The organism is Nocardia sp. NPDC051787, assembly GCF_040681325.1.
In the GTDB taxonomy this organism is placed as follows: Bacteria; Actinomycetota; Actinomycetes; order Mycobacteriales; family Mycobacteriaceae; genus Nocardia.
Map to the genome: position 1 here is coordinate 1 of NZ_JBFAYO010000045.1, position 45,062 is coordinate 45,062.

The 45,062-nt window shown below is 65.9% G+C and carries 42 protein-coding genes and 4 pseudogenes; 23 read left to right on the forward strand and 23 right to left on the reverse strand.

Annotation, left to right across the window (positions count from 1 at the left end):
- Positions 1-186: 186 nt before the first annotated feature.
- Positions 187-1,923 carry an aminotransferase class V-fold PLP-dependent enzyme gene (locus AB0M45_RS31205; protein ID WP_364336565.1) on the forward strand — a complete coding sequence of 579 codons (1,737 nt, stop codon included), beginning with the start codon at positions 187-189 and terminating at the stop codon, positions 1,921-1,923.
- A 778-nt stretch (positions 1,924-2,701) separates the two neighbouring features.
- Here the strand turns inward: AB0M45_RS31205 and AB0M45_RS31210 are convergent.
- On the reverse strand, positions 2,702-3,055 hold the full coding sequence (locus tag AB0M45_RS31210; RefSeq protein ID WP_364336567.1) for a DUF3703 domain-containing protein: 354 nt from the start codon (positions 3,053-3,055) through the stop codon (positions 2,702-2,704).
- Positions 3,056-3,088: 33 nt separating this feature from the next.
- On the reverse strand, positions 3,089-3,598 hold the full coding sequence (locus tag AB0M45_RS31215; RefSeq protein ID WP_364336569.1) for an HXXEE domain-containing protein: 510 nt from the start codon (positions 3,596-3,598) through the stop codon (positions 3,089-3,091).
- Positions 3,599-4,273: 675 nt separating this feature from the next.
- On the opposite strand from AB0M45_RS31215, the gene AB0M45_RS31220 reads away from it, so the two are divergent.
- Positions 4,274-5,914 carry an MFS transporter gene (locus AB0M45_RS31220; RefSeq protein ID WP_364336571.1) on the forward strand — a complete coding sequence of 547 codons (1,641 nt, stop codon included), beginning with the start codon at positions 4,274-4,276 and terminating at the stop codon, positions 5,912-5,914.
- A gap of 310 nt (positions 5,915-6,224) precedes the next feature.
- Complete coding sequence (locus AB0M45_RS31225; RefSeq protein ID WP_364336574.1) at positions 6,225-8,453, forward strand: MMPL family transporter; 2,229 nt, start codon at positions 6,225-6,227, stop codon at positions 8,451-8,453.
- 1,250 nt (positions 8,454-9,703) lie between these two features.
- Here AB0M45_RS31225 and AB0M45_RS31230 read toward each other — a convergent pair.
- Positions 9,704-10,033: a hypothetical protein gene (locus AB0M45_RS31230; protein WP_364336576.1), complete on the reverse strand. Its 330-nt coding sequence runs from the start codon at positions 10,031-10,033 to the stop codon at positions 9,704-9,706.
- 809 nt (positions 10,034-10,842) lie between these two features.
- Between AB0M45_RS31230 and AB0M45_RS31235 the strand changes: the two genes are divergently transcribed.
- From AB0M45_RS31235 to AB0M45_RS31245, 3 genes and pseudogenes are all read left to right on the forward strand, one after another.
- Entirely contained in the window at positions 10,843-11,367 is a 525-nt protein-coding gene (locus tag AB0M45_RS31235; protein ID WP_364336578.1) for a hypothetical protein, read from the forward strand.
- A 104-nt stretch (positions 11,368-11,471) separates the two neighbouring features.
- Entirely contained in the window at positions 11,472-12,578 is a 1,107-nt protein-coding gene (locus tag AB0M45_RS31240) for a PLP-dependent cysteine synthase family protein (RefSeq protein ID WP_364336580.1), read from the forward strand.
- 2 nt (positions 12,579-12,580) lie between these two features.
- Positions 12,581-13,829, forward strand: a pseudogene (locus tag AB0M45_RS31245) (MFS transporter).
- 458 nt (positions 13,830-14,287) lie between these two features.
- On the opposite strand, the gene AB0M45_RS31250 reads toward AB0M45_RS31245, so the two are convergent.
- The 3 genes from AB0M45_RS31250 to AB0M45_RS31260 are packed head-to-tail and all read right to left on the reverse strand — an operon-like array spanning position 14,288 to position 15,399.
- Positions 14,288-14,623, reverse strand: a complete 336-nt coding sequence (locus AB0M45_RS31250; RefSeq protein WP_364336582.1) for a YnfA family protein — start codon at positions 14,621-14,623, stop codon at positions 14,288-14,290.
- A 25-nt stretch (positions 14,624-14,648) separates the two neighbouring features.
- The gene (locus AB0M45_RS31255; RefSeq protein ID WP_364336584.1) at positions 14,649-14,951 is read right to left on the reverse strand and encodes a hypothetical protein; all 303 of its coding nucleotides are present in this window, start codon (positions 14,949-14,951) and stop codon (positions 14,649-14,651) included.
- Complete coding sequence (locus tag AB0M45_RS31260) at positions 14,941-15,399, reverse strand: MerR family transcriptional regulator (protein WP_364336586.1); 459 nt, start codon at positions 15,397-15,399, stop codon at positions 14,941-14,943. The genes AB0M45_RS31255 and AB0M45_RS31260 overlap by 11 nt, the downstream gene beginning before the upstream one ends.
- An 84-nt stretch (positions 15,400-15,483) precedes the next feature.
- On the opposite strand from AB0M45_RS31260, the gene AB0M45_RS31265 reads away from it, so the two are divergent.
- Complete coding sequence (locus AB0M45_RS31265) at positions 15,484-15,624, forward strand: hypothetical protein (protein ID WP_364336588.1); 141 nt, start codon at positions 15,484-15,486, stop codon at positions 15,622-15,624.
- Here AB0M45_RS31265 and AB0M45_RS31270 read toward each other — a convergent pair.
- Both AB0M45_RS31270 and AB0M45_RS31275 read right to left on the reverse strand, forming a co-directional pair.
- Positions 15,621-15,752 (reverse strand): hypothetical protein, encoded by a 132-nt coding sequence (locus AB0M45_RS31270; RefSeq protein WP_364336590.1) that lies wholly within the window; start codon positions 15,750-15,752, stop codon positions 15,621-15,623. The genes AB0M45_RS31265 and AB0M45_RS31270 overlap by 4 nt on opposite strands.
- Positions 15,753-15,821: 69 nt before the next feature.
- Positions 15,822-16,211 carry a MerR family transcriptional regulator gene (locus AB0M45_RS31275; RefSeq protein WP_364336592.1) on the reverse strand — a complete coding sequence of 130 codons (390 nt, stop codon included), beginning with the start codon at positions 16,209-16,211 and terminating at the stop codon, positions 15,822-15,824.
- Positions 16,212-16,308: 97 nt separating this feature from the next.
- Here AB0M45_RS31275 and AB0M45_RS31280 point away from each other — a divergent pair, with 97 nt between their 5' ends.
- Positions 16,309-16,710 (forward strand): hypothetical protein, encoded by a 402-nt coding sequence (locus AB0M45_RS31280; protein WP_364336594.1) that lies wholly within the window; start codon positions 16,309-16,311, stop codon positions 16,708-16,710.
- 236 nt (positions 16,711-16,946) lie between these two features.
- Complete coding sequence (locus AB0M45_RS31285) at positions 16,947-17,330, forward strand: metalloregulator ArsR/SmtB family transcription factor (protein WP_364336596.1); 384 nt, start codon at positions 16,947-16,949, stop codon at positions 17,328-17,330.
- Between the two features lie 54 nt (positions 17,331-17,384).
- Here AB0M45_RS31285 and AB0M45_RS31290 read toward each other — a convergent pair whose 3' ends face one another.
- Positions 17,385-18,764 carry an MFS transporter gene (locus AB0M45_RS31290; RefSeq protein ID WP_364336598.1) on the reverse strand — a complete coding sequence of 460 codons (1,380 nt, stop codon included), beginning with the start codon at positions 18,762-18,764 and terminating at the stop codon, positions 17,385-17,387.
- 450 nt (positions 18,765-19,214) lie between these two features.
- Between AB0M45_RS31290 and AB0M45_RS31295 the strand changes: the two genes are divergently transcribed.
- Entirely contained in the window at positions 19,215-19,664 is a 450-nt protein-coding gene (locus AB0M45_RS31295; protein WP_364336600.1) for a universal stress protein, read from the forward strand.
- 25 nt (positions 19,665-19,689) lie between these two features.
- Here the strand turns inward: AB0M45_RS31295 and AB0M45_RS31300 are convergent, their stop codons facing one another.
- Both AB0M45_RS31300 and AB0M45_RS31305 read right to left on the reverse strand, forming a co-directional pair.
- On the reverse strand, positions 19,690-19,884 hold the full coding sequence (locus AB0M45_RS31300) for a hypothetical protein (RefSeq protein ID WP_364336602.1): 195 nt from the start codon (positions 19,882-19,884) through the stop codon (positions 19,690-19,692).
- Entirely contained in the window at positions 19,881-20,540 is a 660-nt protein-coding gene (locus AB0M45_RS31305) for a methyltransferase domain-containing protein (RefSeq protein WP_364336604.1), read from the reverse strand. The genes AB0M45_RS31300 and AB0M45_RS31305 overlap by 4 nt, the downstream gene beginning before the upstream one ends.
- Before the next feature lie 85 nt (positions 20,541-20,625).
- Between AB0M45_RS31305 and AB0M45_RS31310 the strand changes: the two genes are divergently transcribed.
- Both AB0M45_RS31310 and AB0M45_RS31315 read left to right on the forward strand, forming a co-directional pair.
- Entirely contained in the window at positions 20,626-21,270 is a 645-nt protein-coding gene (locus AB0M45_RS31310) for a TetR/AcrR family transcriptional regulator (RefSeq protein ID WP_364336606.1), read from the forward strand.
- Between the two features lie 195 nt (positions 21,271-21,465).
- Positions 21,466-21,621 (forward strand): annotated as a pseudogene (locus AB0M45_RS31315) (helix-turn-helix domain-containing protein); the annotation flags it as partial.
- 29 nt (positions 21,622-21,650) lie between these two features.
- Here the strand turns inward: AB0M45_RS31315 and AB0M45_RS31320 are convergent.
- Both AB0M45_RS31320 and AB0M45_RS31325 read right to left on the reverse strand, forming a co-directional pair.
- Positions 21,651-22,148 carry a DoxX family protein gene (locus AB0M45_RS31320; RefSeq protein ID WP_364336608.1) on the reverse strand — a complete coding sequence of 166 codons (498 nt, stop codon included), beginning with the start codon at positions 22,146-22,148 and terminating at the stop codon, positions 21,651-21,653.
- A 28-nt stretch (positions 22,149-22,176) separates the two neighbouring features.
- Positions 22,177-23,454: an APC family permease gene (locus tag AB0M45_RS31325; RefSeq protein WP_364336646.1), complete on the reverse strand. Its 1,278-nt coding sequence runs from the start codon at positions 23,452-23,454 to the stop codon at positions 22,177-22,179.
- Positions 23,455-23,579: 125 nt separating this feature from the next.
- Here AB0M45_RS31325 and AB0M45_RS31330 point away from each other — a divergent pair, with 125 nt between their 5' ends.
- Both AB0M45_RS31330 and AB0M45_RS31335 read left to right on the forward strand, forming a co-directional pair.
- Positions 23,580-24,344: an ArsR family transcriptional regulator gene (locus AB0M45_RS31330; RefSeq protein ID WP_364336610.1), complete on the forward strand. Its 765-nt coding sequence runs from the start codon at positions 23,580-23,582 to the stop codon at positions 24,342-24,344.
- Positions 24,345-24,350: 6 nt separating this feature from the next.
- Positions 24,351-24,749, forward strand: coding sequence for a VOC family protein (locus AB0M45_RS31335; RefSeq protein ID WP_364336612.1), 399 nt, complete (start codon positions 24,351-24,353; stop codon positions 24,747-24,749).
- A gap of 740 nt (positions 24,750-25,489) precedes the next feature.
- Here the strand turns inward: AB0M45_RS31335 and AB0M45_RS31340 are convergent.
- Both AB0M45_RS31340 and AB0M45_RS31345 read right to left on the reverse strand, forming a co-directional pair.
- A complete protein-coding gene (locus AB0M45_RS31340; protein ID WP_364336648.1) occupies positions 25,490-25,849 on the reverse strand; it encodes a low molecular weight phosphatase family protein in 360 nt (119 codons plus the stop codon).
- A 209-nt stretch (positions 25,850-26,058) separates the two neighbouring features.
- On the reverse strand, positions 26,059-27,018 hold the full coding sequence (locus AB0M45_RS31345; protein ID WP_364336614.1) for a PstS family phosphate ABC transporter substrate-binding protein: 960 nt from the start codon (positions 27,016-27,018) through the stop codon (positions 26,059-26,061).
- A gap of 309 nt (positions 27,019-27,327) precedes the next feature.
- Between AB0M45_RS31345 and AB0M45_RS31350 the strand changes: the two genes are divergently transcribed.
- Together AB0M45_RS31350 and AB0M45_RS31355 are read left to right on the forward strand one after the other, a co-directional pair.
- Positions 27,328-28,023 carry an ArsR family transcriptional regulator gene (locus tag AB0M45_RS31350; RefSeq protein WP_364336616.1) on the forward strand — a complete coding sequence of 232 codons (696 nt, stop codon included), beginning with the start codon at positions 27,328-27,330 and terminating at the stop codon, positions 28,021-28,023.
- A gap of 47 nt (positions 28,024-28,070) precedes the next feature.
- Positions 28,071-28,745 (forward strand): arsenate reductase ArsC, encoded by a 675-nt coding sequence (locus tag AB0M45_RS31355; RefSeq protein ID WP_364336618.1) that lies wholly within the window; start codon positions 28,071-28,073, stop codon positions 28,743-28,745.
- 257 nt (positions 28,746-29,002) lie between these two features.
- Here AB0M45_RS31355 and arsA read toward each other — a convergent pair whose 3' ends face one another.
- From arsA to AB0M45_RS31380, 5 genes are read right to left on the reverse strand one after another with little or no spacing between them, the layout of a single operon-like run.
- Positions 29,003-30,775: an arsenical pump-driving ATPase gene (gene arsA, locus AB0M45_RS31360; protein ID WP_364336620.1), complete on the reverse strand. Its 1,773-nt coding sequence runs from the start codon at positions 30,773-30,775 to the stop codon at positions 29,003-29,005.
- Positions 30,776-30,780: 5 nt separating this feature from the next.
- Positions 30,781-31,179: an arsenite efflux transporter metallochaperone ArsD gene (arsD, locus tag AB0M45_RS31365; RefSeq protein WP_364336622.1), complete on the reverse strand. Its 399-nt coding sequence runs from the start codon at positions 31,177-31,179 to the stop codon at positions 30,781-30,783.
- Between the two features lie 15 nt (positions 31,180-31,194).
- Positions 31,195-31,605: an arsenate reductase ArsC gene (locus AB0M45_RS31370; RefSeq protein WP_364336624.1), complete on the reverse strand. Its 411-nt coding sequence runs from the start codon at positions 31,603-31,605 to the stop codon at positions 31,195-31,197.
- A gap of 15 nt (positions 31,606-31,620) precedes the next feature.
- Entirely contained in the window at positions 31,621-32,355 is a 735-nt protein-coding gene (locus tag AB0M45_RS31375; protein ID WP_364336626.1) for an MIP/aquaporin family protein, read from the reverse strand.
- 5 nt (positions 32,356-32,360) lie between these two features.
- Complete coding sequence (locus AB0M45_RS31380) at positions 32,361-32,729, reverse strand: metalloregulator ArsR/SmtB family transcription factor (protein WP_364336628.1); 369 nt, start codon at positions 32,727-32,729, stop codon at positions 32,361-32,363.
- A gap of 361 nt (positions 32,730-33,090) precedes the next feature.
- On the opposite strand from AB0M45_RS31380, the gene AB0M45_RS31385 reads away from it, so the two are divergent.
- The 4 genes from AB0M45_RS31385 (at position 33,091) to AB0M45_RS31400 (ending at position 37,021) form a co-directional block, all read left to right on the forward strand.
- Complete coding sequence (locus AB0M45_RS31385) at positions 33,091-34,017, forward strand: ATP-binding cassette domain-containing protein (RefSeq protein ID WP_364336630.1); 927 nt, start codon at positions 33,091-33,093, stop codon at positions 34,015-34,017.
- The gene (locus AB0M45_RS31390) at positions 34,014-34,829 is read left to right on the forward strand and encodes an ABC transporter permease (protein WP_364336632.1); all 816 of its coding nucleotides are present in this window, start codon (positions 34,014-34,016) and stop codon (positions 34,827-34,829) included. Before AB0M45_RS31385 ends, AB0M45_RS31390 begins: the two co-directional genes overlap by 4 nt.
- A gap of 472 nt (positions 34,830-35,301) precedes the next feature.
- Positions 35,302-35,964, forward strand: coding sequence for a sigma-70 family RNA polymerase sigma factor (locus AB0M45_RS31395; protein WP_364336634.1), 663 nt, complete (start codon positions 35,302-35,304; stop codon positions 35,962-35,964).
- Between the two features lie 532 nt (positions 35,965-36,496).
- Entirely contained in the window at positions 36,497-37,021 is a 525-nt protein-coding gene (locus AB0M45_RS31400) for a DinB family protein (protein ID WP_364336636.1), read from the forward strand.
- A gap of 8 nt (positions 37,022-37,029) precedes the next feature.
- On the opposite strand, the gene AB0M45_RS31405 is transcribed toward AB0M45_RS31400, so the two are convergent.
- Entirely contained in the window at positions 37,030-37,890 is an 861-nt protein-coding gene (locus AB0M45_RS31405) for a metalloregulator ArsR/SmtB family transcription factor (RefSeq protein WP_364336638.1), read from the reverse strand.
- Positions 37,891-37,992: 102 nt separating this feature from the next.
- Here AB0M45_RS31405 and AB0M45_RS31410 point away from each other — a divergent pair, with 102 nt between their 5' ends.
- From AB0M45_RS31410 to AB0M45_RS31420, 3 genes and pseudogenes are all read left to right on the forward strand, one after another.
- Positions 37,993-39,354: an FAD-dependent oxidoreductase gene (locus tag AB0M45_RS31410; RefSeq protein ID WP_364336640.1), complete on the forward strand. Its 1,362-nt coding sequence runs from the start codon at positions 37,993-37,995 to the stop codon at positions 39,352-39,354.
- Between the two features lie 13 nt (positions 39,355-39,367).
- Positions 39,368-40,579, forward strand: a pseudogene (locus tag AB0M45_RS31415) (MFS transporter).
- A 117-nt stretch (positions 40,580-40,696) separates the two neighbouring features.
- Positions 40,697-41,128: pseudogene (locus AB0M45_RS31420) on the forward strand (NAD(P)-binding domain-containing protein); the annotation flags it as partial.
- 547 nt (positions 41,129-41,675) lie between these two features.
- On the opposite strand, the gene AB0M45_RS31425 reads toward AB0M45_RS31420, so the two are convergent.
- A complete protein-coding gene (locus AB0M45_RS31425) occupies positions 41,676-42,110 on the reverse strand; it encodes a hypothetical protein (RefSeq protein WP_364336642.1) in 435 nt (144 codons plus the stop codon).
- A 426-nt stretch (positions 42,111-42,536) separates the two neighbouring features.
- Positions 42,537-44,273: a hypothetical protein gene (locus AB0M45_RS31430; protein ID WP_364336644.1), complete on the reverse strand. Its 1,737-nt coding sequence runs from the start codon at positions 44,271-44,273 to the stop codon at positions 42,537-42,539.
- Positions 44,274-45,062 lie beyond the last annotated feature (789 nt).

A 45,062-nucleotide genomic window follows, 5' to 3' on the forward strand; every position in this document is an offset into this window, starting at 1 on the left:
GTCAGGAGGGCGTCCAGATCATTGGTCACACACTGGTCATAGACGCCCTCCGTCCATGTCCGGGCATCACCGCGACTTCGGACTTACTCGTCTAGAAGACCAATGGCCCTGGCGCGGCGCATGGCTCCGGGGCACGCTGGCGGTAGCCGGGGTGCTGGCGCCCCGCGCGGTGGAAGGAGGGACCGCATGAATACGGCAACCCGGAGCATGGCTGTCTCGGCGGCGCCGGTCCCCACCTCGCCCTTGCTCGAGCGGGTTCGGCAGGGGGTTATCGGTGAGGGCGAGGTTTTGGATGGACCCTATGGTCGACGCCGGATCACCTACGCCGACTACACCGCCTCAGGGCGGTCGCTGGATTTCCTCGAGGACTTCATCCGCAGGCAAGTGTTACCGCGCTACGCCAACACCCACACCGAAAGCTCTGGCACCGGATTGCAGACCTCATTGCTGCGGCGGGACGCACGCCAGATCATCCACGACGCGGTTGGCGGCACCGAGAACGATCTGGTGATCTTTTGCGGGTCCGGGGCGACGGCGGCGGTGAACAAGTTGGTGGGCATTCTCGAGCTTCGCGTTCCGTCCGGGCTGGCCGCGCGCTACCGGTGGGGTGAGCAGATCCCCGATTCGCAGCGACCGGTGGTGTTCATCGGTCCCTACGAACACCACTCCAACGAGTTGCCATGGCGGGAGTCCATCGCCGACCTGGTGGTGATCGACGAAGACGCCGACGGTCACATCGATCAGGCACAACTCGAACAGCGGCTGATCCACTACGCGGACCGGCCTTTGCGCATCGGTAGCTTCTCGGCCGCCTCCAACGTCACCGGCGTCTTGTCGGACACCGATCGGATCGCCACCCTGCTTCATGAGCACGGCGCATTGTCCTTCTGGGACTTCGCTGCTGCCGGTCCCTACGTCCCGATCCGAGTGCGGGAGAGCGCTCCTGGCCGTGGCGACCATAAGGATGCGATCTTTCTCTCACCGCACAAGTTCGTCGGCGGGCCGCAGACTCCTGGTGTCCTGGTGGTCCGCCGTGAGTTGGTGCGCAATGCCGTGCCCACCGTGCCGGGAGGCGGCACGGTGGCGTTCGTGGACCCGATCGGGCACCGCTACCTCGATGATCCCGTTGCCCGGGAAGAGGGCGGAACCCCGGCGATCATCGAGTCGATCCGGGCTGGGCTGGTCTTCGCGCTCAAAGACGCTGTCGGTACCGACCTCATCGAGCAACGGGAACAGCGGCTGTGGCGTCATGCCTTCGGCCGGTGGCGCGATCACTCGAACATCGAGATCCTCGGCCACCCTCATGCCCGACGACTGTCCATCGTGTCCTTCCGAGTCCGGTCAGGCGTGGATCGCTACCTGCACCACAACTACGTCGTAGCCTTGCTCAACGACTTGTTCGGCATCCAAGCTCGCGGCGGATGCTCATGCGCAGGCCCGTACGGGCACCGGCTCCTGGCCATCGATCCACAGAATTCGCGCGCCTACCGAGACGAAATCGCCTTGGGTTGCGAGGGCATCAAACCCGGCTGGACACGTATCAACTTCAACTACTTCATTTCCGACACCGTGCGCGACTATCTGATCGAGGCCGTGGAGTTACTGGCCTCATTCGGCCACCGTCTCCTCACCGACTACATCTTCAGTCCGGACACCGGCCTATGGCGCCACCGCGGGCGGACTCACCAGCCCCCGCTGCGGCTGACGGACCTCTTCTATGACAACGCGGGCACTCTGCACTATTCGACGGACCACGAGACCCTCGACGAGAAGGCGTTGGCCGAACACCTGCGCGCGGCCCGCATCCTGCTCGAGTCCCGCCGTGAGGAGGTCCCCGACGGTCCCACCGGCCTGCCATCGCACTTCGAAGCGCTGCGCTGGTTCCCGCTACCCCCGCAATGCCTGACGCCCAATCCTCAATGAGGGCTGGCGCGGCTCCATCGTGCATCGTGTCGAGGTCGACAACACCGGCCGGCTCACCCGCACCCGCCCGACCGAGAACTGCTCTACGTCTCCGAAGGCGATGCTGTTCAACGGGTTTCACAGGATCTCACGGAGGCTGGTTCCGGGTGATCGTGTCACCCGAGGTCGGCGCGCCTCGTGGAGCGAGATGCGGCGGATCAGCTCAGCGCGCAGAGCCGATCGTCTCGATGCTCGAATGTAGGGGACGTTCCAGTAGCCGGATCCCGGCCGGGTTCTCCTCTGGGCTGATGCTGGAAGCGATCGTGCGGGTTCGGTCCTCGCCCGGAGTGCCTCTGCTACTCGACGACCCCCAGGGTGGCGGGGACGTCCATGCGGCGCACTGTCATGAGACGGCGTCCCCGGGGGCCTGTCTGGAGGCGGGTCGTCTCGGAAGGTGTCGTCCCGGTGAGGACTGGTCTATCAGCACGACGCAATGCCTCCAGCCCCGGTGGACGACAACTGAAATTTGATGGGAGGCAAGACTTTTGCTTGCTGTTGGAATCGATTGGGCAGAGTCGTTCCACGACGTGGCCTTCGGACAGCCTGGTGAAACGTGATCGAGCAGTTCCGCATCGAGCACTCCGCGGCCGGCGTGGCCCGGCTGGTTGCCCGCTGTCTGGAACTCGAGCCCGATCCAGCCACGGCACAACCGCCGCCTGAGGTTGACAGAAGGTGTCTCATTCATCGGCGACTGCGTCAAGACGGTCATCGGTTTCCTTCAACCAACGGGGCGGCTCGCTTATGCCGCTGGTTGTGGGTGCAGCAGTGCGTCGAGGTCGGGCGGTGTCGGCATGGGTCGGCGCAGCGCGACCCTGGAGCGCCCGGTGTTGCCTTCGGGGTAGCGGCCGCTCAGCGATCCGGGAGCCGCGACGATGATCCGCACGATCTGACCGAACGCCTCGCGGCGGTCCCGCTGCCGGATGGCGAGGGCGAACATCGCGATGTGGTTGCCGGTGTGCAGCCACGGGTCGGGCTGGGACAGGATGTGGGCGCGCTCCAGATGTTTCCATCGCTGATCGGGGTCGGCGGCGGTTTTCGCTGCGCGCATTTCCTCGTGGTAGCCGGCACGGGCCTGTGCTGGGATGCGGGTCATGTGTATGCCTTTCTTCGTGGGGGTGAGGTCGGTTCAGCCGAGGAACAGCACACCGATGGCGGCGGCAGCGATGGCGGTGCCGACCGCCATCGCGGTGGCCAGTTGCGCGGCGGTGAGCAGGCGCTCGCGCCGGATCCAGGCAAGAACCACGAGCGTGGCCGGTAGCGCCACCGTGGCCGCGGTGACCATCCCGGGTGAGTAGTCGCCGTACCACGCGGCGGTGGCGAGGTGAAACACCGCGTTGACCGCGAATTGCCACTGGAACGCGACAACCAGGACCACCCACCCCATATGCGCACTCGGCCGCAGTGCACGCCACGAACACAACAGCACCAGCAGGATCAGCGGGATATGGCTGACCGCGAACTTCTCGGTGGTCAACGGCGCGAAGTGCGCACTCACCCACGCCGCGAACTGCGGCATCTCCTCCAGGGTGTGCACCACAAACACCACGAACGGAGCAGCCAGCACAAGCGGTCGCAGCACCGTCGCGTCGAATACCACGCCGACCTGCGGGCGTGGGCTGGCGAGCGAGTCGGCCATCGACACATCCTCTCTAATAAATTAACACATGCTTATGCGACTATATATTGCCGAGGTGGTTAGTCAACCCCTTGCAGTTCGTGGCCCAACTCGACCGAGCAGCGGCACGGACGGGAGCGTGCGCCAGGTGAAGACGCTGATGCCGCCACGATCAGTCCCGTTGCGGTGATCGCCACCGCAACTGGGCCGGTGCCAGCACTCGTCCAGCCGACGAAGGCAATGTGTAGATCGGTCTCTCGCAGCATCTTTCGATTCTCTGCGGCGGTGTCACGCCGCCGGTATGCTACCGCCCAGTAGTGGTTGGCATGCGAGGGCGGAGGATGGGAGAGGCGGCCGGTGTTCGGGTGGCGGGGGAGGTAGGTCGCCACGACCATGGGTTGGAGATGGGGCTCGTGCCGCCGCTGCGACGGAGACCGGCTCCGCTTCGAACGCATGGTTGTGCAATTTCACTGCCATTCGGCGGCCTGTGAATTCCGAACTACGACAGAACCTTTGGAGATCTGACTTCGAGGATTCTTTGATCCTGCGATCATTCAGTGACCAGACCGGGTTTCGGCGAGGGCCCTAGCGGTTGTTCCTGTGCTTCACCTCTTCCGATGAGTCTCGACATGCTGCGGCGTCCGCTGGGCGTCGCGGCCACGACGGAAGATCCTGTAAAGAAGGAAACATCGACACATGAGCGAGCAGAGTCCCACCGAAAACCCGCGAAACACCATGCCTGTGCCCGTGTCGCCAATGCGTCGACGCACCATCGCTTTCTGGGTCGGGCTCGCGGTGACCACGATCGGCACCGCGCTGCATATCCCGATGTACCTGGAGTCCAGGGACATGGGCTATCGAATGGCGGGCATGTCGATGGATGCCATGATGATCAGCGGAATGGTGTTGATCGTCGCCGGCCTGGCGGTCACGACGTACGGATTGATTCCCGTTGGCGCACATCGTGATCGAGTTGCCAACCTCCAGGTGCGCGCACTGGACGACGCGCCGATCAGCCGGGTGCACGTGGTGCTGCTGCTGGTGCTTGCCGCAGCGATCACCATCGACGTGATGAAACCGACGACACTGGCGTTCGTGGTGCCCGGTGTCGCCAAGGAGTATGGGCTGCGCACGGCGACCAACCCCGGTGGTGACCTGCCGGCCGCGCTGCTGCCGCTGGCCGGCATCACGGGCACCGTGATCGGCTCGTTCATCTGGGGCTGGCTCGGCGACCGGATCGGGCGCAAGGCTGCGATCCTGCTGGCCGGCGTCTTCTTCGTCGCTACCTCGGTGTGTGGGGCGATGCCGACCTTCGAGCTGAACCTGTTGATGTGCCTGATCATGGGCATCAGCGCGGGCGGCATGCTGCCGATCGCGTTCACCCTTCTCGCCGAGACCATTCCGGCCCGGCATCGCGGCTGGCTGATGGTGTTGATCGGCGGCGACATAGCCGGGGCCTATGTCATCACCAGCTGGTTGTCCTCGACAATCGGCGACACCTACGGCTGGCGGGTGATGTGGCTGATCGGTTTGCCCACCGGGCTGCTGACCATCGTGTTGACCCGCTGGGTGCCCGAGTCGCCCCGCTTCCTGCTCGCGCTCGGCCGCCGCGATGAGGCCGAGAAGGTGCTGCGCCGATACCATGCTGCCGTTGTCCCGGTCGAGCAGTCGGAGCTTCAGATCGAGGACAGCGTGCGTGGCGGCTACCGCAGGCTGGTGCAAGCCCCATTCGGTGGCATCACCACCGTGCTGGTGCTCGTCGGGCTCGGTGTCGGTCTCGTCGTCTACGGCTTCCAGCTCTGGCTGCCCACGAATTTGCGCCAGCTGGGGTTCAGCGGTGTCTCCGCCGATCAGATCCTGCGCGATTCGGCGCTGATCGGCTTCCCGCTCAACTTCCTGGTGGCGTACTTCTATCACCGCTCGTCCAAATGGACGATGGTGCTGTTGAGCGCACTGCTCGCCGTATCACTGTTCGGCTTCGTCGCGCTCGGCGACCAGGTCGCCGACAACAGGGCGCTGTTGTATGCGCTGCTGGTTCCGCCCATCTGGGGTGCCAGCTCGGTGGTCGCAGTGCTGATCGCCTACGGTGCCGAGGCATACCCGACACGGATTCGTTCGCGCGGTAGCGGTTTGGCGGCGGGCATGAGCAAGGCAGGCGGCATCATCGTGATCGCGCTGGTGGTACTCGCGGTGGCGACGCCATCGATCTCGGTCACCGCGCTGATCAGTGCCGTGCCGATGACGATCGCCGCAGCGGCGGGCATCGCTTTCTTGGTCGAGACACGCCGCCGTCCGCTCGAGGAAATCACCGCTGAAGAACTACGCGTCGCAGCCTGACTCGCAACCCACCGAATCCAGCTATGACCGACCGGACAACTTCGGGGCCGGGAACATAGCCACGTTCGACGCCGATAACGATCCCCGCACGAGGGAGCGTGCGGGCCACCCGGAGACAGGTCGGCACTCGTAATCCGAGGTAGTCGGCAGCCTTCTCGATGGCACTCACCTGGACATCGACCGCCGACGGTCGCTGACCGGAGGGCTTGACTGATGCGGCGCTGCGCTGGCCTCGGTCTTGCTCGGTTCGTCTCGGGTCGATCACTCCGTGGGGTTCCCATCTGCGCGGATCTCATATTAATATATGCGCATGCTCGAATATGTTGACGATGTGGATGGCGAGGCCACGCGGTGTGAGCCGATGTTGCATCGGTGGGGTGTATTCATGGCTCGGCACAGGCGATGGGTGCTGGCGGCCTGGGCGGTGCTACTGCTCGCCTGCGCTGCTGCCTATCCGGCGTTGGAAAGCCGGTTGGGCGGCATGGATTTCACCGTCGAAGGCTCCGAGACCGCCGAAGCGGATCGGTTGATGCGCACGTATTTCCCCCAGTTCGGGGTTGAGCAGGACGTGATCGTCTTCCGTTCGAGTGACAGCACGGTCGATACACCCGGCTATCGGACCGCTGTCGAACAGGTGGTAGTGGCGGCCGAGCGGGTGCCCGGCGTCCGCCTGGTTGCCAGCCCTTACAGCGCTGCGGCGGAACAGATCTCCGCTGATCGGCGGACCGCGATAGCGCTGGTCGGTTTGGACGGGGACATGGCTGAGCGCGCCGATGCCGCTGAACGGCTGCAGGACGCGGTGCAGGCAGCGGCCGGTGGGGCGGTGACGGCTTCCGTGACGGGCTATTCGCCGATCCAGAACGATGCCACCGAGTTGCAGCAAGCGGATCTCGAACGTGCGGAGGCGATCGGTATCCCCGTTGCTCTGTTGCTGCTGGTCATTGCGCTGGGTGCGCTCGCTGCGGCGTTCGTGCCGATCGGCATCGCGGTGGCCGGGCTCCTGCTCACCGGAGGTGTGCTGTTCGCCATGACGGCGGCCACGACGTTCGATGCGCTGGTGGTGTCGATGGCGACGATGATCGGGGTGGGGGTGGGCATCGACTACGCGATGTTCATTGTCAGCCGGTTCCGGGAGCAGTTGGCCCGTGCGGGAATTACCAGCCGCGACGAGCATGCGGGCATCGCCGCGGCGGTGGGGCAAGCCTTGAACACCGCGGGCAAGACGGTTCTCGCGTCGGGTTCGGTCGTGATGATTTCGCTGTGCTCACTGGTTGTCATGGATGCCCCGGTCTTCCGGGGAATCACCATCGGCGTTGCGGTAGCCGTGCTGGCGACGCTCGCGGTCGGATTGACCTTGCTGCCCGCGTTGCTGGCCACACTCGGGCCTGCGATCAATCGCGGTGTACTGTCCGCCCGTCTACGCCCGGCGGAGGTCACATCGGCAACTGTCGCGCCCTCGAGCACTTGGGCCCGGTGGGCGCGGGTAGTGATGGCGCGGCCGATACTCTTCGGCGCCGCCGCCGCTGCCGTGCTGGTTCTCGCTGCGGCACCGCTGAGCGGGATCCGCTACGGCCTGGACATGGGGACGGCGGCGCTGGAGAACAAGCCATCCGGTGCTGCGGCCGCCGCCCTGGCCGCCGAGTTCCCCGCCGGCGCGCTCGCCGGCATCGAAATCGTGGCCACCGGCCTCGGCGACACCGAACTCAGCCAGACCGACCTGGGGCGGGTCGAGCAGTTCCTCGCCCGTGTGCGATCGGATGACCGTATCGAGACGGTCCTGCCCGTGCAGCAATCCGGAGGACGCTTACTCACCATCGCGGTACCGGCGGTCGCCTTCGACTCCGCGGACGCCGAGACGCTGGTCCGCGACCTGCGGGCGGCGGCAGCGGATGTCACGGCCGCGGATGGGCCACGAGTGTTGATCGGCGGCTCCACCGCCGAGTTCGTCGACCTGTCCGACGAAATGACCACCAAGCTCCCGCTGGTGATCATGCTCGTGCTCGGTGCGTCGCTGATCTTCCTGCTGATCGCGTTCCGCAGCGTCGCGTTGCCGGTCAAGGCCATCATCATGAATATCCTCGCCACTACCGCCGCGCTCGGTCTGACCGTTGTCGTATTCCAATGGGGCGTGGGCGAATCGGTCCTAGATTTCACCAGCCCGGGATTCCTGCAGGTGTATCTGCCCACCGTGGTCTTCGCGGTGCTGTTCGGGCTGTCGATGGACTACGAGGTTTTCCTGATCCGCCGCATGCGCGAGTACTGGGACGAATCCGGAGACAACGAATACGCCGTTGCCGCCGGCCTCACGCACACCGCTCGGCCCATCTCCGCCGCGGCCGCGATCATGGTCGTCGTCTTCGGCAGCTTCGTCACCGCCGACATCCTCGAGCTCAAACAGCTGGGCTTCGCATTGGCCGTTGCCGTCGCCATCGATGCGGTCATCGTGCGACTGGTCCTGGTCCCGGCATTGATGCGGGTGCTCGGTCGATGGAACTGGTGGCTGCCCACGCGAATGTCAGCGGCTGCCCGGCGAAGCTGACCGGCCGACGCGCGACGCCTCGCAGGCATTCATGCCTGCACACCGAGGCGGTCAGCGCTCCGCTGGCGAGTGATCACTGCCGATTGATAGCTGGCCGCACGCTGGACGCGGCGCGATGGACGGTGATCGCTGTCGAGGTGCCTGACGGTCGGTGCGCACCGGTCGGGGTCGTGCGGGGATTGGAGGTGGTGGCGTCACCGAGCGCGGCTGCCCGCGACACGTACTTCACGTTGCCTTATATTCCGCCTCTCCTGCATACCGCTGGATAGAGTAGGCAGCTCGGTCGAAAGAGAGTCCAGTGAAGTGGCGATGGTTGTATCGCCGGCTCGTTTCCGGGTCATGTGTGAATGCCGAAAACGACTACCGAACAACCGCTCTCGAAGGGACTGTGTCAATGGAGAAAAGACCAGTGCGGCGTGGGTGTAAGGCTGTGGGAGGTGTCGTACTCGTCATCGGGGCGGCAGTAGCGTTGTCGGTCGCAGCAGCACCGGCCTCTGCCGACTCCGTACCGATATCCAGGTCGGCGATCGGTGGCCAGCATTTCCCGGGCAGCCACAACGGAGACGGCAACAACGGGCACGTCAACCACGGTCACGGCCACCGCAAGCAGAACAATCGAGGGCTTCGACACCCGATACCGCGGCCCGGGCGCAGATAATTAGCGGTTCTCGATCCCTCCGGACCGTGCTCCGACGGTTCGATTCCCCGATTGCAAGGCGTATGCCAATACCGCCGCCGAGGGGCGGTGCCGTTGTGTGCCACGAGGATCGTTCCTGGGGCGGTGTGAACGGGAGTGTCGGCACTATCCGACACTCCTGTTCGCGCACACCTGGTCGTGGCTGGGTGGCGCGTGGGCGACTTCGGCGCTCAATGTGCCCGCCGATGCGATGTTGCAACCGTGCTGTGGGCGTGATGCCGTGGTGGGCGACGAATCTGCTCAGTCCATCGGGGCGGCATCCCGGCCGCGAATCCGGTCGATGCCAAGCGACATCGACACCCCTCAGGTGCGTTGAGACTGCGGGTAACCGATCCCATGGGACGTACACCGTTGTGCCCGCCGACTCGCCTGCCTGGACACCATGGCCAGCGCCGACTGGAATGACTGCGGCAGGTGACCGACGCTAGGGTGTGTACGCGCTTGCTATGGGTGCGTGATCACTTGCACCAGCGTGCCTGGGGTCGGCACACTGTGTAGCCCTTGCCACCCTCACGTGGCACGACGGACCATCTCGCGCCGCTGTCGTCGCCGGTTACGGATTCTTGGGGGCGGATTGATTCTGCTCGCGACGATAGTCGCGAAGGGCTTGGTCGTGCTCTCTGGTTTTCAGTGGGTTGGGGTCGTCGTGCTGGTAGCCGAAGGGGTCGATGCTGTGCTGGCCGGTGGTGTCTTCTCGGCTGTTCGTATCGCGGCCATGTGGGTTGTCCGAGAGGGATTCGGCGTTGGCAAGTCCCGCTGAGGCCGTTGTAATAGCGCCGATGATGGCCGCCTGAGCCAGCAGGCGAGAGGCCGTGGGGATTCTAGTGATCGTGATGGTGAGTCTTCGTTCAGTTTCGTCGGATGTTGAGGGGCGTTGGGTCACGGATCGAACTGTCAATTCGGCAGTTCGGATTGCGGACCGGGGCTGAGACCGGCTCCCGTGGGACCGCGCGGTCAGGCGTCAGCTTCTTCCGAACTGATCGGCCGGTTCGGCCGCGACGATGGTTCGGTCCACTGGTCGAGAGTGGCGCATCTCCCAGCCCGCTTGCCGCAGAACTCGCGGTCAAGCGACGAGCCTGGCCATCCCTGGCACGCCGAGGCCGATCCGGCAGGCGGCGGTGAGGCTCACCCATAGCGGCAGGCCTTGATTGGCAGCGACACAGTCGAGCATCCTTCGAGCTTGGGCGGACTGCATGATGAGAACGATCGGAACTACGGCCGTGCCCTTGATAATGGCTGTGAATGTTCGGGATGAAACGCGCGGCAAAGCAGGTGCTCCGCTCTCGCTGGAGACTGCTCGTCTGAGCTGAAAGCTTTTATCGCTGAAAACCTTTCCCCTCAACCGACCGTCCACCGAGGCTCTGACCCAGCCTGGCGGGGCTCGCCCTAGTCTACGTAGCAAGTAAGTACTAGATTACGTAGTAATTACTGAGAGGTTTCCGAGGAGGGACGAAGCTATGCGGCGGTCACAGTGTGGAAGCTGGTGGCGGGCCTATGGTTTCGCGGTGCTCGAGATCTTTCTCGCGAGATGTTCGCATCGCAGGCCGCCCGCCGAGGCGGCCGGTGAGTCGCGTCGAACTGTTGCGACCGTGCATGAAACCTCCGAGCGGGTTCGATCCGATAGGGTTGCAACAGTTTTCCCGCATCGCGTTCCCGCCCACCGCAGCCTCGGCCCGGATCCGAACATGCTCGATGAGCGCGGTGTTGCACGTGCCGCTCGATAGCCGGGCAAGTGTGGCCGAATTGTTGCGCGACGGAGATCGCGCGCGGGAGAAGCTATTAATAGCTAATTGCTATATTAGTTGGATTGCGGGCCTGGGTGGTGCATCTCGGCGCGGCCGGTCGGTGATCGCGTGGATCACTGTGGCCGTGTTTCTTGTTTTCTCGTTGGCCGGTTGCGATCGGGAGCATCGGCACGCTGAACCCACGCAGGTCGAGGTGACATCGGCTGCCGGGATCGACTTCTGTCCTGAGAATGCTTTCGGTTCCCATCACGATGGGTGCCTGCCACATGCGGCCCATTTTGCTATCGCCTCGACGGTGACGCGTGACGATCATCCTCCGACCTTGCGGGTGCTTCCGGCCCGTATTCCCCTGCTCGACGCAGAATCCGACCGGCCGGTCGTACTCGAGGAACGCGGGCCGCCGCCAAGTGCTGCGCGGCTGGTCGTCGGGGGCCGAGGCGTATTGACGCAGTTCTGTATCTGCAGGCGCTGATCGGTCAGCGCCAGGCCGACGTGTGCTGAATCCGTCGGCCGGTGTCCGCTGCCTGCTCACGTCTGTCCGCCCGCGTGGCGGTCTCGATACAGAAAGCGACAGTTATGGACAAAATCGCGCTCGACTTGCCCTCTGGGGATCTGGTTGCCGCGCGACGGCCGCATGCGGTGGTCGGCAACACACCGGTGTTGTGGATCGGCGCGCCGCTGGCGCCGGAGGAGCGGGGCTTCTGGGCCAAACTCGAAGGGTTCAACCCGGGTGGGATGAAGGATCGTCCCGCTCTGCACATGATTCGGTGCGCCGAAGCTCGTGGTGATCTGCGCCCCGGTGCGCATGTCATCGAATCGACCAGCGGCACATTAGGTTTGGGCCTGGCTCTGGCGGGCATGGTGACCGGCCATCCGGTGACAGTCGTGACCGATCCGGGTATGGAGCCCATCGTGGCACGGATGTTGTCGGCCTACGGCGCGCAGGTTGAGTTGGTCAATGAGCCGCATCCGGTCGGCGGCTGGCAGCAGGCGCGTCGGGACCGGGTCATGCAACTGTTGGCGTCGGAGCCGGACGCGTGGTGCCCGGACCAGTACAACAATCCGGACAATGTCGAGGGCTACCGTTCGTTGGCCATCGAGATGGCGGCCCAATTGGGGCGCATCGATGTGCTGGTCTGCGCGGTGGGCACCGGAGGCCATTCCGCAGGGGTTGCTCATGTGCTGCGGGAGTTCTTCCCCGACTTGAGGTTGATCGGAGTGGATACCGTGGCCTCGACGATCTTCGGCCAGCCGGCGGGGCCGCGGTTGATGCGCGGGTTGGGCTCGAGCATTTACCCGAGCAATGTCGACTACGCCGCTTTCGACGAGGTCCACTGGGTGGCGCCCGCGGAGGCGGTCTGGGCGTGCCGGACCTTGGCCGCAACCCACTACGCCACCGGCGGCTGGAGTGTCGGTGCGGTCGGTCTGGTCGCCGGCTGGGCGGCTCGCACAACCGACACCGACACCCGCATCGCCGCGGTCTTTCCCGATGGACCGCACCGCTATTTCGACACCGTGTACAACGACGCGTACTGCGAAGAGCACGGGCTGTTCGATACCGACCCGCCAGTCGAACCGGACACCATCGCGCATCCGGCCGAGCGGGTGGTGCGATCCTGGACTCGCTGCGCCACGGTTGTGGATCCACGGGAACTTGTCGGCAGCCGAGAGTCAGGGATGTGACGATGCTCGCCACATTTCGTAGCTTCGATCTGGCCGCCCGGTTGTTGATGATCAACCAGTTCGGTATCAACCTCGGCTTCTACATGTTGATGCCGTATTTGGCCGGGTATCTCGCTGGTCCGCTCGGCTTGGCCGCGTGGGCGGTAGGACTGGTGCTGGGTGTGCGTAACTTCTCCCAGCAGGGCATGTTCCTCGTCGGCGGCACACTCGCCGACCGCCTGGGATACAAACCGCTGATCGTGGCGGGCTGTCTGCTGCGTACCGGCGGTTTCGCGCTACTGGTGTTCGCCACCTCACTGCCAGGTCTGCTGATAGCCTCCGCGGCAACAGGTTTCGCCGGAGCGTTGTTCAATCCGGCCGTGCGCGCCTACCTGGCGGCCGACGCCGGGGAACGGCGGGTCGAGGCGTTCGCGCTGTTCAACGTCTTCTACCAAGCGGGCATCCTGGCAGGCCCATTGGTCGGGCTGGCGTTGATGGCGGTCGACTTCCCGGTCACCGCAGGCGCCGCGGCGGTCGTGTTCGCCGTGTTGACGGTGGCGCAGTTGTTCGCGCTGCCGTCACGTCGTGCCGAAAAGCCCACCGAGAAGACATCGATACTCGACGATTGGCGCACCGTGGCCGGCAACCGACGGTTCGTGGGATTCGCGGCGGCGATGATCGGCTCGTATGTGCTGTCGTTCCAGGTATATCTGGCGCTTCCACTGCACGCGCAGTTCATCGCCGGTACCGGATCGCAAGCGCTGGTGTCTGCAGTGTTCGTCGTGTCCGGAGTGGTCGCAGTCGCCGGTCAGCTACACATCACCGCGTGGTTTCGCAGGCGATGCGGCACTGGTCGCAGCCTCGTCATAGGTATGACTGTTCTCGGCGCGGCCTTCCTGCCGTTGGCCGCGTTCCCCGACCCTCGCCGCCTCGGAGTCGTCACCGCAGCGGCAGCGTTGTTGATCGCGGCGGCTCTGCTGGCCATCGGCACCGCCATCGTGTTCCCCTTCGAAATGGATACCGTCGTGACCTTGGCGGGCGGGAAGCTCGTCGCCACGCACTACGGCTTCTACAACACAGTGGTCGGTATCGGGATCCTGCTCGGGAACCTGGCCACCGGCGCCGTGGTCGACGCCGGACGCGACGCAGGCATGTACTGGACCGTATGGCTCGGGCTCGCTGCGATCGGTGTCATCGCCGCGGGTGGCGCTACACCGGCTGGACCCGGTGCGGCACGTCGAGACACAACAACCGGTACACGCAAACGCCTAGCTCGAGTCACCCGCACCGCCGACTGCCGGTGCGGGTCCCTCGGCCGCCTGGATATTGGACAAGTGCGGGTAAAGCTGCTGTCCCTGCTGTTGACCAAGCACTCCCGGCGAAGAGATCGCGGCGACCTGGCCGCAGCGGGCGGATGGTGGTGTCGACAGTCAGCCATCACCTCGGCCAGGTTCGAAAGCCGGTCGCGTAAAGCCGAGTTTGGTCGAAGGATCTCGGTAAAGGCGCGCATTGGCATTTCATCCTCGTACGGACTCGCGAGGGCATGCACCTCGCCGGTAAGTGCGGCGAAGGCGAGCGCACAAATGTGGCCTTCCATTGTTGCGGGTGCGGCGAAGGAAGCATCACCGTGTCGCGTGGGCTGCTGGCCGGGGCCGAATCAGTCGGGGATCCGATTGCAATGCTGTCGGCACGCCGCTGGCGGTGGTCACAGATTCCGAGGCTGTGTTGGTTCAGGTGGTGCGGGGTGCGTAGATGATGACGGCGACCCCGGACAGGCACAGGATGGCGCCGGTGACGTCGAATCGGTCGGGTCGGAATCCGTCCAGTGCCATACCCCACAGCAGGGATCCGGCGACGAAGACGCCACCATAGGCGGCGAGGATGCGTCCGAAGTGGGGGTCGGGTTGCAGGGTGGCGACGAATCCGTACAACCCGAGGGCGATGACTCCGGCGCCGATCCATGCCCAGCCGCGGTGTTCGCGGACTCCTTGCCAGACAAGCCAGGCGCCGCCGATCTCGGCGACGGCGGCCAAGGCGAACAAGAGGATCGAACGCGCAACGGTCATGGCCGGTGACCCTATAGAACCGGGCTCACCGCGTCGCGGCGGTGGTGCAGCCACATCCCGAGCTCGTACACCCGCCGTCGGTGGTGGCGTCGGGGGTGGCGCATCCGGTGCGGCGGGCGCGGGTGCGTGACCAGATCAGCCCGGCCACGCCGATTGCGAGGAGGGCGAATCCGAGGGGTGGCATCCACGACAGGCTCAGCAGGATCGTTCCGCTGCCGATGATTCCGGCGGCGATGAGGATCGGGGCCAGGCAGCAGGCCACGCACAAGGCGGCGCCGAGCCCGATCGGGGCCCACCAACTGCCGGTCTTGGTCTGTTCAGCAGCCACAACGGCTTCCTTCGATACCGCTGTCGATGCCGGTGGTGATGTCTGTGTCGAACGGTACGGGGCAGCGCGGGTGCTGGCGGCATGCGATGAGGTCGTCGCATCCGGCGGCCAGGGCGGCGCGCAGGGTTTCGCGCACCGCGGTGAGTTCGGCGAGTTTCGTGTCGACCTCGGCGAGTTTGGCGGTGGCGCGGGCCTGCAACCCGGCATCGGGGCGGCGGTGCCCGAGCTGGGTGGCTTCGAGCAGGTCGGCTACTTCGTCGAGGGTGAATCCGAGGCGTTGGGCGGCCTTGATCACCCGCATCACCGTGACTGCCTGCTCGGGGTACATGCGGTGCCCGCCAAGGGAGCGGTCCGGTTCGGCGAGCAGGCCGCGGCGTTCGTAGTAGCGCAACGTCTGCGGGTTCACACCGGCCGCGGCGGCCAGTTCCCCGCTGCGCATGCCCGTCATCGACCGGCTCCGGCGATGGCGGTCTGGGCGCGGGTTGCCAGCGCGTCGAGCACCTCGACGTAGGCGGTGGGCGCCTCGATCCGCATGACGGTGCCCGCCGGGGTGGCCTGGAAGGTGAAGGTGAAGAACGAGCAGCACGCCGACTCCCTCGCGGCCAGATCCCGCCCGCCCGGCTCGGCGTCGGCGTCGGCGGTGAGCGTCAGCGCGAGCCGGGTCCGGTCCTAGCGGTGGGTGGCTCGCACGGATTCGGCGAAGAACTGGTCGAACTCGGCCAGCCGCGTCGGACGCTCGACCGTCGGCAGGGTGCATGCCGACAGGTTCCTCATCAGATCGGAATGATCGTTGGTGGTCATACGATCACGGTAAGCCTGTACCCCGGTACAGGATGCAACCCCGAATGCCGGACTGGGCTGGTCTTTCGGTCAGGGATGCGTGTTGATCGGTTGGTTCGCGCAGTGGGTGCACTGGCCGGTGTGGGAGCTTTCGAGCACGGTCATCGCGCTGTCGCGGACTTGTTGCAGGTGCGCGAGTTGGGTGTCGATGCGGTGGAGCACCTGCTCGAGTCGCCAGCGTTGGCTGGCGCACGTCGCGTCGCCCTCGTCGAGGTCGCGGAAGGCGTCGACGACTTCATCGAGAGTGAATCCCAGTGCTTGCAAGGACTTCGTCAGCCTGATGCGGTCGGCAGCGTCTGGTTCGTAGTGGCGGTAGCCGGACGGTTCCCGTGGCGGGGCGGGCAGGACACCGCGGCGTTCGTAGTAGCGCACCGTGTCGACGGTGACCCCGGCATCCTTGGCGACCTGGCCGATCTTCATCGCCAACTCTCCTGCGATCGCTCTTGACTCTGGACCTAGGTCCAGAGTTTACGGTCGTCGGTGACAGGACACCAGAACGACAACGAGGAGTAGATCGGTGACCGACACCTACGACACCCCGCCCGATGCACCCATCGTGTGCACGATCCGACCCGGCGACGACGAGCACGCGATCATGGATGCCTACCGCGGATTGTTCGCCGAGGCGTTCGTCAGCGGACAGCGCACCGAGTGGGGGGTGCGCTGGACCTTTCGCCAGCGAAACGACATCGAGACGCGGGTGCGGCAGCAGGCGGCGTTCGAGCAGGGATGCTGTCCGTTCCTGCGCATGGCGATCACCGTCGCCGACGGCACGGTGGTGTGGGATGTGATCGGACCCGCCAACGCGGCCGCATTCCTCGACGAATACGCCCAGTTGCCGCAGACCGCGTTCGGCAGCGTCGACGCGCTTCGCGATCGTTCGATCGCGTCGGGATTGACTCTGAACGACGAACGCTAGCCGGAGATCGTCGAGCCACTGCTCGTCCCTCGGCTGTTGTCCTGATTCAGTGCCTTCGCCGCCGCGGCGTTGCACCGACTCGACCGCACGCAACCCGCTGATATGTCTGGATCGGACAGGCGTCTAACGCCGACGGTGCAGCCGCGCTCGCGACGGGTGCGGCTGCACCGCGCGAGCACGGGTTCGCAGGGGATAATCCAGTTCATGTGGCATGGTGGCCGTCGGAAGGTGACGTGATGACGGTGGACAAGGCGAACAGCGCCGCCGCGGCGGATAAACCGCAGCCGGCGAGCCTGACCCATGCCGCGGCTCCCGATCAGCCGCGCCTGGTGGCGGCCACCAACACCTTCCGCATGCTCGCCGACCCCACCCGGCTGCACATCCTGTGGATTCTCGCCGGAGCCGAAGCCGACGTCACCGCCCTGACCGAGGCGTGCGGAGCCTCCCGCACGGCGGTGAGTCAACACCTGGCCAAGCTCCGTTTCACCGGACTGGTCGATACCCGCAAAGAGGGACGGCGCGTGATCTACCGCATTCGCGACGGACACCTGGCCCGGCTTGTCCGCGAGGGCATGAACCACGCCGACCATATCGTTACCGGCGAACCACCACACGAATGAACCCGACTGTCGCAGGCGTCGGCGCGAACGGCAGCACGCTTGCCCACTGCATCGTTATCGGACGGGCCGATCTGCGACGCGCGCGAACTGGTTCAGCTGTGGTGGTGGCCAGTGTCGGTGGTTGCGATCGATGAGGATTTCGTGGGCATGTGCGTGGCTGCCATCCCGGAGTGCAACGGCATCGGCGAGGTGTTCCGGGTCGGTGCCGTGGTCGTGGATATGGATGAGCGCCTCGGTGTCTCGGCGTGGCCAGTAGATCACCGCCGCGGTCACGCCGACGGCCGCGCATACGGCCAGGGCGGTCCAGGTGGTGGTGAATCCGGTGGTGGTGGCCAGCCAGCCGTTGATCGGGTAGGCCAGCAGCCAGCAGGCGTGGGACAGGGAGAACTGGGCGGCGAAGATCGCGGGCCGATCCTCGGCGCTGCTCGAGCGGCGCAACACCCGCCCGGTGGGGGTGAGCACCAGTCCGGTGCCCGCGCCGATGATCGTCCAGATCGGCAGCGCCGCCGCCCAGCGCCAGTCGCCGGAGGTTGCTGTCGAAAGGACAAGTGCCGCGGTGATTCCGGTGAGCAGTACCCCGGCGCCGGTGAGCATGAGCGAGCGTTCCGGGATGCGGTCGAGCAGTCGCGGCACCAGCAGCGCCGCCATGATCACGCCGAGGCCGTTGGCGGTCAGCAGCCAGGCCACATCCGCCTGCGAGCGGCCGAGGGTCTGCTGGACGAGGTTGACGGTATCGACCATCACGATCGAACCGACTGCGGCCACGACAAGATTCAGGCCCATCAACCCCCGCAGCCGCGGCGTGCGGACGAAGATACGCACACCGGACCCGATCCGCTCGACCGCACCGACCCCGACACGCCGTGCCGCGTCGGGGATCCGGGTCGAGACCACCAGTGCCGCCGAGGCGAGGAATCCGACCGAGGTCCCGGTGAACAACCAATGGAAGTTCACCACGCTGATCAGCACGGCGACCAGCAGCGGGCTCAGCAGCGATTCCATCGTCGAGGCCAGCTGCGAGTAGGACAGCGCCCTGGTGTAGTCGCGTTCATCGGGCACGATGTCGGGCAGCACTGCCTGGAAGGTCGGGGTGAACGCCGCCGACGCCGACTGCAATACGGCGACCAGGACATAGATCTGCCAGATCTGCTCGACGAACGGCAGCGCCAGCACGATCGAAGCCCGCACGAGATCGAGCCCGACCAGCGCCGACCGGCGCGGCACCCGATCGGCATACGCACCCGCGACCGGCGCGATGAGGACATAGGCGACCATCTTGATCGTCAACGCCGTGCCCAGCACCGCACCCGCGCGCGGCCCCGCCAGCTGATAGGCGAGCAGGCCGAGCGCGACGGTGGTCAAACCGTTGCCGAACAGCGCGACCAGTTGCGCGCCGAACAGATGCCGGTAGTCGCGGTTGGCGAACAACGTCATCGATCTCCCGTCCTTCCGGGTGGATCCGGAGCAATAACATGCGAATGTTAGGTGCGCATGTGCGCACTTAAATAGACGGGTGCGTCTTCGCTGACCGACCTGCTGCGGCAGCACTTTCGCCCTCGCAGCTCGACCACCGGATCACGTGCGATCAGCGCCCCCAATGGCCCAGGGACGGCTGCCAAAGGTCCCTTCCGGGCGCGATCTCCACGCGGCAGCATCGAGGTGACGACAAGGCCACCTTGGACCCGCCAGACAGGCAATGTGTGAACAGGAGCCGGTGCGATGACCGTGATGCAGATGTTGTGTCAATGGATGTGCAGTGTGATGGGCGGTTGTCCGATGATGGGGCAACCGATGTGACACCGCCCCGGTCACCTGCCCTGCTGAGGTGCCGTGACCGGGGAACTTCGCCGTAAGCGGTCGTGCTGGGATGGTCGGAGAGGTGAGATGCGGACGATTGTGGTCGGTGTAGACGGCTCGCCCCCATCGCAAGAGGCGCTGCGCTGGGCATTGGCCGAGGCTCGGTGCCACGGTTCGACCGTGCGCGCCGTGCACGCTTGGTCGCTGCCATACCATCAGGGCGAGATCGGGCACATGGCGGTCGAGAGGCTGGGAGAGCCGCTGCACCAGGAGGCCGAACGGACGCTGGAGACCGCGCTGCGCGCCGCCATGTCCGGCGGCGACGGCGTGCCGATCGAGCGGCTCGTGGTCGAGTCGCCGTCGGCACGCGCCTTGATCGACGCCGCCGCGGATGCGGACCTGCTGGTCGTCGGTTCGCGTGGGCGCGGCGGGTTCACCGGTCTGATGCTGGGATCGACCAGCCAGCAATGCGCCCAACATGGTCCGTGCCCAGTCGTGATCGTGCATGCCGCGCCCACGGCGGTGGATCCGCCTTGATGGATGCCTGGTCGTCGCGCGCGAATTATCCGGATCGGCGTCGGCGGATCCATCGGTCGCCGACACCGGCGACCATCAGGTGGGCAGCCAGGCCGAAGCCCGCGGCAGCGAGTCCGATCATGCTGCCCAGCCATAAGTGCATACCGAGACCGAGGATGATCAGCGGCAGGGCGATGAATCGAAGGCGGCCGCTGCTCCCGGCCGGACGGAAGTGGTTCATGCGGTCGCACCCGGTTTGACGGCGGTGACGTAGCGGATCCACGGGCGCAGGTCCCCGGAGTTCACGCCCTCGAAACCGGCCTTGCTCACCATTGGTTCGAGCAGGTCGATCGGGTTGTGCGCCATGGCGGGACCGGTGATCGCCTCGACGAGATGGCGGCCGACCGAGTTGGTGGGCGGGCGGAATTCGCCGATCAGCAGCCGCCCGCCCGGCCGCAGCACCCGGCGCATCTCGGCCAACGCGCGCGGTCGCAGGTCCTCCGGAAGATGGTGCAGCATAAGGCAATTTGCCACCACATCGAAGGAATCATCGGCTGCGGACAATGACTCGGCCACGCCGACGGTGTAGGTGCAGTTGGTCGCCGGGGTGAGTTTGCGCGCCCGCTCGAGTACCGCGGCGGATGGGTCGAGTCCCACCACCGATCCAGAGTCGGCGATCTCGGCCAGCCGACGTGTCAAATAGCCGGTGCCGCAACCGATATCGAGAATTCGATCGCCTGGCTTCGCGCCACTGAGGGCGGCGAGGCGTCGGTATGTCCGGTTGCGGCGGCCGCCGAAGAACACCGCGCCGAACACGTCATAACTGCCGCCGTGATCGATGGTCAGCCCTTCGGTTCCGGGGTGTGGGTTGCTGTGCATCAAATGTCCGAGGCCCACGGCCTACTCCTAACTTAGTGGCAACTAAGATAAGGTCAACTTAGTAGCCGCTAAGTTAGATTGCAAGGGTCGATACCATGACGCTATGGCTTCCGCACATTCCTCGGCATCGGCCGCTGGGCGGCGTACCCGACTCAGCGCCGCCGACCGGCGCGCGTCGATCATCGACGCCGCCACCGCGGTATTCGCCGAGACCGGATATCAGCGCAGCACCATGGCACAGATCGCCGCACGGATCGGTGTCACCGAACCCGTGCTGTTCCAGAACTTCGGATCCAAGACCGGCCTCTACGCCGCCGTCGTCGAACACGCCTCCGCGCATATGGTCGCCATGATGCGAACGCAAGCCGCCACGACCGACTCGATCGCGGCGCTCCTGACACAGCTACTCAGCCCCGACCACGTCGACGAGTTGCATGCCCCCGGCTCGCTGGGGGTGATCTTCGCCGACGCCATGACGCTGACCGCCGAACCCGCGGTCGAACAAGCAGTTCGGCGGCATATGGGCGAACTCGCCGATGTCCTGGCCGAGGTGATCGTCCAAGGACAGCGCACCGGCGAACTCCGTGCGGACCTCGACCCCGTTGCCGCCGCTTGGCTGGTCCTGTCGTTCCTGTCCGCGCATCGCTTCCGCAGCGCCGTCATGCCCGACCGGCACCGCCTCGAAGACCACATCGCAGCGATGACCCTGCGCGTGCTACTGGCATCGAATCTGCCTGCACGCGAATAACATCCGCAGGATCGGGCAGCAACAATGCAGTTGGCTCGACGTTGGGTGCGGTCCACGACTGAGAGATCGGCGCCAGCGGTCAGCGTGGCCGCGGGCTCGGCGATCGGTTAACCCAGCACGTCGACGAACTGCTGGCCGAATGAGTTGTCAGGCCCGATCTACGGCGCCGCAGTGCCCAGCAGTTGGACCGCATTCGGACTGTCGGAACCCACCGTCGACTATCACCTCGGCCAACTCCGCAAAGCCGGACTCGTCGAATCCGAACGACGAGGAATGAACATCTTCCACCGCGCACGCCGTAACGCACTCGCCGCGCTGTGCGTGGTCCTGGATCCGAACTGCTGCAGCTGAGACGGGTGCGGGTACCGGGGGCGAACCGGTCAGCGTGGTGGCGTATCGACGGCGGATACGGGCGGGCGTGAGAATCGGGCGTCGAGTGAGTAGGCACCCGCGCCGACGATGAGCAGGAACAGACTGCCGCAGAGTTGGGCGAGGTCGGTGCGGGATTCATGGAGGAAGTCCCACCAGCCGGAGTCTTTGGCGAAGAGTGGGGCGCTGCCCCACAGGATAGGCAGTTTGGTGAGCAACAGCGCGCCGATCATGTCGATGATCATCGGAATGGTCGCGAGCCGGGTTAGGAGTCCGGCGAGGATGAGGGTGCCACAACCGATTTCGAAGATTCCGTCCAGCGGTGCGAAGAATCCGGGTGCGGGGATGCCTGCTTTGTCGAAGCGGCCGGTGCCGAGGGTGTCGGGATAGAGGAACTTCTGGACCCCTTCGGACAGGAACACCACACCCACGAAGAAGCGGATCAGGATTGTCGATGCGGGCGCGGATGTCGTGGTGAGTCGCGCTTGCCATTTGTGGTTCTCGGACACGGAAATGCCTTTCCGATCGGCTGAGGATCTACAAGGATTCGGTCGATCGGTTGCGGGTTTCGGTGGAGGCGAACCGGCGCCGCGCCGCGTAGATCACGACACCGATGCTCAGCACGGCGACCCCGGGCAGTACTGACGACAGCGGCAGGGTGAATGCCAGGACCAGGCAGCCGACCAGCCCGAGCGCCACGATGACACGCGCCGGACGCTTCTCGTCGACCGTGAGTGTCCAGGCCGAGGCATTGGCGACAGCGTAGTACAGCAGGACACCGAAGGATGAGAACCCGATCGCCGCACGCACATCCGCCAGCGCTGCGAGCATCGCGACGGTCACGCCGACAGCGACCTCGGCGCGATGCGGGACGGCGAAGCGTGGATGCACCGCCGCCAAGATGTGGGGCAGATGCCGGTCCCGGGCCATCGCCAGCGTCGTGCGCGAAACCCCCAGAATCAACGCCAACAGCGAACCCAGCGCGGCGAGCGCGGCACCCGCCCGCACCACCGGCTGTAGCCAGCTGACGCCCGCGGCACCTACCACTTCGGACAACGGTGCCGAGGCGTCGGCCAGTCGCTGTGGGCTCAACTCGGTCAGCGCCGCGACCGCGACCACCACGTAGACGACGAGGGTGATGCCGAGTGCGAGCGGGATCGCCCTCGTGATCGTGCGCGCTGGATCGCGCACCTCTTCACCGAGTGTGGCGATCCGCGCGTATCCGGCGAACGCGAAGAACAGCAGACCGGCCGCCTGTAGGACGCCGGTGATCGTGATATCCGAGCCGAGTTCGAGCGGGGCGATGTCGGTGGTGCCGGAGGTGAATGTCGCCACGACAATCGCGGTCAGCACGGTCAGCACGACCGTGACGATCGCTCGGGTCAGCCACGCCGATTTCTGCACACCCACATAGTTCACCAGCGTCAACACCACCACGGCCGCGACCGCCACGGTGTGCGCATACTCGGGCCAGACATAGGCGCCGACCGTCAACGCCATCGCCGCGCACGAGGCTGTCTTGCCGACCACGAAACTCCAGCCCGCGATATACCCCCAGAATTCGCCGAGACGCTCGCGCCCGTACACATACGTCCCGCCCGACGCCGGATACCGTGCTGCCAGCCGCGCCGAGGAGGTCGCGTTGCAGTAGGCGACCACGGCCGCGATCGTCAACCCGAGCAGCAACCCCGACCCCGCCGCGCGGGCAGCCGGTGCGAGCGCGGCGAAGATGCCCGCACCGATCATCGCGCCGAGCCCGATGATCACCGCATCGGTCACGCCGAGGCGTCTGCGGAGCTCACCCGGAACTGGCATGACGGTAGCGCTGTTATCGGACACCAGGTTTCCTCCTCACGAGTTCCGATATAAGAACACCGCAGATGTACCGCGGACCATCGGGCAGGTAAACCCATCAAATCATTTTGATGTATTGTAGCGTTGTGGGAACGACTGATCGAGGTCCGGTTCCGCTCTTGATGCGGATGGCGGCGCACCCGCTGCGGTGGGCGTTGCTGGCAGAGCTGGCGGTGAGTGACCGCCGGGTCCGTGAGCTGGTTGCCGCCGTGGATGAACCGCAGAACCTGGTCTCCTATCATCTGGGGCTGCTGCGCTCGGCCGGGCTGGTCGAGTCCCGCCGCAGCAGCTCCGATGGCCGCGACAGCTACTACCACCTGAACCTGACCCGCTGTGCGGCCGCGTTCGGCGACGCCGCGACCGCATTGCATCCCGCGCTTTCACCTATGGCCGCAAACCCGGCACGGTCTGGGGGAACTTCGGTGCTGTTCTTGTGCACCGGAAACAGCGCACGCTCCCCGATGGCCGAGGCGCTGCTGCACCAACGTGGCGGCCGTCGCATCAAGGTGGCAAGCGCGGGCAGCCACCCCAAACAGTTCTTGCACCCCAACGCCGTGCGGGTCATGCGTGCGGACTTCGGCATCGATCTCGGGAATCGGCGACCGAAACCCTTGACCGCGGTGGCGGACCGCCGGTTCGCGTACGTGGTCACGTTGTGCGACAAGATCCGCGAGCTCGAACCCAGCCGCGGCACCACCGCGACCATGCACTGGAGCCTGCCCGACCCGGCCACCATTGCCGACACCGATCGAGCCACGTATCCGGAATTCCACCGTATCGCAGCGGAATTGGACACTCGCATCCAGTTCCTACTGCCCGTCCTGGCGAAAAACACCGACGCCGAGGAGTGACCACTCATGGCCAGCGCAACAACTGAACTCGCCAACGTCCGCTACATCGTCGACGACGTCACCGCCGCCATCGACTTCTACACCACCCACCTCGGATTCACCCTCGGCCACAACGCTGCACCCGCATTCGCCGACGTCGTGCGCGGACCGTTGCGGGTGCTGCTGTCCGGTCCCACCAGCTCCGGCGCCCGCCCCATGTCCGATGGAACCACGCCGATCCCCGGCGGCTGGAACCGCATCCACCTCATCGTCGAGGACATCGCCGCCGAGGTCGACCGCCTCCGCGCCGCGGGCCTGACCTTCCGCAATGACATCGTCAGCGGACCAGGCGGACAACAGATCCTGCTCGAGGACCCCGCGGGCAACTTCGTCGAACTGTTCCAACCCGCAACCGGACAACCGTAGACTCACCAGCCGATCGGCATCGAATGTGGAGATCCGATGCCATATCGCCAAGAAAGACAATGCAATTCGATCTGTCGCGCGTTGCGAAGAAGGCGAATCAGCGCGCCTGTCGATCGGCATGATTTTCTCCAATGGAGTGCTCTGGCCCGGTGAGCAGTGCGGGCACGGCCGCCGCAGGCTGCTCGCGCGGCCCCCTTGGACGCGCCGCCCGGCGGCAAGGTCGACTACACCGTGCCGATCGGGCGGGGCGAAATCGAGTTGGCACCGGGCGTGTGGTGCCGACCACCACCTACAACGGCCAATTCCCCAGCCTGCTCCTGCGATTCACCGAAGACCAATGGACTTGGGACGACATTCACGACACCGACAACCCCGAACAACTGCACTGGCACGGGCAGCACCGCGCAGGGCCGCGCGGAAGGCCGCGGGTGGTGGTTGATGTGGGTCGTGAATAAAAACAGGCTCGCTGTTGGTGGGCGCCGACCGGGCTCGGCGCGACCCTGCGCCCGGCTCCGATCTCCATCGCCGTCGGAGTCTTTGGCGGCGGGACAATTCTGGTGAGCCTGGCATGGCTGGAACCACTCGGCTTCGCCGTTGTCGTGATCGGTGTCGCAGCCTGCTCTGGTCGCGCTCGTGCCCGATGCAGAGGATGTGCGCATCGACGCCTAGCGCTGATGATTCTGATCACCGTCGGCGAGGCCGCGCAACAGCGGCCCCGTCCGGAGTGGTGAGCGGAAAGATTAGGTGGGGGAGGTGAGTTCGGTGAGCAGAGTGTTGACACGGGCGGCGATGTCGTCGCGGACCAGGCGCATGCGTTCGATGCCGTCGATGCCGCGTTCGGAGGGTTCGTCGGTGTCCCAGTTGACGATTCGCACACCCGCGACAGGTTCGACGTGGGCGTCGCGGCCGAGGGTGACGACCAGGTCGACCGCACGCAGTAGCCGTGGGTCGATCGGCTTGGGTCTTTCCTGGCTCAGATCGACTCCGACTTCACGCAACGACTGCACCGATAATTCGTTGAGTCCGGCACCGGGTTTGGTTCCTGCGGAGTACACATCGACCCGGTTGCCTGCTGCCTTGCGCATCAATCCGGCGGCCATCTGGGATTTGCCGCCGTTCTTGACGCAGACGAACAGCACTGCTGGTGTGGGACTCACGGCTAGAGGGTTCCTTTTCGTTCGAAGTCGTTGCCGCCCTTGAGAGCGCTCCGGGTCGGTGAGGCCATCGGTACGGCGCGACGCGGATCGGGCGACCACGGTCGCAACGTCGCGCTCGCCACCGGGCGTCGGGGCCGGGACTGCGTGGGCGGTCATTGTCCGGCGGTCTCCATGATGTCGGCCAGTTCCGCGCGGGCTTGGGAGATCTGCGGGCTGGTCATCGGTATGAACCCGGCCGAGTCGACGATCTTGGCGTTGTTTTTGATGTAGAACTCGGCGAACTTCTCCACCTGTGGCTTCTTGAGCGCCGTGTCGGTGAGGTGAATGAACAGCGGACGGGCCAAGGGCTTGTAGCTGCCGTCCTGAGCGGTCGGCACCGACGGCGCGATGCATCCTTTGCCGCTGTTGATCTCGACCGCGCGCAGTTTGTCGGTGTTCTCCTCGAAGTAGGAGAAGCCGAAATATCCCAGGGCTCCCTTCGCGCTGGCGACGCCCGCGACGGTGATGTTGTCGTCCTCGCTGGGGCGGTTGTCGGGGCGGCTGGCACCTTCGGTGCCGTTAATCACCTGGGTGAAGTAGTCGAAAGTTCCCGATTCCGACCCGGCGCCGTACAGACTCAATGGCTCGTTGGGGAAGGACGGGTCGATCTCGTTCCAGTTCTTGACCGTCGAGCCCGGCTCCCACGTCTTCTTCAGTTGCTCGACGGTCAGGCATTTGGCCCAGGTGATGTCCTTGTTGACCACGACCGTGAGTGCGTCGTTGGCCACCTGCAGCGCGCTGAATATCACGCCGTGTTCCCCGCATTGTTTGGATTCAGCGCCGCTCATCGGGCGCGAGGTGTCGGAGATATCGATCTCCCCGGCGCAGAACTTCTTGAACCCACCCCCGGTGCCCGACGCTGCGATGCTGACCTGGACCTCAGGGTGCTCGGCCATGAACAGCTTGGCCGCCGCCAGCGATAGCGGTTGGACCGTGCTCGATCCGTCGATCACGACCGGCCCCGACAGCGTGGCATCCGATTCCCGATCACCGCCTGCGCACGCGGTCAGGGCCGCAACGGTGATGATGCCGAGCGTGAGAGCATGCAGGCGTTTGGCCTGGCGGAAACTCATGTCGAGGGTGCTTTCCTGGTCGGTCCCCTGTGCAGCCGCGACTGGTCGGACATCGTGTGTGGGGACTCGGGTCGAAGAAATTCGGGTGCGAAACCGCGGTGGTCGCAGCGACGGTGAGAGACGACCACCGATCCTTTTCCGAATCCGTGGGCATCCATTCACGTTGAGGCCCTGCGGATCTCGCTGCAGCACTCCGCAGAACACGCGCGCTCGGGGTGATGCCGATGTGGTGGCTCGAGCCCGAGCCGGATCTGTCGGAGCACCCCTGCGCGCTTGACCCACGATATTAGATCAGTGATTATTGAGTCAATGGATACTGAGGGATTGTGGTCGGTGGAGCGGCGTGCCGAGGTGCACGCCGCGCTCTCCGACGTCACACGGGTACTGATCGTGGATGCGCTGGCCACCGGTGACATGGCGTCCTCGGAGTTGTGTGCGCGATTAGCGATCTCGACGAACCTGCTGGCCCACCACGTGCAGGTCCTCGAACGCGCGGGATTGGTGCGCAAGGAGCGGTCCGAAGGCGATCGCCGCCGCAGCTATCTGCGGCTGGTGGCCGACTTCGGAGCGAATCTGCTGCCGCGCAGCGTGATCGCGGCGCGGCGGGTGGTGTTTGTCTGTAGCCGCAATACCGCGCGCTCGCAGTTGGCGGTGGCCGCGTGGGCGCAGTGCAGCGAGGTTCCGGCCACCTCGGCCGGTACACATCCTGCCGAGCGGGTGCATCCGGGGGCGGTAGCCGCGGCGCGGCGTCATCGGATTCCGCTGCGCGCCCAGTCTCCGCGTGCGGTCGACGGGTTGGTGCAGCCGGGGGACCTGGTGATCGCGGTCTGCAACAACGCACACGAGGAACTACCCGCCGAACTCGCCCGGCTGCACTGGTCGATCCTGGACCCTGTGCCCGCCGGTACCGACGCCGCATTCGACCGGGCCCTCGATCAGATCCGCCGCCGCGTCGACCGTATCGCGGTCACCGTCACTCCTGCTGCCGATCCCACTGTCCCCTGAATCTTGTGCCCGAAACCATCGGGCACCGTTGATGTTTGGAGTTCGTGATGCCCGATAGCCCTGTCGCTCACGCCAACTACGTGCGCGAAGACTTGTCCATAGATCAGAAGCTGGCACTCAAGACTGCCGCCACGCGATTGCGGACCGAGTTCGCCGGCACCTTCGGAGTGGAAACCATCGAACGGTTCCTGCACTCCTCCTACGATCAATTCGCCGGGCGCGCGACGGTGGTGAACTACCTACCGCTGCTCGCTGAACGGTTCGCGCGCCAACGCCTGCGCGCGCTGGCACGCGTGGAGGGCAAGATCGTCGACGGCAAGCCGACGGTGCTGTTCCTGTGCACGCACAACGCGGGACGCTCGCAAATGGCACTGGGGTTCTTCACCCACCTCGCGGGGGATCGGGCGGTGGCCTGGTCGGGCGGTTCGGAACCCGGTGCAGAGATCAATCCGGCCGCGGTAGCGGCGATGACCGAAGTGGGCATCGATATCACGGGCGAGTTTCCCAAACCGTGGACCGAGGAGATTGTGCAGGCTGCCGACGTGATCATCACGATGGGCTGCGGCGACGCGTGCCCGGTGTATCCGGGCCGCCGCTATGAGGAATGGGTCCTGGAAGACCCGTCCGGACAGGACCTCGCCTCGGTACGACCGATCCGCGACGAGATCGAGGAACGTGTCCGACGCCTGCTCGCTGAACTCGACATCACCACTCTCGCCTGAGCTTTCCGGCCACGGCGACCACGTCCCCGCCTCAGGAGGGGAACCCCTGTGTCCGTTCGGCAGGTCATTGCGAGCGGCGGCAGCGAAGCTGGTATCAGCGCTGCCTTGCGCGCCCGCGAACTCGATCCCCCATGGGATCCGCGTGGGACGCGGTGCAAGTGGCCACCCGAGCGTCGGTCCGCGAGCACCGGCTCAGCGTTTCGCCAATTCTTGACGGTCTGACCGCTGGCCCGTGGGTGTAGGTCGCGAACCCCGACCTACACCGGGGTGGTGACCCCGCTGGACTCGACGAGTTCGGTCAACGCTGCGACCCCGGTCGGGTCCTGGGTTCGGGCACCGACAACGGCCAGGCGGGCAGCGTATCGGGTGGCGACGGTGTGGATCTCGTTGCTCTCACCGTGTGCGCGGTGCCGCAGCAACGGCGTGGTCGGACCTGCCGCGCCGACACAGTTGTTGATCACCCACGCCCACGGGCTGATACCGGCGCGTTGCAGGTCTTCCTGGAGTTGGGCCGCTTCGAGGACCGGAGTTGTCTCGGCCAGGGTGACGAGCACGACTTTGGTCTGGGCGGGATCCTGCAACCGCATCAACGGCGTGGTGAAAGCTTGGTGCTCGCCCATCTGCCGGGCTACTTCACGATGGTAGGAGCCTGTCGCGTCCAGCAGCAGCAGCGTATGTCCGGTGGGTGCGGTATCGACGATGACGAATCGACGTCGAGACTCGTGCACGATGCGGGAAAAGGCTTGGAACACCGCGACTTCTTCGATACAGGGAGAACGTAGATCCTCGACCAGCGCCGCGCGGCCTTGTGCGTCGAGGTTCGCGCCCTTGGTAGCCAATACACGTCGCCGGTAGGTTTCGGTAGCCTCGGCCGGGTCGATGCGCGAGACCACCAGATTCGCGACTGTCTCGGGTAGAGCAGTGTGCAGGTGAGCAGCGGGATCGGTGGTGGTCAGATGCACATCCTGACCACGGAAAGCCAGCGCGACCGCGAGCGCGGCGGCGATGGTGGTCTTACCGACACCGCCCTTGCCCATGCACAGGATCAACCCGTGCCCGTCGGCCTCGATCTCCTCGACCAGCCCGGCCAACGGTGCGTCGGCAACAGCGGGCGGCGCGACATCGAGTGCGGGCATCCGTGCGTGATGGTCGGTGAAGAAGACCTCGAGCGCGTCGAGACCGACGATATCGGTGGGGGCGAGTTCGACACGGTCACACGGCAATTCGGCCAGCGTCGCAGGCATAGCCGCGATCGCGGCTTGCTCGCGAGCGTGGAGCGCAGCGGCCAGTGGGTCATCACCGCCGGTGTCGGGCAGCAGGGCGTTGAGGACCAGATAGCGGCCGGTGATGCCGGTGGCGGCCAGTTCGGTCGCGGTGCGGTCGAGTTCGGTCAGCGTCGAGGTCTGAGCACGAGCCACCAAAACCAGGCGGCTGCGGGCCGGGTCTTGCAGCGCCGCCACCGCGCTCGCGTAGTCCGTGCGGTGGCGGTCCAAGCCCGACAGCGGACCCAGGCAGGAGGCATCGCCCTTGCCCGTGTCGAGGAACTGCGTCCACGCGCCGGGCAGCCGCAGCAGCCGGATGGTGTGGCCGGTGGGAGCGGTGTCGAACACGACATGATCGAAACCGGTGCCCTCGCCACTGAGCAGGCTTGTGAACTCGTTGAACGAGGCGATCTCGGTGGTGCACGACCCCGACAGCTGCTCGGTGATGGTTTCGATTTCTTTGGCGGGCAGCAGGTTACGGACCGGCCCGATGATGCGCTCGCGGTAGGCGGCGGCGGTTTGCGCGGGGTCGATCTCGAGCAGCGACAGCCCGGGCACCGATTCCAGCGTGGTCACCCTCGCCCCGACCTCGCATCCGAAGACGTGTCCGAGGTTCGCGGCGGGGTCGGTACTGACCAGCAGCACCTCGCGACCCTGGCGGGCGAGTGCTACCGCGGATGCGCACGCCACCGAGGTCTTCCCGACCCCGCCCTTGCCGGTGAACAGGAGAAACCGGGGTGCATCGGTGAGGAATTCGGGTGTCGACACGGCGGTCAGCAACAGCCGCTGCCGGGTTGACAGCCCTCGGCCTCGGACAACCCCAGCATCTGGACACCTGCCGGGGCGATGGCGGTCTCGGTGTTCGCAGCAGCCAGCCCGGCCCAGTCTGAGAGTTGGGTACGGGTCGGGTAACGGCCGGTCAAGGCGGTGACTCCGTCCACCACCACGAGCGGAAGTCCTTTGGATCCGGCCACCTCCAGGAACTTGCGCGCGATGTCGCTGGCGGCGAACGCCATCGGGTCACCGGCGAGGTTGTAGCGAGTCACCGCCGCGCCTTGGCGCCGGACCCAGTCCATGTCGGCGGAGAATTCCACCAAGGCTTGGTCGACGTCGGGGCCACACACACCGGTGTTGCAGCACAGCGCGGGTTCGAAGATCTCGACGATTGGCACGATGACTCCCGGGGATCAGACGTGGGTGGGCAGCAGTTCGGCGATGAGGTCCTCGACGCGTGAGCGGATCTCATCGCGAATCGGGCGCACCGCGTCGACACCCTTGCCTGCCGGGTCCTCGAGTTGCCAGTCGCGGTAGCTCACTCCGGGCAGAACCGGGCAGGTGTCACCGCAGCCCATGGTGATGACCACATCAGAGGTCTCCACCGCGTCATAGGTGAGGATCTTCGGGAACTGGGCGGTGATGTCGATCCCGAGTTCCTTCATCGCGGCGACGGCGGCAGGATTCAGCGACTCGGCCGGAGCGCTGCCCGCCGAGCGAACCTCGATCGCCTCACCGGCCAGATGCGCCAGAAAACCGGCGGCCATCTGCGAGCGTCCAGCGTTGTGGACGCAAACGAACAACACACTGGGCTTGGATGCCATCTGAGAATGGTCCTTTCAGACTCGAGAAAGCTTTTCGGGCTCGGTGGTCTCGTGCGGAACAACGACGTTGTCCGCGGTGGCGGCGCTGCCGGGATACAACCAGACGATCAACGCCAGCCCCAGCGCCGCACCACCGATCTGAGCGGCGATGAAGGCCGGCGCCGAGCCAGGTGCGATGCCGGCGAAGGTGTCGGAGAACATCCGGCCCACCGTGACCGCGGGGTTGGCGAAGGAGGTCGAACTGGTGAACCAGTACGCCGCGCCGATGTAGGCGCCCACCGCTGCCGCCGACATCGCTGCCCGGCCCGTGCGTGCCAGCGCGAAGATCACCGCCACCAAACCCGCCGTGGCCACTACTTCACCGACCAGATGGCCATCGCTGACGCGGTCATGGGTGGAGACCTGGAACGCGCCTACCTCGAACATGACATTGGCCAGCACCGCCCCGGCCGAGCACCCGGCGATCTGTGCGGCCACATAGCCGAGGACCTCGACGCCACCGAGCCCGGTACCGCGGCGGCGTCCGAGCAGCCAATCCGCGACAGAGACAACTGGATTGAAGTGCGCGCCCGATACCGGCCCGAACACCAGGATCAGGACGCCGAGACCGAACACCGTCGCGGTCGAGTTCTCCAACAGTTGCAAACCCGTGTTACCGGGGGAGAGCTGTTCGGCGGCGATCCCGGAACCGACGACCACCGCGACCAGCAACGCGCTGCCCACGAACTCCGCGACCAGCCGTCGCGCCATCCCGTTCACCGATCACCGACCGGCGTCGTGTCGGCCAGGAACGCCGACAGTTGCTGCAAAACAGCGGGCTCCACCCGGTAGTACACCCACGACGCGCGACGTTCACTGCTGAGCAAACCCGCCTCACGCAACACCTTCAGGTGATGCGAGATCGTCGGCTGGGTCACATCGATACCCTCGGACAGATCGCACACACACGCCTCGTGATTCGCACGGCTGGCGACCGCGCTCAGCACCCGCAGCCGAACCGGCTCCGACAGCGCCTTGAACACCCCCGCCAGCGAGACGGCGGCCTCGGCCGATAACGGCCGACGCACCACAAGGGACGCCGTGCACTCCTGCACCGGCGTCATCGCGAGCTGCGATTTAGACATGAGTCGATATTGACGGCTATCGAACCATGTGGCAAGCAAACAACTGGTGAACATGCCCAGGTGGACCCGCTCCGATCCCGACGAGGTCACCGCTTGAACTTCACGGTAGCGACCGGTCTGTATTTGCTGACTGCGATGTGTGGTCCGACCTGCCCGCGCGGCCATGGCGCGGTGGCAGGACTACGCGGGTGCCACTCATCTGAACACCGGCCGTCAGCAGCATCGGTGCGTCCAACTCGCGGCTGGTTCGTCTGAGGAAGCGGAACTCCCATCCGTCCCGGGTGCGAGCACATCTTCTTCTGAGAGGAACTGTGATGACCATTCACCTGTCCAACTACGTCCACCGCATCGGGGGTGTGCGATGACCGCCGCGGCCGTCGTGGTCGAGGATCTGCGCGTCGCGTACGGCAGAATCTGGGCGCTCGACGGTGTCGATCTGGAAGCTGCTGCTGGGACGACGCTCGGGGTGCTCGGGCACAACGGTGCCGGCAAGACCACCCTGATCCGCGCACTCACCACTCTGGTGCGGCCCACCGTCGGCCGCGTGCAGATCGCCGGCCTCGACGTGGTCGCCGACGCCACCGAGGTTCGCCGCCGGATCGGGGTGACCGGTCAATACGCCGGACTCGACGAATTCCTCACGGCCCGGGAGAATTTGGAGCTGATCGGCCGACTGGCTGGTCTGCGCCGTACCGCCCGCACACGTGCCGACGCGCTGATCGACCGGCTCGGGCTGGGTGAGTACGCGACTCGGCGGGTCGGGGAACTGTCCGGCGGTTCCCGCCGCCGCGTCGATCTGGCCGCCAGCCTCGTCGCCGACCCGTCGGTGCTGTTCCTCGACGAGCCGACCACCGGTCTGGACCCCCTGGCCCGCGCCGGGCTGTGGGATGTCGTCGACGAGCTCACCACCGCGGGCACCACCGTCGTGCTCACGACCCAGTATCTCGAGGAAGCCGACCGGCTCGCCGACCACATCGTGGTCCTGAGCCGCGGCCGGGTCGCTGCCCGCGGCACCCCCGCCGAGCTGAAACGGATCGTCGGCGGCAAGGTCCTGCACGCCACCGTCCCCATCCACCAGATCGCGGATCTGCCGTTCACCCCGGACACCGACCAGGTCGACGGCACCCGGGTGCGGGTGTCGGTCACGGTCGATGACGCCCCCACCGCGACCGCACTGGTCGCCGAGTTGCACCGCGGCGGTGTCGAAGTCAACGACCTGGATGTGACCTCCCCGAGTCTCGATGACGTCTTCACCCACCTCGCCCACACCACCGGAGCCCACCGATGACCACCACCACGACCACGATCGGGCGTTCCCCGATCGGAGACCAGCTCGCCGCCCTGACCGTCCGGAACCTGCGCACCAGCGCCCGCGTCCCGCAACTGCTGATGTTCTCGCTGACCATGCCGATGGCGATGCTCGTATTGTTCAGCCAGGTGTTCCGCAGCGTCGCCGCCGGACCCGGCTTCCCGGCCGGGGTCAGCTACATCGACTTCCTCACCCCGGCCATGCTCGCCGTCTCGACAGTGATGGCCGGTACCAACGCCGGAGTCTCGGCCGCGATCGATCACACCAACGGCCTACATGACCGCTTCGCGGCCCTGCCGATGCGGGCGACGTTGCCCGGGGTGGCTCGCACTATCAACGAGGCCGTCTTCACCCTCGCCCGAGCCGCGCTGCTCGGGATCGCAGCCGTGGCATTGGGTTTCGAGTTCCACGGCACCGCCGTCGATGCTGTCGCCGCGGTCGTGGTGCTGGTGGTGCTGGCGGGGGCGATGAGCGCCCTGTTCGGGCTGATCGGCGACCGGCTACGCCGCCCGGACGTGGTCCAGTTCGCCGGAATGATGGTGATGATGCCGCTGATGTTCGTCTCGAGTGCGTTCGCACCGATCCAGACCATGCCCGGCTGGATGCAGGCCATGGCCACGATGAATCCGGTCGCACACGCCACCGACGCCCTGCGCGGGCACGTGCTCGGCACCGCCACCGCCACCGCCGCCGACACCGCCACCGCCTTGCTCGCGGCGATCGGCCTGTGGGCCGCGGTCACCGCTGTCCCCTTCCTGGCCCGCCGGGTTCGACCGGCGCGCGTCCGCTGAACGACGACGCACCCGCCCGTCCTTGTCCCTTTGGAAAGGGAAGGGCGGGGCGGGATTTGCGGGTGCGTTGATGTTCCGGGGCTGGACACCCCGATGGCCTCTACCCCGAGGGGATAGAGGCGCTGGGAGTGCTTTGTCAGCGGATACGCCCTGTGCGGGCGTCGACGGCGCTCATGCGGTGGCGTCGAGCAGATGCAGTTCCTCCGCCACGATCAGATCGACCTCTTCTTCGGCCAGATCCGACAACAGATGTGTGGTCAGCATCGCCCTCACCTCCTCACGGCGCTTTGTGGGGTTCGTCGAATCGGAAAACCCGACATCGACATCGACACCCATACAGACGTGACACCCCGGATTCGGACGCAGGATGCGTCCGATCACTGCGACCGTCGTCGATATCGGGCACCGCGCACCAAGGCTCGCCAACCACAGGGGTGGGCGAGGATGCTGGAGGGGGAGAGGAACCTCGATCATGAGCGAGACAACGGCCACCACCGAGACCACACCACGAGCGGACCACGCTGATCTCGACCAGCTCTGGCGCCGCTTTTCGGACGACCTGCGGGCCTTCATCGCCCGCCGGGTCTCGCGCCAGGAAGACGCCGACGACATCTTGTCCATCGTGTTCCTGCGCATGGCCCAAAGCCTGGACAAACTGCGCGATCAGGACCGGCTGCTGGGCTGGATGTATGCCATCACCCGCAATGCGATCACCGACTACTACCGGTCCGCGCCCCATCGCCGCGAACTACCCGTCGACGCCGTCCCCGACAACCCATCCACCACCGAAGCTGAGCCCGACACCGGCGAGGCTGCGGAGAAAGAACTCGCCTCGTGCCTGGGGCCGATGCTCTCCGGGCTGCCCGCCGAGCAGGCCGCGGCGGTGAGGATGGTCGACTTCGACGCCCGCACGCACACCGCTGCTGCCAGTGCGGCGGGTATTTCGGTGTCGGGGATGAAATCTCGCGTGCAACGCGGCCGCGCCGCTCTGAAGGCCAAATTGCACGCCTGCTGTCAGATCAGCCAGGACCGCACCGGCCACGTGCACGACTACCAACCCCGCGACGGAGCCTGCGGCGGCGCAGCCAGCAGCGACACAGGCTGCGGCTGTGGTGCCACACCACGCGACCAGTAGACCGGCACACCAGTTCGGGAACGCCCGCCCGTCATCAGCAGGATCGCCACGATAAGACAAAGGTGCGGTGCGAGCCGTTCGAGGCTCGCACCGCACCATGCTGGGTGAGGGCTATTGGCAGCCGCAGCCGCCGCCAGCTGTGGCCGCCGGAGCGCAGCACGTCGCCTTGTCGCTCTGGTCGCAGCACGAGGTCTGCTCTTCGGTGCTGCAACAGGAGCGCGCCGCAGGCTGCGGCGATGCGTCGGTCCGATGTGCCGCCGTGGACTCGAATTCATTCGGGTTGGTCATGATGACTCCTGGATCAGTGGGGATGGGTACCAGGACAGACGGAGAACAACAGGAAAGGACGCACCCGGGCGGGTGAACCGATATCCAGGCACCGGAGGCAACCCCGAGATCGAACGAACTCTGGGCCACCTCTGGAGCGATCACCTGTCAGGTGGCGGTTGTGAAGCCCGAACAGTCGGGTGGACGATGAAGACTGCCACGGAGCCGCAGATCTTTTCGGCCATTGAATCGAGGCGCCATGCCGGTGACGGATCGAAGCGTGCTCGCCGCCGACCTGGAGCGAGCGCGCGCCGACTTCCACGCTCTGCTGAGAGCGGCGGGCGAGGACGACTGGGGCAAGGCGTCGGCGGGGACCCGCTGGAGCAACGAGCAACTGCTGTTCCACATGCTGTTCGGGTACATGGTGGTGCGTCGGCTGCTGATCGTTCTGCACGTGATGGGGCGGCTGCCCGACGGCGTCGGACGCGGATTCGCCGCAGTACTCGACGCCGCGACAGCGCCGTTCGATGTGATCAACTACTACGGCTCGTGCTGGGCGGCTCGTGTCTACAACCGCCACCGGATGGGAGCGAAACTCGACCGGGTGATCGGCTCGCTACAACGCTCGCTGGCACACGAACGAGAGACCGAATTCCAGCGCGGTATGCACTACCCGACCCGGTGGGATCCCTATTTCGCCGATTGCATGACCCTCGCCGACATCTACGCCTATCCCGGCCGCCATTACGACCACCACCGGCGCCAACTCACCCTCACCGGCATGCGGTGAGCGCCGGCTCAAACCACCGGGCTGCGGCGTTCGAGGAACACGCTGTCGCGCCACTTTCCGTCGAGTTGGGCGATGCGTTCGCGTACCCCGACGGTGCGGTAGCCCGCGGAGTGGTGCACGGCGATCCCGGCGCGGTTGTCCGGGAAGATCGAGGTCTGCAGCGTCCACAGCCCGGCTTCGTCGGCGGCGATGACCTGGCGGTGCAGCAGCGCTTTCCCGACGCCGCGCCCGCGCATTTGCTCGGCGACATACACCGAGCTCTCGGCCACCCCCTGGTAGCCCTCATGGGAGGAGACCAGGCTGAGTGCGGCCCAGCCGACGACCTCGCCGTCGATCTCGGCCACCCATCGATGCTGGGGCAGCCATCGCGCTTCGAGGGCTTCTCGGCTGGGGACCTCGGTGGTGGCGGTGCGGGTGGCGATGCCCTCGCCGTAGATGCGGCGCACCGCCTCCCAATCGTTCGCGCGCATCTGCCGGACGGTGACGTCGGCCGGCAGATCCGTCGGGCAGCAGGGCCGCAGGGTCAACACGCCCATGACCGCGTCGGCGGCGTGGGGCAGGCCGGTGCAGCAGGCGGGGTTGATCACCACGACGGTGGAGGTGCGGTCCTTGTGGACGCTGACGAACCCGACATCGGCGAGTTTGCGCACGTGATGCGACACCGTGGGCTGCCCGATCCCCAGCGCTTCGGCGAGTTCACCGACGGTGATCCCGGCCGGGCGGGCGGCGACCTGATGCAGCAGCCGCACCCGCGTCGGATCGGCCAGGCAGGCGAACCACTGCGCGTAGGTGGTCGCATCACCCACCGTCAGCGCGTCCACCCGGCCCGCACCGGTTGTGCGCACGACCGGCATATCCAACGAAGTCATAACCACCACTATATCGACAGTCATCGATGGTTGCATTCATCGACAGACGTCGATAGAGTTCATCACCAACTTAATCGATGACCGTCGATGAAAGGATGTCTCATGGTGAACGAGCTCCCCGTGGTGGTGGTCGGAGCCGGGCCGATCGGCCTGGCCGCCGCCGCTGAACTGCGTGAACGAGGACTGAATCCGCTGGTGTTCGAACGCGGCGCCACCGCTGGTGCGGCCGTGGGCGAGTGGAATCATGTGCGGCTGTTCTCCCGCTGGGCCGAACTCATCGCCCCGGCCGCCCGCCGCCTGCTCGAGCCCAGCGGCTGGGCCGCCCCGGCGCAGAACACCTACCCGACCGGTCAGGACTGGGTCGACGACTACCTGGTGCCGCTGGCGAAAGCGCTCGGCGAGGACGTGGTCGTCCTCGACACCGAGGTCGTGGGCGTGGCCCGCCGCGGCCGCGACCGGGTCGTGAACGCCGGACGCGACAGCGAACCCCTCTCGGTGCACCTGCGCTACGGCGACGGCAGCGAAGACCGGGTCCTGGCACGTGCGGTGATCGACGCCTCCGGCACCTGGGGCGCGCCCAACCCGCTCGGCGGCGAAGGGTTGCCCGCGCTGGGCGAAACCACTGCCGCCGCGGTGATCGACTACCGGGTGCCCGACCTCGACGACGACACCGTCCGCGCCCGATACGCGGGCAAGCACACTGTGATCGCCGGGAGTGGGCATTCGGCGTTGACCGCGATCATCGCGCTGGCCGAGGTCGCGAAGAACGAGCCGGGCACCCGGTTGACCTGGGTGCTGCGCCGCGGGGAGGTTGGCTCCACCTTCGGTGGCGGCGAGGCCGATCAGTTGCCCGCGCGCGGCGCACTCGGGCAGCGCGCCAAGCACGCGCTCGACGCCGGTCTGCTCACAGTCGTGACCGGATTCCGTACCGCCGCAATCGAACCCACCGGCAACGGTCGGCACAGGCTGGTGTCGGATGCCGGTCGCCGGGTCGAGGACGTGGATCGGGTGGTGGTGTTGACGGGGTTCCGCCCGGAGTTGTCGTGGCTGTCGGAGGTCCGCCTCGGCCTGGATCCGGTCCTGCAAGCCCCGACGCAGCTGGCACCGCTGATCGATCCGAACGCGCACTCCTGCGGCACCGTCTACCCCCACGGCGTCACCGAACTCGCACACCCCGAACCGAACGTGTTCCTGGCCGGGATGAAAAGCTACGGCCGCGCCCCGACCTTCCTGGCCATGACCGGCTACGAACAGGTCCGCTCCATCGCCGCCGCCCTCGCCGGGGACCACGAATCGGCCACCCGCGTCGAGCTCACCCTGCCCGACACCGGTGTCTGCGGCGGCGCCGGTGTCTTCGACGACCCCGCCGCCGCCACCGGCACCGCGGACAACGGCGGGGGAGGCGGCAGGGCACCGCAACCGGAACTGATCACCCTCGGCACGGCCGCACCCGCGCGAGCGTAACCCCTTGCCCGACATCACTGTTGCCGCTCCGCGGGCCGGGGGCCTCACCGCTACCGGCCTGCGCAGGGTGCTGACGATCTTGTGCCTGACCGAGATCACCAGCTGGGGCATCCTCTACTACGCCTTCCCCGTCCTATCGGTCTCCATCACCGAGGACACCGGGTGGTCGGCGCCAACCATCACCGCCGCCTTCTCCCTGAGCCAACTCGCTGCCGCGCTCACCGGAATCCCGGTCGGGCGCATCATCGACCGGATCGGTCCCCGCGCCATCATGACCACCGGATCGATACTCGCCATTTCCTCGCTCATCATGGTGGCGACCGCACCGAACCTGGTGTTGTTCTTCGCGGGATGGATCGCCGCCGGGATCGCGATGGGAGCGGTGCGCTACCCGCTGGCCTTCGCTGCCCTGACCCGCTGGTACGGCGACGGGCACGTGAAAGCGTTGATGATCCTCACCCTCGCTGCGGGACTCGCCAGCACCGTCTTCGCCCCACTCACCGCGGCCATCGTGCAGCATACTGATTGGCGCGCAACCTATCTCGTCCTCACCGCGCTTCTGGCCGTGGTGACGATTCCAGCCCACTGGATCGGGCTGGACGGCCCCTGGCCGCAACCACCCCCACCGGCGAACAGTTTTCACGCCGACCACAGCGCCATCGCCCGCAGCCCCGCCTTCCTGGCCTTGGTGATCGCGTTGAGCCTAGGTGCATTCACCGCCTTCGCTGGCGTATTCAACATGGTGCCCCTGCTGATCGAACGCGGATTCTCCCCATCGCTGGCCGCGCTCACCCTCGGCCTCGGCGGCGCGGGACAAGTTCTCGGCCGCATCGGCTACCTCCCACTCGCCGCCGCCACGACGCCACGCACCCGCATTGTCGCAGCCTTCACCGCCACAGCCGCCGCGACAGCACTACTCGGACTCGGCGCCACCGCAATGGTCCTGATCGGCGTCTCGATCGATGCCGGGCTCGTGCGGGGGATCATGACGCTCATCCAGGCCACCGCGATCACCGACCGCTGGGGCGCAACCCATTACGGCCGTCTCAGCGGACTCATGTCGGCCCCGGTGGTCATCGTGATGGCGTTGGCGCCGTAGGCGGGGACCGCACTCACCAGCTGGACCGGCAGCTACGCCAACACCTACCTCGTTCTTGCTGCCATCGCCATCGTGGCCGCGATGGTCGCGCTCACCTCCGTACCCCGCGATTCCCGATCAATCTGACCTCCCGAGGACACGACAAGTGACCACCGACTACGACGCCCTCGTCATCGGTGGCGGCCAATCAGGTCTAGCCGCCACCCACCATCTCCGCAAACGCTTGGCCTCACCGTCGCTCTGCTGGAATCAGGACCCGAACCCGTCGGGTCCTGGCCGCACTACTACGACAGCCTCACCCTGTTCTCACCCGCCAAACACAGTGCGCTGCCAGGACTCCCTTTCCCCGGCAACCCCGACCACTACCCGCACCGCGACGAAGTCATCGACTACCTGCGCCACTACGCGAAAACCCTCGACGCCCACATCCACACCAACCAACGAGTCGACACCGTCACCCACGACGGACACTCCTTCGCCGCGCACACCCACACCGGTACCACCATCACCGCACCCCGGCTCATCGCCGCCACCGGCGGATTCGGATCACCCAACATCCCTGCGCTGCCAGGGCAAGACCGCTTCACCGGAAACATCGTCCACGCCAACCGCTACCGATCACCCACCGAATACGCCGGCCAGCGAATCATCGTGGTCGGCGCGGGCAACTCCGCAGTCCAGATCGCCACCGAACTTGCCGGACACGCCACTGTCACCTTGGCCAGCCGCACGCCGGTGCGATTCGTGCCCCAGCGACCTCTGGGCCGCGATGTGCACTTCTGGTTCGCCATCACAGGAATCGACACCCTGCCCATCGGGCACCTACTGCGACGGCGCCCGACCCCACCCGTGTTCGACACCGGAATCTACCGATCAGCCATGGCTGCGAACAAACCCGAGCACCGCCCAATGTTCACCACCCTCGAAGCCGGTGCAGCGGTCTGGGCCGACGGCAACGTCGCAGAAGCGGACACGGTCGTTCTCGCGACCGGATACCACCCAAACCTCGCCTATCTCAATAACATCGGCGCACTCACCGCAGACGGTCGTCCCCATCACAACCGAGGGCTGTCCACGACCCACCGCGGCCTGGGATATGTCGGTCTCGAATGGCAGCGCAGCCTGTCATCAGCCCTCGCTACGCGGTGTCGGCCGGGATGCCCGCCGCTTGGCGGCCCAGCTCCACAACAGCGTATGAGCATCGGCGCGCTCACATCGCGCATCAGCTGTTGCGTCGTGGGAGCGCACGGACGTTGCCCTGGCGGAGCATCGCGGCGCGGAGTCGAAGAATCTCCTCGTGTTGGGCGGCCAGCTGCGACAATGCGGTGGTGCGGAACTGCGTCAACTCCGTGATCCGGTTCTGCTGCACGGTGTTCCGGGCCCGGAGCTTGTCGACGGTCTGCTTCAGCCCGGTGATCTGTGCTTCTCGGGGGTCGGTGATCACACCGGATTGCCGGAGCTTGTCGCGGCGCTGTTCAAACTCGTCTTTGAGATGTAGATAGGTGCTGTAGAGCGCGGCGCGGGTGACGGCGGCTTCGTGGGCGAGGGTTTTGATATCGCATTTGCCCTCGGGTGGAAGCTCGCCACGCAGGAGCCGGTCCATCGCCGCCCGGATGCGGTCCTCGGTCTGCTGTCGCCGTTCGGGGCTGATCCTCACGCGGTGGGTTCCTGTTCGGTCGCGGCGTCGATGTCTGCCAAGACCCGCTCGGCACGGGCCAGTTGCGTCTGCAGCCGTGTTCGCTCGGTGGTTTGGCGTCGGCTGAGGTTGCCAAGGAATACTCGCGCATTGTCGGCGGCGTTCTGCCAGACCGGTCGGTGGCATGAGTGGTGTGTGGCTTGCGGACAGCGCGCTGAGTCGCACATCCCAGCCAGCGGCTTGTCCGCGGTGGGGGTTCCGGCCAGCTTCAGGCAGAGAGCTTTGGCAGGGTCGGCGAACCAACAGTAGTTCGCGACACCGAGATGTAAGGTGTTGGCGCGCTTGCCGAGAAGGACCAGTAGCTCGCGATCGGTTCGCTTGATCGCCGCCGCGCCGGCCGGGTGGTCACCGAGCTGTCGGTCGACGGATTCGAAGAACGCCGTCAGATCATGCCGCCGGGTCCAGACGGACGAATGCCGTTGCGGTAGTCGGTGAATGCTTGCATCGTGAGTTCGAGGTTGCGTTGTTGTTCCTCTTGGGCGATCTCGGCGAGAAAATGGGCCTGGGAACCGCCAGGGCGTGCCCCTCGGTGGTGGCGACAGAGATGTGTTTGAGGTGCACCTTCGCCGCAAGCAATCCGCCGGGTCGGCGCGCGAGCTCCAGCGCCAGGGTTCGGCGCAGCATCTTCAGGTTCACCGGATCCGCGGGAATCGGAGACAAGTGGAGTCGTCGGCCGTCGTCGCTGTTTACCCAGTCGCGGAACAGGGTGAGCCGTTGCCCGAAATCGATCTTGCCCTGATCGAGCAGGTGTGTGCCCGTTCCGGTGGTCCGCGCTTGCCGTAACAGTCCCAGCGCATGGTGGACTTGTTCGACGACCACCCATTCGTCCCAGGTGCCGCCGTGGGGTTGGCCTTTGATGCGTTTGCTCTTGATGCGGTAGCGCACCAAGTCTTCGGCGACGCGGGTCGGGGGGAGCCGGCAGTCGAAGGGCAGTTCGACGATCTCGCTCATCCGCATCCCCGTCACACTGGCTACCACCACCAGGCACGCGGTCCGTAAACGTTCCACCAGCGAAGACACACGGGTGTGGCCCGGCAGCGGCAATGTCCACGGCACCGATGAATTCCCGTCGGCGCGAGGCACGTGAGCGGCGTGGCGCGCAGTGGGGTGTTGTACTCCGACCTGCTGAACCGCTGCGATGAGTTCGGTGCGGCGATCGGCCGGGATTTTGAGTCCCAAGGGGTGGCGGATGCCTGCCTCCAATGCCAATCGTTTGGTGCTCACCAGCAGCAACGGGTCATTGCGATCCCAGCCACGGGCTATGCGCTTGCGGACCTGCTCGTCGGAGGTTTGCGGAAGCGGTTCACCTGCAGACATATATCGACTCACAAGCTCGGACACCGCCGACCATTGTCCGTCTGCACCGTGATGTTCCTCGAAACGATGCTCCCACTCGATTTCGCGCCGTCGTTCGGTGTCGCGCAGGGCGAGGACATGCGGGGCCAGTTCTTCGGTGACGTAGAACGCAGCAGCCAGCAGTGGCTGCAACACTTCCTGCCGCACCGGTGGTGTGCTGTTCTCACCACGATGCGTGCGGCCCACGACTTGGTGTATCGCGCGGCGGGGCCATGGCTGGAAACCCGGGCGGTAGCCGCCTGTGGTGAACAGCTCGGTGTAGGCGGCGAGCTCTTTGACGGGGGTCAGGATGTTGTGCCGATACCGTGGCGAGGTGGAGCGAACCACATTGCCGTCGTGGTCGCGGACGTGATGAGACCACTGCAGGAAGGCATCGCAGTGGTGTTGGTCGACCTCGGCCAGATCCTTGACTCCGTGGGAAGAAAGCCAGTCCAGCCAACGCCGAAGATGAATCGCCCCGGGTTTGGTGCTCAGATTATGATTTCCGGAGAGTGGCACCGGTGCGCTGCGTGCAGTACCGGTGGGCGGGCCGAGACCGGATTGAGCGCACCAACAGCAGTTATGGTGCTTCCGCCTGGCGCCGATAGACGTGGTTTGTTCGGAGCGTGACAATAAACCACCCAGTGAGGAACCACCGCCAGCGTAGATTACTGTGGAATCCACCGTTGCGACGAGCGCGCCGCTGAGGTTCCGAGACTTCCGGCGCGGGGCCCGCGACAGCGGCGGGGTGTTGGCCCACGATTGCGCCACCTCGATGACCGGCGACATCGATTAGGAGGCGTCGGGCCCGGACCACAATCCCCTGGATTTGGTTGGGGCCCTGCGGTTTGCTGTTCGATTCGATGTGGATCGAGTGGTTGTTCCCGGATTGGTCGCAGAGTGACGGCACCCCCTTCGCAGCGTGGGTAGGTTCTTCTAGGCGACCTCGGTACGGGCTGGACCGGTGAATAAGACCCCGAGCTCGCCGCCTATATCCGATAAACTCGGAGGAACTGTCGTTGCTGTGAGCACGTCTTTCCACCCTGCTCTCGACAACGTCGTCGGAGACTTCGCCGACGCCGTCGCAGCGGACAGATAGCAGGTGGATGGGTGCCGCTCACCGCGTAGGCGTGTCTGTGGTCGCCCCCTATGATGGTGATCCGCTTGATGGCCCGCGCGCTCATTGCGAGCACGAGACTCGGACTGTCTGTGCCGTACCGGTGGGGGTAGCCAGCGATGAGTGCCGCGGGGATGAGCTGTCCATTGGACACGTATCTGCCGATCGCCCTCTCCACCACGTGCTTCATGTAATAACCGTTGACCTTCGGCGTCTTGATCGGCGTGATTTTGGCTCGCAGCCAGGCAGCGATCTCCAGCACAAAGTCCTCTTGCTCAGCGAAGCATCCTGCGCGGGTCGGCGAGTTGGGCACGGCATTGCGCGGATGTTTGGCCGGGCCGCAAGACGATACCGATTCCGGAGTCGTTGATGTCAGCCGTCAAGTAATTCCTCCAGGTGAGGGGTAGTTCCGTCACGGAATTCCCCCACTCTGTCCGTCACCGTTTTCCTCCACCCGGCCG

Excerpts from the sequence above, each read along its gene's own strand:
- AB0M45_RS31205 (WP_364336565.1), top strand. The coding sequence starts at position 187 with ATGAATACGGCAACCCGGAGCATGGCTGTCTCGGCGGCGCCGGTCCCC.
- AB0M45_RS31210 (WP_364336567.1), bottom strand. The coding sequence starts at position 3,055 with ATGACCCGCATCCCAGCACAGGCCCGTGCCGGCTACCACGAGGAAATG.
- AB0M45_RS31215 (WP_364336569.1), bottom strand. The coding sequence starts at position 3,598 with ATGGCCGACTCGCTCGCCAGCCCACGCCCGCAGGTCGGCGTGGTATTC.
- AB0M45_RS31220 (WP_364336571.1), top strand. The coding sequence starts at position 4,274 with ATGAGCGAGCAGAGTCCCACCGAAAACCCGCGAAACACCATGCCTGTG.
- AB0M45_RS31225 (WP_364336574.1), top strand. The coding sequence starts at position 6,225 with ATGCTCGAATATGTTGACGATGTGGATGGCGAGGCCACGCGGTGTGAG.
- AB0M45_RS31235 (WP_364336578.1), top strand. The coding sequence starts at position 10,843 with ATGAGCGCGGTGTTGCACGTGCCGCTCGATAGCCGGGCAAGTGTGGCC.
- AB0M45_RS31240 (WP_364336580.1), top strand. The coding sequence starts at position 11,472 with ATGGACAAAATCGCGCTCGACTTGCCCTCTGGGGATCTGGTTGCCGCG.
- AB0M45_RS31250 (WP_364336582.1), bottom strand. The coding sequence starts at position 14,623 with ATGACCGTTGCGCGTTCGATCCTCTTGTTCGCCTTGGCCGCCGTCGCC.
- AB0M45_RS31260 (WP_364336586.1), bottom strand. The coding sequence starts at position 15,399 with ATGACGGGCATGCGCAGCGGGGAACTGGCCGCCGCGGCCGGTGTGAAC.
- AB0M45_RS31265 (WP_364336588.1), top strand. The coding sequence starts at position 15,484 with ATGACGGTGCCCGCCGGGGTGGCCTGGAAGGTGAAGGTGAAGAACGAG.
- AB0M45_RS31270 (WP_364336590.1), bottom strand. The coding sequence starts at position 15,752 with ATGACCACCAACGATCATTCCGATCTGATGAGGAACCTGTCGGCATGC.
- AB0M45_RS31275 (WP_364336592.1), bottom strand. The coding sequence starts at position 16,211 with ATGAAGATCGGCCAGGTCGCCAAGGATGCCGGGGTCACCGTCGACACG.
- AB0M45_RS31285 (WP_364336596.1), top strand. The coding sequence starts at position 16,947 with ATGACGGTGGACAAGGCGAACAGCGCCGCCGCGGCGGATAAACCGCAG.
- AB0M45_RS31290 (WP_364336598.1), bottom strand. The coding sequence starts at position 18,764 with ATGACGTTGTTCGCCAACCGCGACTACCGGCATCTGTTCGGCGCGCAA.
- AB0M45_RS31295 (WP_364336600.1), top strand. The coding sequence starts at position 19,215 with ATGCGGACGATTGTGGTCGGTGTAGACGGCTCGCCCCCATCGCAAGAG.
- AB0M45_RS31300 (WP_364336602.1), bottom strand. The coding sequence starts at position 19,884 with ATGAACCACTTCCGTCCGGCCGGGAGCAGCGGCCGCCTTCGATTCATC.
- AB0M45_RS31310 (WP_364336606.1), top strand. The coding sequence starts at position 20,626 with ATGGCTTCCGCACATTCCTCGGCATCGGCCGCTGGGCGGCGTACCCGA.
- AB0M45_RS31325 (WP_364336646.1), bottom strand. The coding sequence starts at position 23,454 with ATGCCAGTTCCGGGTGAGCTCCGCAGACGCCTCGGCGTGACCGATGCG.
- AB0M45_RS31335 (WP_364336612.1), top strand. The coding sequence starts at position 24,351 with ATGGCCAGCGCAACAACTGAACTCGCCAACGTCCGCTACATCGTCGAC.
- AB0M45_RS31340 (WP_364336648.1), bottom strand. The coding sequence starts at position 25,849 with ATGGCCGCCGGATTGATGCGCAAGGCAGCAGGCAACCGGGTCGATGTG.
- AB0M45_RS31345 (WP_364336614.1), bottom strand. The coding sequence starts at position 27,018 with ATGAGTTTCCGCCAGGCCAAACGCCTGCATGCTCTCACGCTCGGCATC.
- AB0M45_RS31350 (WP_364336616.1), top strand. The coding sequence starts at position 27,328 with ATGGATACTGAGGGATTGTGGTCGGTGGAGCGGCGTGCCGAGGTGCAC.
- AB0M45_RS31355 (WP_364336618.1), top strand. The coding sequence starts at position 28,071 with ATGCCCGATAGCCCTGTCGCTCACGCCAACTACGTGCGCGAAGACTTG.
- AB0M45_RS31370 (WP_364336624.1), bottom strand. The coding sequence starts at position 31,605 with ATGGCATCCAAGCCCAGTGTGTTGTTCGTTTGCGTCCACAACGCTGGA.
- AB0M45_RS31375 (WP_364336626.1), bottom strand. The coding sequence starts at position 32,355 with ATGGCGCGACGGCTGGTCGCGGAGTTCGTGGGCAGCGCGTTGCTGGTC.
- AB0M45_RS31380 (WP_364336628.1), bottom strand. The coding sequence starts at position 32,729 with ATGTCTAAATCGCAGCTCGCGATGACGCCGGTGCAGGAGTGCACGGCG.
- AB0M45_RS31385 (WP_364336630.1), top strand. The coding sequence starts at position 33,091 with ATGACCGCCGCGGCCGTCGTGGTCGAGGATCTGCGCGTCGCGTACGGC.
- AB0M45_RS31390 (WP_364336632.1), top strand. The coding sequence starts at position 34,014 with ATGACCACCACCACGACCACGATCGGGCGTTCCCCGATCGGAGACCAG.
- AB0M45_RS31395 (WP_364336634.1), top strand. The coding sequence starts at position 35,302 with ATGAGCGAGACAACGGCCACCACCGAGACCACACCACGAGCGGACCAC.
- AB0M45_RS31405 (WP_364336638.1), bottom strand. The coding sequence starts at position 37,890 with ATGACTTCGTTGGATATGCCGGTCGTGCGCACAACCGGTGCGGGCCGG.
- AB0M45_RS31410 (WP_364336640.1), top strand. The coding sequence starts at position 37,993 with ATGGTGAACGAGCTCCCCGTGGTGGTGGTCGGAGCCGGGCCGATCGGC.
- AB0M45_RS31430 (WP_364336644.1), bottom strand. The coding sequence starts at position 44,273 with ATGTCGCCGGTCATCGAGGTGGCGCAATCGTGGGCCAACACCCCGCCG.